The sequence below is a fragment of the Clostridium oceanicum genome (assembly GCF_039521385.1).
In the GTDB taxonomy this organism is placed as follows: domain Bacteria; phylum Bacillota; class Clostridia; order Clostridiales; family Clostridiaceae; genus Clostridium_F; species Clostridium_F oceanicum.
In genome coordinates this window covers 1-57671 of record NZ_BAAACG010000003.1, presented here as the reverse complement: position 1 = coordinate 57671, position 57671 = coordinate 1, and the positions used below count along the sequence as shown (strand labels likewise).

General features: G+C 27.9%; 50 protein-coding genes, 1 tRNA gene, 1 pseudogene and 1 riboswitch (1 of these 53 running past the window's edge). Of the genes and pseudogenes, 46 read left to right on the top strand and 6 right to left on the bottom strand.

Annotated elements, in window-relative coordinates:
• The 4 genes from gltA to ABDZ71_RS02020 form a co-directional block, all read left to right on the top strand.
• Nucleotides 1-522, top strand: the 3' portion of a protein-coding gene (gltA, locus tag ABDZ71_RS02035; RefSeq protein ID WP_343758350.1) for an NADPH-dependent glutamate synthase. The gene continues 864 nt to the left of window position 1, outside the view; 522 of the gene's 1386 nt are visible here — the last part of the coding sequence; the start codon falls outside the window, past its left edge; it ends in the stop codon at nt 520-522.
• A 126-nt stretch (nt 523-648) separates the two neighbouring features.
• Entirely contained in the window at nt 649-1563 is a 915-nt protein-coding gene (locus ABDZ71_RS02030) for a DNA-3-methyladenine glycosylase family protein (RefSeq protein WP_343758347.1), read from the top strand.
• A 122-nt stretch (nt 1564-1685) separates the two neighbouring features.
• Nucleotides 1686-3176: a 4Fe-4S dicluster domain-containing protein gene (locus ABDZ71_RS02025; protein WP_343758345.1), complete on the top strand. Its 1491-nt coding sequence runs from the start codon at nt 1686-1688 to the stop codon at nt 3174-3176.
• 232 nt (nt 3177-3408) lie between these two features.
• Nucleotides 3409-4122 (top strand): TVP38/TMEM64 family protein, encoded by a 714-nt coding sequence (locus tag ABDZ71_RS02020; protein ID WP_343758343.1) that lies wholly within the window; start codon nt 3409-3411, stop codon nt 4120-4122.
• A 2-nt stretch (nt 4123-4124) separates the two neighbouring features.
• Here the strand turns inward: ABDZ71_RS02020 and ABDZ71_RS02015 are convergent, their stop codons facing one another.
• Nucleotides 4125-4763 (bottom strand): TIGR01906 family membrane protein, encoded by a 639-nt coding sequence (locus ABDZ71_RS02015; RefSeq protein WP_343758341.1) that lies wholly within the window; start codon nt 4761-4763, stop codon nt 4125-4127.
• Nucleotides 4764-5071: 308 nt separating this feature from the next.
• On the opposite strand from ABDZ71_RS02015, the gene groES reads away from it, so the two are divergent.
• Nucleotides 5072-5356, top strand: a complete 285-nt coding sequence (gene groES / locus ABDZ71_RS02010) for a co-chaperone GroES (protein WP_343758339.1) — start codon at nt 5072-5074, stop codon at nt 5354-5356.
• Nucleotides 5357-5387: 31 nt separating this feature from the next.
• Nucleotides 5388-7019, top strand: a complete 1632-nt coding sequence (gene groL, locus ABDZ71_RS02005) for a chaperonin GroEL (protein ID WP_343758337.1) — start codon at nt 5388-5390, stop codon at nt 7017-7019.
• Nucleotides 7020-7097: 78 nt separating this feature from the next.
• Here the strand turns inward: groL and ABDZ71_RS02000 are convergent, their stop codons facing one another.
• Together ABDZ71_RS02000 and ABDZ71_RS01995 are read right to left on the bottom strand one after the other, a co-directional pair.
• A complete protein-coding gene (locus ABDZ71_RS02000; protein ID WP_343758335.1) occupies nt 7098-8882 on the bottom strand; it encodes an EAL domain-containing protein in 1785 nt (594 codons plus the stop codon).
• Between the two features lie 90 nt (nt 8883-8972).
• Nucleotides 8973-9713: a tRNA lysidine(34) synthetase gene (locus tag ABDZ71_RS01995; protein ID WP_343758333.1), complete on the bottom strand. Its 741-nt coding sequence runs from the start codon at nt 9711-9713 to the stop codon at nt 8973-8975.
• A gap of 281 nt (nt 9714-9994) precedes the next feature.
• Nucleotides 9995-10092: riboswitch (purine riboswitch) on the top strand.
• Between the two features lie 102 nt (nt 10093-10194).
• Here ABDZ71_RS01995 and guaB point away from each other — a divergent pair.
• The 24 genes and pseudogenes from guaB (at nt 10195) to ABDZ71_RS01875 (ending at nt 37924) form a co-directional block, all read left to right on the top strand.
• Nucleotides 10195-11649: an IMP dehydrogenase gene (guaB, locus tag ABDZ71_RS01990; RefSeq protein ID WP_343758331.1), complete on the top strand. Its 1455-nt coding sequence runs from the start codon at nt 10195-10197 to the stop codon at nt 11647-11649.
• 26 nt (nt 11650-11675) lie between these two features.
• Complete coding sequence (gene guaA / locus ABDZ71_RS01985; protein WP_343758329.1) at nt 11676-13208, top strand: glutamine-hydrolyzing GMP synthase; 1533 nt, start codon at nt 11676-11678, stop codon at nt 13206-13208.
• A gap of 433 nt (nt 13209-13641) precedes the next feature.
• Entirely contained in the window at nt 13642-14646 is a 1005-nt protein-coding gene (locus ABDZ71_RS01980; RefSeq protein ID WP_343758327.1) for a D-2-hydroxyacid dehydrogenase, read from the top strand.
• A gap of 150 nt (nt 14647-14796) precedes the next feature.
• A complete protein-coding gene (locus ABDZ71_RS01975; protein WP_343758325.1) occupies nt 14797-16014 on the top strand; it encodes a CaiB/BaiF CoA transferase family protein in 1218 nt (405 codons plus the stop codon).
• Nucleotides 16015-16074: 60 nt separating this feature from the next.
• Complete coding sequence (gene hadB, locus ABDZ71_RS01970; protein ID WP_343758322.1) at nt 16075-17307, top strand: (R)-2-hydroxyisocaproyl-CoA dehydratase subunit alpha; 1233 nt, start codon at nt 16075-16077, stop codon at nt 17305-17307.
• Nucleotides 17307-18434, top strand: coding sequence for a 2-hydroxyacyl-CoA dehydratase subunit D (locus tag ABDZ71_RS01965; RefSeq protein ID WP_343758320.1), 1128 nt, complete (start codon nt 17307-17309; stop codon nt 18432-18434). Before hadB ends, ABDZ71_RS01965 begins: the two co-directional genes overlap by 1 nt.
• Nucleotides 18435-18603: 169 nt before the next feature.
• On the top strand, nt 18604-19737 hold the full coding sequence (gene acdB, locus ABDZ71_RS01960; RefSeq protein ID WP_343758318.1) for a putative isocaproyl-CoA dehydrogenase AcdB: 1134 nt from the start codon (nt 18604-18606) through the stop codon (nt 19735-19737).
• 32 nt (nt 19738-19769) lie between these two features.
• Entirely contained in the window at nt 19770-20555 is a 786-nt protein-coding gene (gene etfB, locus ABDZ71_RS01955) for an electron transfer flavoprotein subunit beta (RefSeq protein ID WP_343758316.1), read from the top strand.
• Between the two features lie 17 nt (nt 20556-20572).
• Entirely contained in the window at nt 20573-21625 is a 1053-nt protein-coding gene (locus tag ABDZ71_RS01950; protein WP_343758313.1) for an electron transfer flavoprotein subunit alpha/FixB family protein, read from the top strand.
• Between the two features lie 125 nt (nt 21626-21750).
• Nucleotides 21751-22863: pseudogene (locus ABDZ71_RS01945) on the top strand (YkvI family membrane protein); the annotation flags it as partial.
• A 74-nt stretch (nt 22864-22937) separates the two neighbouring features.
• A complete protein-coding gene (gene hadI, locus ABDZ71_RS01940; protein WP_343758311.1) occupies nt 22938-23711 on the top strand; it encodes a 2-hydroxyisocaproyl-CoA dehydratase activator HadI in 774 nt (257 codons plus the stop codon).
• A 412-nt stretch (nt 23712-24123) separates the two neighbouring features.
• Complete coding sequence (fldA, locus tag ABDZ71_RS01935; protein ID WP_343758308.1) at nt 24124-25362, top strand: 3-(aryl)acryloyl-CoA:(R)-3-(aryl)lactate CoA-transferase FldA; 1239 nt, start codon at nt 24124-24126, stop codon at nt 25360-25362.
• A complete protein-coding gene (fldI, locus tag ABDZ71_RS01930) occupies nt 25362-26156 on the top strand; it encodes a phenyllactyl-CoA dehydratase activase FldI (protein WP_343758306.1) in 795 nt (264 codons plus the stop codon). Before fldA ends, fldI begins: the two co-directional genes overlap by 1 nt.
• Nucleotides 26157-26160: 4 nt before the next feature.
• Nucleotides 26161-27384 carry a phenyllactyl-CoA dehydratase subunit FldB gene (gene fldB, locus ABDZ71_RS01925; RefSeq protein ID WP_343758304.1) on the top strand — a complete coding sequence of 408 codons (1224 nt, stop codon included), beginning with the start codon at nt 26161-26163 and terminating at the stop codon, nt 27382-27384.
• Nucleotide 27385: 1 nt separating this feature from the next.
• Nucleotides 27386-28510: a phenyllactyl-CoA dehydratase subunit FldC gene (gene fldC / locus ABDZ71_RS01920; protein WP_343758302.1), complete on the top strand. Its 1125-nt coding sequence runs from the start codon at nt 27386-27388 to the stop codon at nt 28508-28510.
• A 195-nt stretch (nt 28511-28705) separates the two neighbouring features.
• Nucleotides 28706-29839: an acyl-CoA dehydrogenase family protein gene (locus tag ABDZ71_RS01915; protein ID WP_343758300.1), complete on the top strand. Its 1134-nt coding sequence runs from the start codon at nt 28706-28708 to the stop codon at nt 29837-29839.
• Between the two features lie 12 nt (nt 29840-29851).
• Nucleotides 29852-30646, top strand: coding sequence for an electron transfer flavoprotein subunit beta (gene etfB / locus ABDZ71_RS01910; protein WP_343758297.1), 795 nt, complete (start codon nt 29852-29854; stop codon nt 30644-30646).
• 17 nt (nt 30647-30663) lie between these two features.
• Nucleotides 30664-31854 (top strand): FAD-binding protein, encoded by a 1191-nt coding sequence (locus ABDZ71_RS01905; RefSeq protein WP_343758295.1) that lies wholly within the window; start codon nt 30664-30666, stop codon nt 31852-31854.
• 252 nt (nt 31855-32106) lie between these two features.
• The gene (locus tag ABDZ71_RS01900) at nt 32107-33282 is read left to right on the top strand and encodes a YkvI family membrane protein (RefSeq protein ID WP_343758293.1); all 1176 of its coding nucleotides are present in this window, start codon (nt 32107-32109) and stop codon (nt 33280-33282) included.
• Between the two features lie 209 nt (nt 33283-33491).
• The gene (locus ABDZ71_RS01895) at nt 33492-34487 is read left to right on the top strand and encodes a D-isomer specific 2-hydroxyacid dehydrogenase family protein (protein ID WP_343758291.1); all 996 of its coding nucleotides are present in this window, start codon (nt 33492-33494) and stop codon (nt 34485-34487) included.
• A 549-nt stretch (nt 34488-35036) separates the two neighbouring features.
• Nucleotides 35037-35681, top strand: a complete 645-nt coding sequence (locus ABDZ71_RS01890; RefSeq protein WP_343758289.1) for a TetR/AcrR family transcriptional regulator — start codon at nt 35037-35039, stop codon at nt 35679-35681.
• 170 nt (nt 35682-35851) lie between these two features.
• Nucleotides 35852-36016 carry a zinc-ribbon domain-containing protein gene (locus tag ABDZ71_RS01885; RefSeq protein ID WP_343758287.1) on the top strand — a complete coding sequence of 55 codons (165 nt, stop codon included), beginning with the start codon at nt 35852-35854 and terminating at the stop codon, nt 36014-36016.
• A gap of 98 nt (nt 36017-36114) precedes the next feature.
• A complete protein-coding gene (locus ABDZ71_RS01880; RefSeq protein ID WP_343758285.1) occupies nt 36115-37467 on the top strand; it encodes a glucose-6-phosphate isomerase in 1353 nt (450 codons plus the stop codon).
• Between the two features lie 10 nt (nt 37468-37477).
• On the top strand, nt 37478-37924 hold the full coding sequence (locus ABDZ71_RS01875; protein WP_343758283.1) for a YaiI/YqxD family protein: 447 nt from the start codon (nt 37478-37480) through the stop codon (nt 37922-37924).
• A gap of 8 nt (nt 37925-37932) precedes the next feature.
• Here the strand turns inward: ABDZ71_RS01875 and ABDZ71_RS01870 are convergent, their stop codons facing one another.
• Entirely contained in the window at nt 37933-38103 is a 171-nt protein-coding gene (locus tag ABDZ71_RS01870) for a hypothetical protein (RefSeq protein WP_343758281.1), read from the bottom strand.
• 131 nt (nt 38104-38234) lie between these two features.
• On the opposite strand from ABDZ71_RS01870, the gene ABDZ71_RS01865 reads away from it, so the two are divergent.
• The 13 genes from ABDZ71_RS01865 to ABDZ71_RS01805 all read left to right on the top strand — a co-directional run bounded on the left by ABDZ71_RS01865 (nt 38235) and on the right by ABDZ71_RS01805 (nt 54389).
• On the top strand, nt 38235-40235 hold the full coding sequence (locus tag ABDZ71_RS01865) for a triple tyrosine motif-containing protein (RefSeq protein ID WP_343758279.1): 2001 nt from the start codon (nt 38235-38237) through the stop codon (nt 40233-40235).
• Between the two features lie 64 nt (nt 40236-40299).
• A complete protein-coding gene (locus tag ABDZ71_RS01860; protein WP_343758277.1) occupies nt 40300-40959 on the top strand; it encodes a lytic transglycosylase domain-containing protein in 660 nt (219 codons plus the stop codon).
• Nucleotides 40960-41081: 122 nt separating this feature from the next.
• A complete protein-coding gene (locus ABDZ71_RS01855; RefSeq protein WP_343758275.1) occupies nt 41082-41801 on the top strand; it encodes a pseudouridine synthase in 720 nt (239 codons plus the stop codon).
• Between the two features lie 333 nt (nt 41802-42134).
• Nucleotides 42135-42434: a YerC/YecD family TrpR-related protein gene (locus ABDZ71_RS01850; protein ID WP_343758273.1), complete on the top strand. Its 300-nt coding sequence runs from the start codon at nt 42135-42137 to the stop codon at nt 42432-42434.
• Between the two features lie 136 nt (nt 42435-42570).
• A complete protein-coding gene (gene pcrA, locus ABDZ71_RS01845; RefSeq protein WP_343758271.1) occupies nt 42571-44793 on the top strand; it encodes a DNA helicase PcrA in 2223 nt (740 codons plus the stop codon).
• A gap of 18 nt (nt 44794-44811) precedes the next feature.
• The gene (ligA, locus tag ABDZ71_RS01840) at nt 44812-46815 is read left to right on the top strand and encodes an NAD-dependent DNA ligase LigA (RefSeq protein ID WP_343758269.1); all 2004 of its coding nucleotides are present in this window, start codon (nt 44812-44814) and stop codon (nt 46813-46815) included.
• Nucleotides 46816-46908: 93 nt separating this feature from the next.
• Nucleotides 46909-47178 carry a hypothetical protein gene (locus ABDZ71_RS01835; protein WP_343758267.1) on the top strand — a complete coding sequence of 90 codons (270 nt, stop codon included), beginning with the start codon at nt 46909-46911 and terminating at the stop codon, nt 47176-47178.
• 250 nt (nt 47179-47428) lie between these two features.
• Nucleotides 47429-48628, top strand: a complete 1200-nt coding sequence (locus ABDZ71_RS01830; protein WP_343758265.1) for a dicarboxylate/amino acid:cation symporter — start codon at nt 47429-47431, stop codon at nt 48626-48628.
• A 134-nt stretch (nt 48629-48762) separates the two neighbouring features.
• Nucleotides 48763-49050, top strand: coding sequence for an Asp-tRNA(Asn)/Glu-tRNA(Gln) amidotransferase subunit GatC (gatC, locus tag ABDZ71_RS01825; RefSeq protein ID WP_343758263.1), 288 nt, complete (start codon nt 48763-48765; stop codon nt 49048-49050).
• A gap of 28 nt (nt 49051-49078) precedes the next feature.
• Nucleotides 49079-50539 carry an Asp-tRNA(Asn)/Glu-tRNA(Gln) amidotransferase subunit GatA gene (gene gatA / locus ABDZ71_RS01820; RefSeq protein WP_343758261.1) on the top strand — a complete coding sequence of 487 codons (1461 nt, stop codon included), beginning with the start codon at nt 49079-49081 and terminating at the stop codon, nt 50537-50539.
• A gap of 38 nt (nt 50540-50577) precedes the next feature.
• Entirely contained in the window at nt 50578-52008 is a 1431-nt protein-coding gene (gene gatB / locus ABDZ71_RS01815) for an Asp-tRNA(Asn)/Glu-tRNA(Gln) amidotransferase subunit GatB (protein WP_343758259.1), read from the top strand.
• Nucleotides 52009-52218: 210 nt separating this feature from the next.
• On the top strand, nt 52219-52644 hold the full coding sequence (locus ABDZ71_RS01810) for a hypothetical protein (protein WP_343758257.1): 426 nt from the start codon (nt 52219-52221) through the stop codon (nt 52642-52644).
• A 128-nt stretch (nt 52645-52772) separates the two neighbouring features.
• Entirely contained in the window at nt 52773-54389 is a 1617-nt protein-coding gene (locus ABDZ71_RS01805; protein WP_343758255.1) for an ABC transporter substrate-binding protein, read from the top strand.
• A gap of 78 nt (nt 54390-54467) precedes the next feature.
• Here the strand turns inward: ABDZ71_RS01805 and ABDZ71_RS01800 are convergent, their stop codons facing one another.
• Complete coding sequence (locus ABDZ71_RS01800) at nt 54468-54629, bottom strand: hydroxymyristoyl-ACP dehydratase (protein ID WP_343758252.1); 162 nt, start codon at nt 54627-54629, stop codon at nt 54468-54470.
• 185 nt (nt 54630-54814) lie between these two features.
• Entirely contained in the window at nt 54815-56182 is a 1368-nt protein-coding gene (locus ABDZ71_RS01795; RefSeq protein ID WP_343758250.1) for a hypothetical protein, read from the bottom strand.
• 111 nt (nt 56183-56293) lie between these two features.
• Here ABDZ71_RS01795 and ABDZ71_RS01790 point away from each other — a divergent pair, with 111 nt between their 5' ends.
• The 3 genes from ABDZ71_RS01790 (at nt 56294) to ABDZ71_RS01780 (ending at nt 57600) form a co-directional block, all read left to right on the top strand.
• Entirely contained in the window at nt 56294-56893 is a 600-nt protein-coding gene (locus ABDZ71_RS01790; protein WP_343758248.1) for an XTP/dITP diphosphatase, read from the top strand.
• Nucleotides 56894-56916: 23 nt separating this feature from the next.
• The gene (locus tag ABDZ71_RS01785; RefSeq protein WP_343758246.1) at nt 56917-57387 is read left to right on the top strand and encodes a metallophosphoesterase; all 471 of its coding nucleotides are present in this window, start codon (nt 56917-56919) and stop codon (nt 57385-57387) included.
• Between the two features lie 137 nt (nt 57388-57524).
• A tRNA-Pro gene (locus ABDZ71_RS01780) sits at nt 57525-57600 on the top strand.
• Nucleotides 57601-57671 lie beyond the last annotated feature (71 nt).

Below are 57671 nucleotides of genomic sequence, written 5' to 3'. Positions count from 1 at the left end.
AACGTTGCTATGGATGCTGCTAGAACTTCTAAAAGATTAGGTGCAGAAGTTTATGTAGTATATAGAAGATCAGAAGATGAACTTCCAGCAAGAAAAGAAGAAGTACATCATGCAAAAGAAGAAGAAATTAACTTTAAACTATTATGCAATCCAGTAGAAATAATTGGAGATGAAAATGGTTGGGTAAAAGGTATGAAATGTATTAAGATGGAACTTGGAGAACCAGATCAATCAGGAAGAAGAAGACCTATTCCTATTGAAGGTTCAGAATTTATATTAGATGTAGACAGTGTAATTATGTCTCTTGGAACTTCTCCAAATCCACTTATAGCTTCAACAACAGAAGGTTTAGAAGCTAATAAAAGAGGATGTATTATAGCTAAAGAAGAATCAGGGGTTACTACTAAAGAAGGAGTATTTGCAGGGGGAGATGCTGTAACAGGAGCAGCTACAGTTATATTAGCTATGGGTGCAGGTAAGAATGCAGCTAAATCAATCGACGAATACTTATCTAATAAATAGTTCTTTTGAATTAACAATAAATGTTACTTGACAATATTTAAAAAAAGGTTAAAATAAGTTAAAAGCTATACTAATTTTAGTGTAGCTTTTAATTTTTTTAATATAATGGGATGAGGATGAAATAATATGGATTTTGATAAAATTGAAAGTTTAAAGGATGGAATAATATTAAAAAATGTAAAAAACTTTGAGCTTGATCATATATTTGAATGCGGTCAGTGTTTTAGATGGTATAAAGAAGAATCAGGATCATATATAGGAGTAGCTAAAGGTAGGGTCATAGAGTTAGAAAAAAAAGATTGTGATGTTATAATATATAACACTACAGAAGATGATTTTCATAGTATTTGGCTTGAATATTTTGATTTAAATAGAGACTACAGTGATATAAAAAATTCTTTAAAAAAAGACCCAATACTAAAACAAGCAGTTCAGTATGGTGATGGTATAAGATTATTAAAGCAAGATCCATTTGAAATAATAATATCTTTTATAATATCAGCTAATAATAGAATTCCAATGATAAAAAGAGCAATAAAAACTATAAGTGAAAAATGGGGAGATAAAGTAGAGTATAAAGGGAAAGTATATTATACCTTTCCTACATTGGAGCAGCTTTCTAAAGCTACAATGGAAGATCTTCAAAACTGTAGCATTGGATTTAGAGCAAAGTACATAAAAGATACTGTAACAAAATTATATGACAATAATATAAAGAATGAAAATAGCTTTAAAGAAGAATATGATATAGATTGGATAACTAGTCAAGAAGATGATTTGTGTTATAAATCCCTTCAAACATTTAATGGGGTAGGCCCTAAAGTAGCAGATTGTATTATGCTATTTTCTATGGGTAAATATTCAGCGTTTCCTGTAGATGTATGGGTTAAAAGAGGAATGCAATATTTTTATTTAGCTCCAGATGTATCTTTAAAAAAGATAAGGGAATTTGGGAGAGAAAAATTTGAAAGTTTGTCTGGATTTGCTCAGCAATATCTGTTTTATTATGCTAGAGAGAATAAAATTGATGTTTTAAAATAGTATAGAAAGTTTTATAATTTGCTTTAAAAGCAAAGACATGTTAAAATTTTATCGAACATTTATAATATTAGAAATTGTCAAGTAATTAAAAAAAGAAGATAATTTGGAGGATATTGATATTTATGATTAAGTTTGAAACTGAATTAAAAAGAATAAAATATTTAGTTTTAAAAAACGTAGTAGAATTAGCAGCAAAGGATAATATAAGTAAATTAGAGATGCTTAAGATACCACATGATATTTTAGATGGTAATAAAGCACAATATAGATGCTGTGTATATCGTGAAAGAACTATAGTTTATGAAAGAGCACAGTTAGCCGCAGGATATCATCCTGATGATGATTTAACACAGGATTTAAGGGATATACAAGATGAAGATCAAATGATATATGTTATATCTGCAGCATGTGATCAATGTCCTATAAATAGATTTACAGTTACAGAGGCATGTAGAGGATGTGTGGAACATAAATGTATGGAAGCTTGTCCTGTTAATGCTATTACAAGAATAAATGGTAAATCCTATATTGATCAAGATAAATGTAGAGAGTGTGGAATGTGTAAGAAAGTATGCCCATATCATGCTATAGTAGAAGTTATGAGACCTTGTAGAAGAGTCTGTCCTACAGGAGCTTTAGAAATAGATCCAAATGATAGAAGAGCTATGATAGAAAATGAAGACTGTATAAACTGTGGGGCTTGTATGGCAGCTTGTCCTTTTGGAGCTATATCAGACAAAAGTTATATAACAAATGTAGTTAGATTACTTAAAGAAAAGAAAAATGTGTATGCAGTTATAGCACCTGCTATTGCAGGTCAATTTGGAAATGATATAAAAGTAGGTCAAATAAAAAATGCATTAAAATCAATAGGATTTAAAGATGTTATTGAGGCAGCTTGTGGAGCTGATGCAGTAGTTGTTAATGAATCAAAAGAATTTATGGAGAGAATGAAATCCGGGGAAAAATATATGACAACCTCTTGTTGTCCAGGCTTTGTTGGATATATTGAAAAGAAATTTAAAGATCAAGTAGAAAAGATTTCCACTACAGTATCACCTATGATTGCTACAGGAAGAATGATTAAGAAAATAGATGAAGATTCATATGTAGTATTTGTAGGTCCTTGTACTGCTAAAAAAAGTGAAATGAAAAAAGAAGAATTAAAAGATGCAATAGATTATTGTATAACTTTTGAGGAAGTAGCAGCTTTACTTGGAGGATTAGATGTAGATGTTTCAGAATGTAAAAATTCAGAAATAGAAGATGCCTCTTCATTTTCTAGAAGATTTGCTCAAAGTGGAGGAGTTACAGGAGCTATACAAAATTATGTTAAATCAAAGGGAATAGAAGGAGAATTTAATCCTATAAAAGTTGATGGAAAAGATAATATTAAAAAATCACTAGTACTAGCTAAAGTTGGTAAACTACCTTTTAATTTTATAGAAGGAATGATGTGTGAAGGTGGTTGTATAGGAGGTCCTGCTACAATTAAGTCTGCCTTAAAAGTTAAAGGTCAATTAAATAAATTTAGTAATGAATCTCAGAAAAAATCAGTGGTTGATAATGAAAAAATAGAAAAATTTGATAATGTACACATGCATAAAAAGTAAGTATAATATATAATTTAATACTAGATACAAGAATAGATTATAAAGCATATGATGTTATAAATATATTAATTAAATATTTTTAACGCATATGCTTTGTTTTATAAGGAACAATATTGTATGAATACAAATTTAATGAAATGATATGTAAATATTAAGGTTTTTTTTAGATATATAATTAATTTTTATGTTATTATGATATTCGTAGTACATACTGAAATAAAGGTGATTTTAGATGAAAAAGAAGAATTTGAAAGAAAGAATAGATTTTTTAAAACAGATTATAAAAGACAATAAGGCTAGTATTGTTTTATCATTATTTTTTATTTTAATAATTTTTGTTGGATATGAATATTATAAAAATATATCTGATTTTAGAAATCCAAATAAGATAAAAGAGATTATACTTTCTTATGGTAGCAATGGAGTTTTAGTATATTTGATGTTTCAAATTATTCAAGTAGTAGCTTTTTTTATACCAGGAGAAATAATACAAATAGCCGGTGGGTATATATATGATACTACTTTAGGGAGTATACTTTCTATAGTAGGAATTGTTATAGGAAGTAGTATAGTATATGGAATATCTCATGTTTACGGTAAGCCTTTAATAGAAAAAATTATATCTAAAAAAGAAATAAAGTTTTTTGATAAGATATTAAACTTAGGGGAAATAAATTTTGTTGTATTTTTATTATACTTAATACCAGGTATTCCTAAAGATGCATTAGGATATATATGTGGAATATCGAAAATAAGTTTTAAAAACTTTTTTATTTTTTCTACCTTAGGAAGAATACCTGGTATTATAATTTCTGCATATTTTGGTGCAAATATAAATGCAGGTAGTAGGCCATTACTTTGGGGAATAGGAATAACTGCTGTAGCACTATTTTTAATAGGGGTTATAAAAGGAGAAAAAATAGTAAAAAAGATACTAAAAAAGTAAATTTATTTTCTATTATGTAAATTATATATATATAAACAAATCATGCTACTTAAAAATATTATAATCAATATTATTAATGAACAATGAAAGAAAAATTCTTGTGGTAGCAAGTTTATAATAGGGTCTTTTCTAGGGTCAAAGAGCCAGTAATCATTTCTAAAAAGTATTTTATGAAACATATTAAAGCTTTTGTCAAAATTTATTATTAAAGGTAATGCTAATATTAAGGGAATCAATAATAAAAACATGCCTGTATATTTTAAAAAAATAATATTTTTATTTTTAAATTTCATAATTATAATAGGTAATAGTAGTATTATGCTTATAGTTATGAATTTTTTTATGCAAGAAAAAATGTATTTTACTTCTATAAAATGTATAATAGCTTCCTTTGAAGAAGGTAAATATGGAAGTTTAAAATTTGAACTATTAGAACTTATGTAATTAATCAAATATGTATAAACTTCTTTAATCTGTTCAGTATTTAAATAAGAGTTTTTTTCTATAGATAAATTTTTTATATCATAGAAATATATATATTTAAAATTTAATACAATGTTAAAAGAAATTAAGATTATAATAATTGATAAAATTAATCCTATAAATATATCTAAAAATTTTGTTTTATTTCTAAGAATCATAGGGTAAACACATCCTTTCTATTAAATATATATTTTACAACAAAACCTGTATAAAATATAGATGTTTGGTATAATAATAGATGTGTATGAATTATATAGCAAAACTGATTAAAATAACAATATAGCCATATAATTATAAAATTCAGAGAATATCAACCAATTAATTAACTATTTAATGGTTGATATTATAAGTGGTATTAACTATTATAATAATTGTATTAGCACTCAACGTTAATGACTGCTAACAATTATGTTAATTATTTAAAAATATATAAATTAAGCAAAATATATTTTAAGGAGGGGTTTACATGAACATTAGACCACTTGGAGATAGAGTTGTTATAAAGACAGTAGAGGCAGAGGAAACTACTAAAAGTGGAATCGTATTACCGGGAGCAGCTAAAGAAAAACCTCAAGTAGCAGAGGTTGTAGCAGTGGGACCTGGTGGATTAGTTGAAGGAAAAGAAGTTAAAATGGAAGTAAAAGTAGGAGACAAGGTATTGTTTTCTAAATATGCAGGAAATGAAGTTAAACTTGATGGAGAAGAAGTTACAATATTAAAGCAAGATGATATCCTTGCAATAGTTGAATAATTATATAAGATTTTAGTTAGGAGGGTTTAAAATGGCAAAGAGCATATTATTTGGAGAAGAATCAAGAAGAGCAATGCAAGATGGTGTTAATAAATTAGCGGATACAGTAAAAGTAACACTAGGACCTAAAGGAAGAAATGTAGTTTTAGATAAAAAATTTGGTTCACCATTAATAACAAATGATGGTGTTACAATAGCTAGGGAAATAGAATTAGAAGATTCATATGAAAATATGGGAGCACAACTTGTAAAAGAAGTTGCAACTAAAACTAATGATGTAGCAGGGGACGGAACTACTACAGCTACATTATTAGCTCAAGCTATTATAAGAGAAGGATTAAAAAATGTTACAGCAGGAGCTAATCCTATTCAAATAAGAGAAGGAATAAGAAAAGCTGTAACTAAAGCTGTTGAAGAAATAAAAGCTATTTCTAAACCAATCAATGGTAAAGAAGATATAGCTAGAGTAGCTGCTATATCAGCTGCTAATGAAGAAATAGGAAAACTTATAGCAGATGCCATGGAAAAGGTAGGAAATGATGGAGTAATAACAGTTGAAGAATCAAAATCTATGGGAACTGAATTAGAAGTAGTTGAAGGTATGCAATTTGATAGAGGATATTTAAGTCCTTACATGGTAACAGATACAGAAAAAATGGAAGCTAACTTAGAAGATCCATATATATTAATAACAGATAAAAAAATATCTAACATACAAGAAATACTTCCTATACTTGAACAAATAGTTCAACAAGGTAAGAAACTTATGATTATAGGAGAAGATATAGAAGGAGAAGCTTTAGCTACATTAGTTGTTAATAAACTAAGAGGAACATTCACTTGCGTAGCTGTTAAAGCTCCAGGATTTGGTGATAGAAGAAAAGAAATGCTTCAAGATATAGCTATATTAACAGGTGGTACAGTAGTATCTGAAGAATTAGGAAGAGAATTAAAAGATGTTACTATAGATATGCTTGGAAGAGCAGATAGTATAAAAGTTACAAAAGAAAATACTACAATAGTTAATGGAAAAGGCGAAAAATCTCAAATAGAAAATAGAGTGGCACAAATAAAAGCTCAAATAGAAGAAACAACATCAGATTTTGATAAAGAAAAACTTCAAGAAAGACTTGCTAAAATAGCTGGAGGAGTAGCAGTTATAAGAGTAGGAGCTGCTACAGAAACTGAATTAAAAGAACAAAAATTGAGAATAGAAGATGCACTAGCTGCAACAAAAGCAGCTGTAGAAGAAGGAATAGTTCCAGGTGGTGGAACAGCTTATATAGATATAATTCCAAAACTACAAAATGTAGATTCTGATATAAGAGATTCTAAATTAGGAATAGAAATAATAAGAAAAGCATTAGAAGAACCTGTAAAACAAATTGCTAATAATGCAGGGGTTGAAGGTGCAGTAATTATAGAAAAAGTTAAAGATAGTAAAGTTGGAATTGGATATGATGCTTTAAAGGGAGAATATGTAGATATGATAGAAAAAGGCATTGTTGATCCAACTAAGGTTACAAGATCAGCATTACAATATGCTGCATCAGTAGCTTCAACATTCTTAACAACAGAAGCTGCAATAGCAGATATTCCAGAAAAAGAAAGTGCTCCAATGCCACAAGCTCCAGGAATGGGCGGCATGGAAGGAATGTATTAATAAAAAGCATAAAATAAATATGAGTTACAAATAAAAGGATTTTTGATTAATCAAAAATCCTTTTGTTATATAAAAAAATTATAAATTGTGTATTAATACGCTGCTACCCTTAATTTTTTTAGCTTTACTTTTAATTTCAGTTGCAAGCTTAGTGATTTCTTCTGTATTAGAAAAGGAATTGAAATTACCGTATACTCCAGCTATAGATAGAGTAGTTAGATTAAAACTAGTTTTCTTTTCTGTTCTATCTAAAGATTCTATATATCCTCTTTTTATATCTTCCTTATTAAAAAAATTAAGAATTCCAATATCAAATTCATTTAATATAGAATCACAAAGTTCTTTTGAATCTTGAAAAGAGCTTTTTATAATACATATAAAATCGTCTCCTCCTATATGTCCAATAAAGTTATCATAAGGAAATTTGTTTTTTAATTTATTTTCTATTAAGTTTGATGTAAAATTAAGTATTCTATCACCATTTTCAAAGCCGTAGACGTCATTATATGCTTTGAAATTGTCTAAGTCCAAGTATAGTATACAAAATGTATGGGTGTCCCTTATAATGCCTTTTAACATATTATCTATAATAATATTCCCAGGAAGTCCTGTTAAAGGATTTAATTGTTTGGCATAATTGGTTTTTATAGTTGTAGTAAATTCTAAAAGTTTTTTAACTGTTACAAGTCCTAGATACTTAGAATTTTTTGTTACGATTATACAATCATAAACTTTAGAATCCTCTCTATTCATTGCTAACTTAGAAACTTTGTTTACAGGAGTATAATAATCTACAATTAGTGCATTACAATCCATTATAAGAGATACAGGTCTTCTAGAAAACACTGAAAAACCATATTGTACAGCTAGTACTGAATTTAAAGATTGTTTAGTTATAAGTCCTATAGGAAAATTATTATTTTCTACTATGCAAACTCCATTGAATTTACAAGTGTTAATGTACTTTTGCATATCTTTACAACTAATGTTAGCTGTAAAAGATTTTTCAAAATCACAAATTTCACCTATAAACTTGTTAAAATAATCATATTTGTTGGTAGTCCTTCTTATGGCATTAGTTTTAGGATTTAGTTTTTTATGCTTTAATATTATGTTTTTTATATTAGGAGATATATTAGAAATTTTTTTTGATGGTTTTTGAATAAAATAACCTTGAGCATAATCTACGTCTAAATAAATTAATTGAGATAGTTCCTTTTCGCATTCTATACCTTCTGCTATTACTTTTATATTTAATTTTTTAGCGTATTTAACAAGAAATTTAACAAGATACTGTTTAAATTTATCTTTATGTATGTTTTTTATTAAAGCTATATCTATTTTTATATAATTAGTTTTTATTTTTGATAAAGTTTTTAGTCCAGAATAACCAGAGCCAGTATCATCTAAAGCAATTTGATATCCTTTATTTTGATAAAAAGATAGGGAAGTATTAAACTTATCGTAATTTTCAATTTCAGTTTTTTCTGATAATTCAAAAACTATAGAACTAGGAGAAAATGTGCTTTTAAATAAATAATTTATAGTAAAATCTTCTTTGAATTTTTGATTATTTAAAATTGTAGGATTGATATTTATGAATAATAACTTGTCTTTTTTTAATTGATTTAATTTTTGTAATGTTTTATTTCTACAAAGTGAATCTACTTCTAAGTATTTATTGCAAAAAGAAGCAGCATTAAAAAGCTTATCAGGATAGTATAAATCAGAATTTTCAGGTCCTCGACTTAAGGCTTCATATCCTAATATTTCTCCTGTTTTTAAAGATATTATAGGTTGGAAAAGTATAGTTATGTCTTTTGTATTTATTATATTTTTTATAACAGATAAAGAATTTTTCATAATATCATACCTCAAATACATTTAATTTCTAATATATATAATCTAATATATATATTAGAAATTAAATGTTTAAAAAATAAATTTTAAACATTATTTATTTTGTTTCCACATATTTAATAGGTCTATATTAGATAAAGATTTTAATAATCTTTCTACTGATTCAGGGTAAATTTCTTCCAATTTAAACAATAAATTTTTCATTTCTTCTCTTGTAGTTTTTTTATTCTTTGGGCAATTACTTTTTACTACAGGCAAAGAATATTTAGTTACTAATTTTTTTATAATGTCTTCACGTACATAAATTAAAGGTCTTATAATATTTATATCGTTATTTTTATACTCTATATTAGGGTGAAATGTACCAAGTTTACCTACTTTTAAAATATTCATAAATAAAGTTTCAATTACATCATCACAATTATGTCCTAAGGCTATCTTATTTGCACCTATAGATTTAGAAACTCTTACTAAAGCCCCTTTTCTGAGTTTAGAACAAAGAGAGCAAGGATTTTTTTCTTTCCTTTCTTTAAAGACCACATTTGCTATATTAGTTTTTTCTATATGAAAATCTATATTATTTTTAGAGCAAAAATCTTTAGTAGAAGTTAGATTATCATTAAATCCTGAATCTATATGAAGAGCAGTTAATTTTATATCTTTTACAGCAGTTAATTGTATTAATTTTAAGCAAAATAATAAAAATATGCTATCTTTTCCACCAGAAACTGCAACAACAATATTATCTTTCGGTTTAATCATGTCATAATCATCAATAGCTTTTCTTATATTTTTAAGGAACAATTTATTAAATTCTTTTTTAAATCTTATCAAGTAATATCACTCCTGTTTTAAATTTGAATTTTAGTTACGTTAGGATAAATATAAGCTTTTAACCTATAATAAGATTAAATACTACATTAAGAATAATAAAATTTAGTTATTAATTCAATATGTTTTATATTAATTTAAACTTGTAATCTTTATGTTTATTTCAAGTTATATTTGTAATATTTATAAAAAAATAAAATTTCTATTGAATTTATTTATAATATGAAGTATAATACTAACAAATATTTTAATAAAAAGGATTATAACCTTCATATTTTTAAGAAAATGAAGGAAATAATTCAACTCATATATCCCCATGATAAGGATGGGAGTATCTACCGGAAACCATAAATTTCTGACTATGAGTGAGTGTTAATATGGGTGATTTGACCAGAAATTAAAACATATTAATCTTCACTTATAGTAGTAATTTCAATAAGAGAAGATTAATATGTTTTTATTTTTTTAGAAAGGATGATATAATATGGCACAAATATTAAAACATGCATATACTTTTGACGATGTACTATTAGTTCCAAATAAATCTGAAGTTTTACCTAGAGAGGTTAAATTAAATACTAAGTTAACAAAAAAGATAAGCTTAAACATACCATTAATAAGTGCAGGAATGGATACAGTTACAGAAGCTAAAATGGCTATTGCTATGGCTAGAGAAGGCGGAATAGGTATAATACATAAAAATATGTCTATAGAGAGGCAAGCAATTGAAGTTGATAAAGTAAAAAGACAAGAAAATGGAGTAATAACAGATCCTTTTTATTTATCAAAAGAAAATAAAATAGAAGATGCATTAGCTCTTATGAGTAAATATAGAATTTCAGGAGTTCCTATAACTGAAAAAGGCAAATTAATTGGTATAATAACAAATAGAGACATAGTTTTTGAAACAAACTACAATAAAAAAATAGATGAAGTTATGACTAAAGAAAATCTTGTAACAGCTCCAGAAGATACAACAATAGAAGAAGCTAAAAATATATTAAGTAAACATAAAATAGAAAAATTACCTTTAGTAGATGAGGAAAATAATTTAAGAGGACTTATTACAATAAAAGATATTGAAAAAGTTAAGAAATTTCCTAATAGTGCTAAAGATGAAAAAGGTAGACTTTTATGTGGAGCTGCTGTAGGTGTAACAAAAGATATGTTAGAAAGAGTAGAGGCTTTAGTAAAAGCTAATGTTGATATTATAACAGTAGATACAGCTCATGGTCATTCTATGGGCGTTATTGAAGGTGTTAAAAAAATAAAAGAAAACTATCCTGAACTTGAAATTATTGCAGGAAATGTTGCTACAGCTGAAGCTACTAAAGATTTAATAGAAGCTGGTGCAGATTGTATTAAAGTTGGAATAGGACCTGGATCTATATGTACTACAAGAGTAGTATCAGGTGTTGGAGTTCCACAACTTACAGCAGTAATGGATTGTGTAGAAGAAGCAGAAAAACAGGGAATTCCAGTAATAGCTGATGGTGGAATAAAATATTCAGGAGATATAGTTAAAGCATTAGCTGCAGGAGCAAAATGTGTTATGATGGGCTCAATGTTTGCTGGCTGTGATGAAGCACCAGGAGAAACAGAAATATATCAAGGAAGAAGTTATAAAGTATATAGAGGAATGGGATCTTTAGCAGCAATGGCTTGTGGAAGTAAAGATAGATATTTCCAAGAAGGAAATAAAAAATTAGTTCCAGAAGGTGTAGAAGGAAGAGTACCTTATAAAGGTGTAGTATATGATACAATATTCCAAATGCTAGGAGGAATACGTTCTGGTATGGGATATTTAGGAGCACCTACTCTACAAAATTTATATGAAAATGCAAAATTTGTAGTTCAAACAGCTTCAGGTATAAGAGAAAGTCATCCTCATGATATATCATTAACTAAAGAAGCACCTAACTATAGTGTAAGTCACTAATAAATAAGAAAGTTGGAGGTACTTTAATGAATAGAGAACTAGTATTAGTTGTAGATTTTGGTGGACAATACAATCAATTAATAGCAAGAAGAGTAAGAGAAAACAATGTTTATTGTGAAATAATTCCATATGACTATTCAATAGAAAAAATAAAAGAAAAAGATCCTAAAGGTATAATTTTTACAGGAGGACCTAATAGTGTATATGAAGATAATTCACCAAGAATTGACAAAGAAATATTTGAATTAGGAATTCCTATATTAGGAATATGCTATGGAGACCAACTTATGGCATATACTTTAGGGGGAGAAGTTACAAGTCCTGATAAAAGAGAGTATGGAAAAACAGAAGTTGATTTAAATAATGACAGTTTATTATTTAAAAATATAAAAGTTAAAGATCAATGTTGGATGAGTCATACAGATTACATATCAAATGTTCCAGAAGGATTTAAAATTGTAGCAACAACAGATGAATGTCCTTGTGCAGCTATGGAAAGTGAAAAATTAAAATTATATGGAGTTCAGTTTCATCCAGAGGTTGAGCATACTCTTTTTGGAAAACAAATGCTCCACAATTTCTTGTTTGAAATTTGTAAATTGAAAGGCGATTGGTCTATGGCTTCATTTGCAGACGAACAAATAAAGAAAATAAAAGAAAAAGTAGGAAATAGAAAACTTATATGTGCTCTTTCAGGTGGTGTTGATTCTTCAGTTGCAGCAGTTCTTGTTCATAAAGCTGTAGGTAAGCAATTAACATGTATATTTGTAGACCACGGATTACTTAGAAAAAATGAAGGCGATCAAGTAGAGAAAATATTTAAAGAGCAATTTGACATGAATTTAATAAGAGTCAATGCAGAAGATAGATTTTTATCTAAATTAAGTGGTGTAAGTGACCCTGAAAAGAAAAGAAAAATAATAGGTGAAGAATTTATAAGAGTATTTGAAGAAGAAGCTAATAAGCTTGGAGATATAGGGTATTTAGTTCAAGGAACAATATATCCAGATGTAGTAGAAAGCGGAACTAAAACGTCAGCTACAATAAAGAGTCATCATAATGTTGGTGGACTTCCAGAGGATATGGAATTTAAATTAATAGAACCTTTAAGAGAATTATTTAAAGATGAAGTAAGAGCAGTAGGAGAGGAACTTGGAATACCTCACAAATTAGTGTGGAGACAACCATTCCCAGGACCTGGTTTAGCTATAAGAGTATTAGGCGAAATTACAGAAGAAAAACTTTTTATAACAAGAGAAGCAGATGCTATATTTAGAGAAGAAATTGCAAATGCAGGATTGGAAGAAAAAATATGGCAATATTTTGCATGTTTACCTAACATACAATCAGTAGGAGTTATGGGAGATGAAAGAACTTATTGCCATACAATAGGTTTAAGAGCAGTTACTTCTTCAGATGCTATGACTTCAGATTGGGCTAGAATTCCTTATGAAGTATTAGATAAGGTTTCTAGAAGAATAGTAAACGAAGTTAAAGGAGTAAACAGAATTGTTTATGATGTAACATCTAAACCACCATCAACAATAGAATGGGAATAAAATAAGAATTATAAAAGTGTTTTCAATTCATCTTAAGGGATAATTGAAAACACTTTTTTATTGTTAATAATAGTTAGAAATTTCACTATATATATTTATGAAAAAAAGAAATTATAATAAATATATTAATATTAGTAATATATTATAAAATTTATTCATATGATTAACCTGAAGTATAAAAAATATTGATAAAAAATATACAAAAGATACGGGAATTTTATATTAATATATGGAAGAAAAAGGTTGATATATAAAGGAATTTACTATATTTTAGTGGGTTTATTAAGTCGATGTATAAAAATTGACAGAAAAAATGTAAAATATAATTACAATTGACAAATATTAGTCATAATGATACCATGAAATTGTAAAAAAATTAACTATTTTTTAAAGTATAATTTTATTATTATAATTTGCAAGGAGGATATTGATTGTGAAAATATTAATGTATAGTGTACGCGAACACGAGAAACCAGCTGTTCAAAAATGGTTAGAAGAAAATCCAGGAGTTGAAATTGATATATGTGATGAAAACCTTTTAGAGAATACAGTATGTAAAGCAAAAGATTACGATGGAATTACTATTCAACAGACAAACAGTATAGGCGGAGAAAATATATATTCTACTCTTAAAGATTATGGAATTAAACAAATAGCTTCAAGGACTGCTGGTGTAGACATGATTGATTTGAAAACGGCTTCAGATAACAATATTATCGTAACTAACGTACCTGCATATTCACCAAATGCTATTGCAGAACTTGCAGTAACTCACACAATGAACTTGCTAAGAAATATTAAAACTATAAATAAAAGAATAGCTTTTGGAGATTATCGTTGGTCTGCAGACCTTATAGCTAAAGAAGTAAGATCTATAACAGTTGGTGTTGTAGGCACAGGAAAGATAGGCAGAACTGTTGCAAAACTTTTTAAAGGATTAGGAGCAAAGGTTATAGCTTATGATGCTTATCCAGACAAACAATTAGAAAAAGAAGATATATTAACTTATAAAGAATCATTAGAGGATGTTTTAAAAGAAGCTGACGTTGTTACGTTACATACTCCTCTTATAGAAAGTACAAAACATATGATAAATAAAGATAATTTAAAATATATGAAACCAACAGCATTTATAGTAAATACTGGACGTGGTGGAATAATTGATACAGAAGACCTTATTGAAGCTTTAGAGCAGCATAAAATAGCAGGGGCTGCCTTAGATACATTTGAAAACGAAGGATTGTTTTTAAATAGAGTAGTTGATCCAACTGGAATTCCAGATCCTCAACTTGATAAATTATTGAAAATGGATCAAGTTTTAATTACTAATCATGTGGGATTTTTCACTACTACTGCAGTTGAAAATATAGTAGACACTAGTCTTAATAGTGTTAAAGAAGTATTGGAAACTGGAGATAGTGTCAATAGAATAAATTAATTATTTAGATGAAATTGGTGTGGATTTATTCTTTAAAGATAATATGAATTTATCCATTTCAATATAGAAAAATTTAATGTTTATTTAATTGTTATTTACGCAATTGGTTATAAAAACTAATATTTTTAATATTTAAGGAGGAATGGTTAAATGGAAAAAATGGGTTTAGCTTTAGAAGGGGTAAAAGTAGTTGAACTATCAAGTTTTGTAGCAGCACCTAGTTGTGCGAAACTATTAGCTGATTGGGGTGCTGAGGTAATTAAAATAGAACCAGTTCAAGGAGATAACTTAAGATTTGTAGGTAACGTATATAATTCACCTGCTAGTGATGAGGAAAATCCTATGTTTGAACTTGAAAATGGAAATAAAAAAGGTGTAGCTATAAATACTAGAAGTGAAAAAGGTAAAGAAGTATTAGGAAGATTACTTAAAGATGCAGATATTTTTATAACAAATGTGAGAGAAAAAGCATTAGAAAGAAGTGGATTATCCTATGGTCAATTAAAAGATAAATATCCTTCACTAATTCATGCACATATATTAGGATATGGTGAATGTGGACCACTTAAAGATAAACCAGGATTTGATTATACTGCATATTTTGCAAGAGGTGCTGTAAGTACATCTTTAATGGAAAAAGGAACATCACCAGCTAATACTAATGCAGGATTTGGCGATCATTATGCAGGTATAAGCTTAGCTGCAGGAATACTTGCGGCTCTTCATAGAAAAACACAAACAGGCAAAGGCGATAGAGTTACAGTAAGCTTATATCATACAGCTATATTTGGAATGGGATTAATGATTACTACAGCACAATATGGAAATGAAATGCCATTATCTAGAAGAACTCCTAACAATCCATTAGCAACAACTTATAGATGTAAAGATGATAGATGGATACAATTAGCACTACTTAAATATGATGCATGGTTCCCTAAATTCTGTAAAGAAGTAATAAATAGACCTGAATTAGCAGAGGATGAAAGATTTAACACACAAGCTGAAGTTGTAAAACATGTTGAAACTTTTGTAGGAATTATGGAAGAAGAGATGATTAAAAAGGATTTAGATGAATGGGCTGAATTATTAGATAAAGCTGATGTACCATATGAAAAACTTCAAACTTGTGAAGATATATTAGAAGATGAACAAGCATGGGCAAATGATTATTTATTTAAGAAAACATATAAGAGTGGAAATACTGGGGTATTAGTTAATACACCGGTTAAATTTAGTGAAGCAGGAATTAAAGAATATGAAAGTGCACCTAGAGTTGTTGGAGAAGATACAGAAAAGATTCTTATGAATTTAGGATATAGCAAAGAAGAAATAGAAGAAATGAGAAAAGAAAAAGCAATAAGATAAAATAGGTAAAAATATTTTAATAAGGTATAGAAACATAAATTTAAAAAGGGAGGAATATAAATGGCTGATAAAAAAGATGAAAAAAAGAGAGCTGCCAAAGTAATTAACGGTATATTGGCTAAATCATATAAAGATGCTTGGAAAGCAAAAGAAGAGGGAAGACCAGTTGGTTGGGCAACATCTGTATTTCCACAGGAGCTAATAGAGGCATTTGGTTTAGATGTATTATATCCTGAAAATCAAGCTGCAGGTGTTGCAGCTAAAAAAGAATCTTTATCTCTTTGTGAAGCAGCTGAAAGTGTTGGATATTCTATTGATTTATGTGCGTATGCAAGAACAAATTTTGGATTATTAGAAAAGGGTGGCTCTGAAAATCTGAATATGCCAAAACCTGATTTTATATGTTGCTGTAATAATATTTGTAATCAAGTTATTAAATGGTATGAAAATATTGCTAAAGAGTTAGATATACCAATGATTATGATTGATACTACATTTAATAATGAAGATGAAGTATCAGAAAATAGAATTAAATATCTTAGAGCACAATTTGAAGAAGCTATAAAACAGCTTGAAAAAATTTCTGGAAAGAAATTTGATCCTAAAAAATTAGAAGAAGTTATGAAGATCTCTAGTGAAAACGGGAAGTTATGGAAGTATTCTATGGGCTTACCATCAGGAGCATTCCCATCACCAATGAACGGATTTGATTTATTTACTTATATGGCTGTTATTGTATGTTACAGAGGTAAAAAGGAAACAACAGATGCATTTAACTTATTAATCTCTGAATTAAAAGAAAATATTAAAAATAAAGAGACATCCTTTAGAGGAGAAGAAAAATATAGAATTATGATGGAAGGTATCCCATGTTGGCCATATATTGGTTATAAGATGAGAACGTTATCAAAATATGGGGTTAATATGACTGGAAGTGTTTATCCTCATGCATGGGCATTACAATATGAAGTTAATGATTTAGATGGAATGGCTAGAGCATATAGCTCTATGTTTAACAATGTCAACTTAGAAACAATGTGTAAATATAGAATAAATTCATTAATAGATGGAAATTGTGATGGAGCATTTTATCATATGAATAGAAGTTGTAAATTAATGAGTTTTATTCAATATGAAATGGAAAGAAAAGTTTTTGAAGAAACAGGTATACCTTATGCAGGATTTGATGGAGACCAAGCAGATCCAAGGAACTTTAGTAAAGCTCAATTTGAAACAAGACTTCAAGGGTTAGTAGAAGTTATGGAAGAAAGAAAGAAAGGAGGAGACAAATAATGAGCAATATAAAAGATATTTTAATTAAGCTTGAGAATATTACTAAAAATCCTAAAAAAATTGTAGAGGACTATAAAGAAAAAACAGGTAATAAAGTAATAGGATGTTTTCCCGTATATACTCCAGAAGAAATAGTATATGCAGCAGATATGCTTCCAATGGGTATTTGGGGTGGAGACGTTGATGTAAGACTTGCAAAGCAATATTATCCAGCATTTTGTTGTTCAATAATGCAATCATGTATGGAGTTTGGATTAAAAGGAGTTTATGATGGCCTATCAGCTGTTATTATTCCTGGAATGTGCGATACATTAAATTGTATGGGACAAAATTGGAAGTTTGCTATAAAAAATATTCCATTTATCTCATTAGTTCATCCTCAAAATAGAAAATTAGAAGGTGGAGTAGAGTATTTAGTTTCTGAATATAAACATGTAAAAGAAAAAATTGAAGAAATTAGAGGAAAAGAAATAACTGAAGAGGAGCTACAAAATAGTATAGAAATATATAATGAACATAGAAAAACAATGAGAGAATTCGTAAGACAAGCTGCAGATCATAGTAATACAATAAACAACTATGAGAGAAATCTTGTTATTAAAAGTGGTTTCTTTATGAGAAAAGATGAGCATACAAAAATAGTAAAAGAATTAAATGAATTATTAGTTAGTATGAAAGAAGAAAAATATGATGGTAAAAAAATCTTAGTATCAGGTATATTACTAGATTCAAAAGAAATACTTGATATTTTTGAAGAAAATAAATTAAGAATAGTAGCAGATGATTTAGCTCAAGAAAGCAGACAGTTTAGGACAGATGTACCAGAAGGTAAAAATGCATTAGATAGATTGGCAAGGCAATGGTCAAATATTGAAGGATGTTCTTTAGCATATGATCCTAAAAAAATTAGAGGGTCTATGATTGCAAAAGAAGCTAAAGAAAAAGATGTTGACGGAGTAGTATTTGCAATGATGAAATTCTGTGATCCTGAAGAATATGATTATCCAATTGTTAAAAAAGATATTGAAAAAGAAGATATTATTACAACAGAAATTGAAGTTGATCAACAAAATAAGAGCACTGAACAAATAAGAACAAGAATTCAAACATTCTCAGAGATTCTATAAAAATAATTAAATTTTCTTTTTACCATAGGAATTCTTTAAATTAAAATTGTTGAAAAATCTAAAAATCATATTTTAAAAATTAAGAAAATTTTTGAATATGCATAAAAAGCAACGAGTTTTTAAGGAATTCCTACAAATACAAAAAGTTTAAATTAAGAAGGAGGAAAATATGTTATTTAAAAAAGAGCATGAACTTTTAAGAAAATCCGTAAAAGATTTTGTAGCTAGGGAATTAAAAGATATTCCAGAACAAGTAGATAAGGAAGGTAAACTTCCTAAAGAATTAATAGAAAAACTTGCAAAATATAAATATATAAGTCCTGTAATACCTAAAGAATATGGTGGAGCTGGAGCTGATTATGTTTCTTATACTATAATAATGGAAGAAATTGCAAGAAGATGCGCTTCTACTTCTACATTTATAACAGCAGGATCTTCATTAGTAGCATTACCTTTACTTAATTTTGGAACAGAAGAGCAAAAAGAAAAATATTTAAAACCACTTGCAACAGGTGAGTATATAGGATCCTTTGGTCTTACAGAACCAGGAGCAGGTTCTGATGCAGGAGCTACTCAAACTACAGCAGTGTTAGATGGAGATTATTATATATTAAATGGAAGAAAAACATTTATTACAAATGCACCTATTTGTGATTTTGCAATTGTAACAGCTGTTACTGAAAAAGGAAAAGGAGCAAGGGGAATTTCAGCATTTATAGTTGAAAGTAAATGGGATGGATTTTCAACTGGTGCTCATGAGGATAAAATGGGCATAAGAGGAACTGAGACAGCAGACTTGATATTTGAAAATGTAAAAATTCCTAAAGAAAATCTTATTGGAAAAGAAGGAAAAGGCTTTAAAATTGCTTTAAATACATTAGATGTTGGAAGAATAGGTGTAGCTGCACAAGCACTTGGAATAGCTCAAGGAGCATTAGACGAAGCAGTAAAATATGTTAAAGAAAGAGTTCAATTTAATAGACCTTTAGCTAAATTCCAAAATACTCAATTTACAATTGCAGATATGGAAACAAAAGTACAAGCAGCAAGATGGCTTGTTTATGACGCATCAGAAAAGAAAGATGCTGGTATAAATCCAGGAGTTGAATCTGCCATGGCTAAATATTATGCAGCAGAAGTTGCAAACGAAGTAGCCTATAAAGCATTGCAGCTACATGGAGGATATGGATATATGAAAGATTATCCAATAGAAAGAATCTATAGAGATGCTAGAATTACATCTATATATGAAGGAACATCTCAAGTACAGCAAATGGTTATTGCAGGTAAAGTTCTTAAATAGTATACAAATAAATTAGTTTGGAGGTCAAAAATTTGAGGATAGTAGTGTGCGTTAAACAAGTTCCGGATACAACAGAAGTAAAAATAGATCCTAAAACAGGAACATTAATAAGAGAAGGGGTTCCAAGTATATTAAACCCAGATGATGCAAATGCTCTAGAGGAAGCTTTAAAAATAAAAGATAGAGATAAAGATGTAATTGTATCTGTTGTTTCAATGGGACCACCACAAGCAGAAGTTATGTTAAGAGAATGTCTTGCTATGGGCGCTGATGAAGCTTATTTAATAAGCGACAGAGCTTTTGCAGGTTCTGATACTTGGGCTACTTCAAAAGTAATTGCTTCAGCAATTAGAAAAATAAAAGATTATGACATAATATTTGCAGGAAGACAAGCAATAGATGGTGATACAGCACAAGTTGGACCACAAATATCAGAAAAATTACATGTTCCACAAGTGACTTATGTACAAGATTTTAAAATTGATGGTGATGATGTAACAGTACAAAGGGAATTAGAAGATGGATATGAATTAATAAAAGTAAAAAAACCTGTTTTATTAACAGCAGTAAATTCACTTAATACTCCAAGATATATGGCTGTTGATAAAGTCTTTGAAGCATACCAGAAAGAAATAACAACTTTTACTATTGATGATTTAGATATAACAAGAGAAGGAGTTGGTCTTAAAGCTTCTCCAACTAAAGTGTTTAGATCATTTACTCCACCACCTAAAGGAAAAGGTGTAATGCTTGAAGGATCATCAGAAGAAGTGGTTGAAAAGTTAGTTGTAGGTTTAAAAGAAAAACATATTATATAAAATGATCGGAGGCTAATATGGATAGAAAAAAAGATTTAAGTACTTATAAAAATGTTTGGGTAATTGCAGAACAAAGACAAGGAAAAATAACTCCTGTAGTTGTTGAATTATTAGGAGAAGGCAGAAAAATAGCTAATGACATTGGAGTAGAATTATGTGCTGTTTTACTTGGACATAATGTTTATGATTTAGGAAATGAACTAATAAAATATGGTGCAGATAAAGTGTATTATGCTAATAATTCTTTATTAGAAAACTATACTACTGATGGCTATACTAAAGTTATAGTTGATGCAGTAAATGAATTAAAGCCTGAGATTGTACTAATTGGTGCAACTCATATTGGAAGAGATTTAGCTCCTAGAATAGCATCAAATTTAGATACTGGGCTTACAGCTGATTGTACTAAATTAGAAGTAGATGAGGAAGATAAAAAACTTAAACAAACAAGACCTGCTTTTGGTGGAAATATAATGGCTACAATTGTATGCCCTGATAATAGACCACAAATGTCTACTGTAAGACCAGGAGTTATGGATAAAGCCGTAAAGGATGAAAATAGAAAAGGTGAAATTATAAAATTAAATGCAAGTTTAACTAAAAAGGATATAAGAACTGAAGTTATAAAAATAGTTAAATCTGAAAAAGAACTAGTATCATTAACAGATGCAAACTTTATTGTATCTGGTGGACTAGGTCTTGGAAATGCTGATGGATTTAAAATGTTAAAGAAGTTAGCAGATAAATTAGGAGGAGTAGTTGGAGCCTCTCGTGCAGCTGTAGATTCAGGATGGATTGATAATGCACACCAAGTAGGACAAACTGGAACTACAGTAAAACCTACTGTTTATATAGCTTGTGGAATATCAGGAGCTATACAACATTTAGCTGGTATGCAAGAATCTGATGTTATAGTAGCAATAAATAAAAATGAGTCAGCTCCAATATTTGAAGTAGCAGACTATGGTATTACTGGTGATGTATATGATATAGTACCTAAATTAATAGAATTATTGAATGATAATACACGTATTACAGAATTATTTGATCAATATAAGCTAGCAAAATAATTTATACAATATAAAAGTGCCTCCTTTATTTTAAAAATAAAGGAGGTACTATAAGACAAATCTTAATCTTTCATCTTATTTTTATTTATATTACGCCCAATTTAATAGAACTGGGGGATTATAAAATGAACAAAAACTCAAAATCCACTTTAGGAATTTTAACTGCTTTTCAAGTAGCTGCAGTATGGTTTGGAGCACATGTAGGAGGAGGATTTGCCACAGGGAATCAAACAATGAATTTCTTTGTAAAACATGGATGGAATTGTATATGGGTTCCTGCTGTTGTAGTTGTTATTATAGGATTAACATATAGAGAGTGCTTAATACTTGCAAGAAATTATGGAACATATGATTATAAAAGTTGGTCAAAAAAGATGTATGAACCTTATGACAAAATTTTTTCTTTTATTTTTGAAATAGGGTATTTGATGATAGTACTATTAGGAACTGGTGGATCTATAGCCGGTGCGGCTTCACTATTGGAGAATTATGGAGTAAATTATTTACTAGGAGTTTTAATTACAGGGGGTATTTTTTATATATTAACTATATATGGAGCTTCACTTATAAGAAAGGCATCAACTATTATAACTATACTAATATTAATATTTTTAACTATTATAGTTATTGTAGGAATATCTAGTAATTCATCTAATTTATCCAATCTTGTTTCAGCAAGGTATTCTCCATCATCTATAGGGTCAGTTTTATATAATGGACTTAGATATGCTGGATATCAGGCATTTGTTGTTGCTATTGTTTTAAGTGCAAGTGATACTTTAAAATCTAATAAGGATATCAATAAATCAATGATCTTAGGTATTATTTTAAATGGTGTAATGATAACCTTATCTTGTATAATGCTTTTAGCCTGGATGCCTGGAGCGGAAAAAGAAACTATACCAATTTTATATATATGCAAACATTTAGACAGTAAATTTTTTGAACTATCATATTCAGTAGTTTTATTCCTTGCTTTTATTTCTACAGGTATAGGTTGTGTATTTGGAGCTGTAGCTAGATTTGAAGGTGTTTTTAAAAAACCTTTAAATATTAAAAAAAGAAGAGGAGTAATATCTTTTATATGTATGATACTGTCTATGGCAATTTCCTTATTTGGTTTGACTAAAATTGTTGTTGTAGGTTATGGATATGTTGGAGTTATTGGTATATTTGCTGTTGTAATTCCATGTATAGTTGTAGGAAGAATAAAAAATAGTAGATTTAAAAAGAAAAAAAATATTAGTGAAAATTCAACTTTAGATATTTAATTAAAATTTGCTATTAGTATATTTTAAAAGGAGGGGTACTAATGTATACAATGGGATTAGATATAGGATCAACTACTTCTAAAGGAATAATTATGAAAGATGGTAAAGAAATTGTGGCAAGTGCTATTGTTGCTGTAGGAACTGGAACTAGTGGTCCTGAAAAAGTAATAAAAGAATTACAAGAAAAATCTAATTTAACAGAAAAAGATATAGAAAAAACAGTGGTTACAGGATATGGGAGGATACAATATAAAAATGCAGATAAACAAATAAGTGAGCTAAGCTGTCATACTAAAGGAGTTACTTTTCTAATACCAAATACAAGAACTATAATAGATATAGGTGGACAAGATGCTAAGGCAATGAAGTTAAATGAAAAAGGTAAACTTATAAATTTTATGATGAATGATAAATGTGCAGCTGGTACAGGAAGATTTCTAGATGTTATGGCTAGAGTACTTGAGACAGATGTTTCAGAGCTTGCAGCTATATCAGAAAAATCTCAAAAGGAAGTTTCTATAAGCAGTACTTGTACTGTATTTGCTGAATCAGAAGTTATTTCTCATCTATCTAATAATGCAAAAAAAGAAGATATTGTGGCAGGGATTCATACTTCAGTAGCAAGACGTGTTGCTATGCTTGCAATGAGAGTAGGAATTCAAGATCAAGTAGTAATGGTAGGCGGCGTAGCTAGAAATAGTGGAGTAGTTAAAGCTATGGAAAAAGAGTTAGGTTATGATATAAAAGTTCCTAAATTAGCTCAATTAACTGGAGCATTAGGGGCGGCTATATATGCTTTTGAAGAAATAAAATAATATTAGATTAATGATGACTATACATAGAAAAGTCCTATATTTTTAAAATTCAATATAATAATGTTTAGTCATTAAGTATTATATATAGGCTTCTAAATTTCAGATATAAAATATATATTGAAATTTAGAAGTTTTTTTTTATTATTTAGGAAATAAAAAATTTTCTTTAGTAATAGATGAATTTATCTTATATAAAAAAGACAGGTTAGCTACAAATATTTTGTAGCTAACCTGTCTTTTTTATATTTTTATTTAACATTTAATAAATTTGAATTTCAATATATTCTCTATATATTAAATAAGATATTCCATGGAAAAGAAAGTTAATTTTAAAACAATATCCTTAATTTGTTAATAAATAAATTAATAATGAATAAGGTAGTAATAGGATTTTATTTAAGGGGGTTTTTATATGAAAAACAATATAAATATGTTTGATGGAGTAAAGGTTATTGAACTTGCAAATTTTATAGCAGCTCCAGCAGCAGGTAGATTTTTTGCAGATGGAGGAGCTGATGTAATAAAGATTGAGGCGCCTTCAGGAGATCCTTTAAGATATACAGCTCCATCAGAAGGAAGACCTTTGATGGAAGATGAGAATACTACTTATGATTTAGAAAATGCAAATAAAAAAGCAGTAGTTATAAATCTTAAAAGTGATAATGGTAAAAAAATATTGCATGAAATGTTAGAAAAAGCAGATATATTATTAACTAATTGGAGAACTAAGGCTTTAGTTAAACAAGGATTAGATTATGAAACTTTAAAAGAAAAATATCCTAAATTAGTTTATGCACAAATAACTGGTTACGGTGAAAAAGGACCAGATAAAGATCTTCCAGGCTTTGATTATACTGCATTTTTTGCTAGAGGAGGTATTTCAGGTAATCTTTATGAAAAAGGAACTGTTCCTCCAAATGTTGTTCCAGGTCTTGGGGATCATCAAGCAGGCATGTTTTTAGCAGCAGGTATGGCAGCTGCTTTATATAAAGCAAAAACTACAGGAAAAGGAGATAAGGTAACTGTAAGTTTAATGCATAGTGCTATGTATACTTTAGGTATTATGTTGCAGGCTGCTCAGTATCCAGATTATGGTCTAAAATATCCAATGAATCGTGATGAAACTCCTAACCCATTTATAGTTTCATATAAATCTAAAGATGATTATTTTGTTCAAGTGTGTATGCCACCATATGATATGTTTTATGATAGATTTATGTCTGCAATTGGAAGAGAAGATTTAGTTGGAGATAAAAGATATAACAAAATAGAAAATTTAAAAGATGGACGTGTTAAAGAAGTAAGTAAGATAGTTGCAGACCAAATTATTACAAAAACAAAAGATCAGTGGGATAAAATATTTAGAGAAAAGGATATACCATTTGCTATTGCTCAAAGTTGGGAAGATTTATTAAAAGATGAGCAAGCCTGGGCAAATGATTATTTATATAAAATGAAATATAAAACAGGAAATGAAAGAGCATTAGTAAGACTTCCAGTACTATTTAAAGAAGCAGGACTTCCAGAATATAATCAAGCACCATTTATAGCTGCTGATACTAAAGAAGTTTTAAGTAGCATGGGATATAAAGAAGAAGAGATTAAAGAATTAGAAAAGAATAAAGACATTATGTTAAGGAAGGAAAAATAATGATAGATATATATACCATGGGAGTAGATATAGGCTCAACCGCATCAAAGGCAGTAGTACTTAAAAATGGGAAAGAAGTTATAAGTAGTTCAATAATAAGTGTAGGAGCAGGAACCAGTGGCCCTAAAAGAGCTATAGATTATGTATTAGATGAAGCAAATCTATCTATTAAAGATTTAGATTATATTGTATCTACTGGATATGGGAGAAAAGGTTTTCAATTTAATGATAAGCAAATTTCTGAATTAAGTTGTCATGGAAAAGGAGTTTATTTTGATAACAATAAAGCTAGAACTGTAATTGATATAGGAGGACAAGATATAAAGATATTAAAGCTAGCTGATAATGGAAGGCTTTTAAACTTTATAATGAATGATAAATGTGCTGCAGGAACGGGACGTTTTTTAGATGTAATGTCAAAAGTTATAGAAATTCCCGTTGATAAATTAGGAGAAAAGGCACTTGAAAGTAAAAATCCTTGTACTATTAGTTCTACCTGTACAGTATTTGCAGAATCAGAAGTTATATCTCAACTTTCAAGAGGAGTTAAAACTGAAGATCTAGTAGCAGGAATTTGTAAGTCAGTAGCCGCTAGAGTCTCTAGTCTTGCAATGAGAAATGGTATTGAAGAAGTAGTAGTTATGAGCGGAGGAGTAGCTAAAAATAAGGGTGTTGTAAAAGCTATGGAGTTAGAACTTGGAACAAAAATTTATACATCTAAAGATTGTCAATTAAATGGGGCACTTGGAGCTAGTCTTTATGCTTATGAATTTTTTAAAAAGGAAAGGAGATAAAAATATGAGTGATATAAATAAAAAAGTAAAAGAAAAAAAAGCAAAACATTATCTTAGAGATATTGTTGCAAAACACTATAAAGATGCTCTTGAAGCAAAAGAAAGAGGAGAAAAAGTTGGATGGTGTGCATCTAACTTTCCTCAAGAAATAGCTACAACATTAGGAGTAAATGTTGTTTATCCAGAAAACCATGCTGCTGCAGTAGCTGCTAGAGGTAGTGGACAAAAAATGTGTGAACATGCTGAAGCTATGGGATTTTCTAATGATGTTTGTGGTTATGCAAGAGTAAATTTAGCAGTTATGGATCAAGGGTATAGTAAAGAACAACCAATTCCTATGCCAGATTTCGTGCTGTGTTGTAATAATATTTGTAATCAAATGATTAAATGGTATGAACATATAGCTAAAACTTTAGACATACCAATGATTCTTATAGATATACCATATAATACAGAAGATACTGTTTCAAAGGATAGAATTAAATATATTAGAGCTCAGTTTGAAAGTGCAATAAAAAAATTAGAAGAAATAACAGGTAAAAAATGGGATGAAGATAAATTCAAAGAAGTTATGGAAATATCACAAGAAAGTGCAAAACAATGGCTTAGAGCAGCATCTTACGCAAAATATAAGCCTTCTCCATTTAGTGGATTTGATTTATTTAATCATATGGCTGTAGCTGTTTGTGCAAGAGGAACAAAAGAAGCAGCAAAGGCATTTAAAATGTTAGCAGATGAATATGAAGAGAATGTGAAAACTGGAAAATCAACATATAGAGGAGAAGAAAAACAACGTATACTATTTGAAGGAATTGCTTGTTGGCCATACTTAAGACACAAATTGACTACCCTTGGTGAATATGGAATGAATGTAACAGCAACAGTATATGCTGAAGCTTTTGGTGTTATATATAAAAATACTGATGAATTAATGGCTGCCTATAATAAAGTTCCTAATTCAATTAATTTTGAAAATGCATTAAAGATGAGAGTAGATGCTGTTAAAAACACAAATACAGAAGGTGGAGTAATCCATATAAATAGAAGCTGTAAATTATGGAGTGGATTTTTATATGAATTAACAAGAAGACTTGAAAAAGAAACAGAAATACCTACAGTATCCTTTGATGGTGATCAAGCAGACCCAAGAAATTTCTCAGAAGCCCAATATGATACTAGAATTCAGGGACTTAATGAAGTAATGGTTGCTAAGAAGGAGGAAGAATAGTATGTGTAATATAGATAATTTATTTAATGAATTTAAGGATATAGCAGAAAATCCTAAGAAATATATAAATAAACATATAGAAAAAACTGGTGAAAAAGCAATAGGATGTATGCCTTTATATACTCCAGAAGAACTTATTTTAGCAGCAGGGATGTTCCCTGTTGGAGTATGGGGAGCTAATTCAAAGGTTTCAAAGGCTAAGACTTATTTTCCAGCATTTATTTGTTCATTACTTCAAACAACATTAGAAAATGCATTAAATGGTGAATACAATATGTTATCAGGAATGATGATTACAAATTATTGTGATTCACTAAAATGTATGGGTCAAAATTTTAAATTAACAGTTAAAGATATAGAATTTATTCCAGTAACAGTGCCACAAAATAGAAAAATGGAAGCTGGAAAGGAATTTTTAAAGAGTCAATATAAAATGAACATAAAGCAGCTAGAAAAAATTTCAGGGAATAAAATAACAGATAAATCATTAGAAAAAGCTATAGAAATATATGATAACCATAGAAAAGTAATGAATGAATTTTCACTTTTAGCATCAAAATATCCAAATATTATAACACCAATTAAACGCAGTTATGTTATGAAATCTTCTTATTTTATGGATAAAAAAGATCATACAGAAAAAGTTAAGAATTTAATGAATAAAATTACAAATATAGATGTAGAGGAATTTAAAGGAAAGAGAATTATAACTACAGGTATTATTGCAGATTCAGAAGATTTACTACAAATACTAGAAGAAAATAATGTAGCTATAGTTGGAGATGATATAGCCCATGAATCTAGACAGTATAGAACATTAACACCAAAGGCAGAAAAGCCACTAGATAGATTAGTAGAGCAGTTTTCTAATAGAGAATGTAGTACTTTATATGATCCTGAAAGAAAAAGAGGGAAAAATATAATAAAAATGGCTAAAGAAAGGAAAGCAGATGGGATTATAGTATTCATGACAAAATTCTGTGATCCAGAAGAATATGATTATCCTCAAATGAAAAAGGATTTTGAAGAAGCTGGAATTGCCCATGTGATTATAGAAACTGATATGCAGATGAAAAATTATGAACAAGCAAGGACTGCTATTCAAGCTTTTTCAGAGACCCTTTAGTAAATAATTTAGACTTTTAGTAAATAACTTAAAGTTTATTAATTTATTTTCTTTTATCTATCTAAGTATACTTTCATTTTAAATTAGGGTGATAAAAATCAATAATAGGTAAAATAGGGAGCCTTATTTAGATAGATAAAAGGAAAAAATATTTTTAAGAAATAATAAATTTATTTATATATTAGGAGGGATATAATGTTTTTCACAGAACAACATGAACTTATTAGAAAGTTAGCAAGAGATTTTGCAGAGCAAGAAATAGAACCTATTGCAGATGATGTAGATAAAACTGCTGAATTCCCTAAAGAGATTGTAAAGAAAATGGCGGACACAGGTTTTTTCGGAATAAAAATGCCTAGAGAATATGGAGGGGCAGGAGCTGATAATAGATCTTATGTAATTATAATGGAAGAAATAGCAAGAGCATCTGGTGTAGCTAGTATATATTTATCATCACCTAATTCATTACTAGGTACACCATTTTTATTGGTTGGTACAGAAGAGCAAAAAGAAAAATATTTAAAACCAATGATTAAAGGGGAAAAAACTTTAGCTTTTGGTTTAACAGAACCAGGGGCAGGATCAGATGCTGGTGCTATTACCACAGTAGCAAGAAAAGAAGGGGACTATTATATATTAAATGGAAGAAAAACTTTTATTACTGGTGCACCCATATCTGATAATGTAATAATTTTTGCAAAAACTGATATGAATAAAGGAACAAAAGGAATTACTACATTTATAGTTGATAGTAAACAAAAGGGTGTATCTTTTGGTAAACCAGAAGATAAGATGGGAATGATAGGTTGTCCAACTAGCGATATTATTTTAGAAGATGTAAAAGTTCATAAAGATGATATTTTAGGAGAAATAGATAAAGGTTTTATAACAGCAATGAAAACTTTAAGTGTTGGTCGTATAGGAGTTGCAGCTCAAGCGGTAGGAATAGCACAAGCAGCTGTTGATGAGGCTGTTAAATATTCAAAGCAAAGAAAACAATTTAAAAGACCTATTGCAAAATTTCAAGATATTCAGTTTAAATTAGCTAGAATGGAAACTAAATTAAATGCAGCAAAATTATTAGTATATAATGCTGCTTATAAAATGGATTCTAAAGAAAAAGCGGATAAAGAAGCTGCTATGGCAAAATATTATGCTGCAGAATCTGCTATAGATATTGTAAATGATGCACTACAAATTCATGGTGGTTATGGATATATAAAAGATTATAAGATAGAAAGATTATATAGGGATGTTAGAGTAATTGCTATATATGAAGGAACTTCTCAAGTTCAACAAATGGTAATAGCATCTAATCTTTTAAAGTAAGGGGTGGACAAATTGAAGATAGTTGTATGTGTAAAACAAGTACCGGATACTAATGAAGTAAAAATAGATCCTGTAAAAGGCACTCTTATTCGTGAAGGGGTACCTGCTATATTAAATCCAGATGATGCAAATGCTCTTGAAGAAGCTTTAAAATTAAAAGATAAATATGAAGATGTTACTATTACAGTGCTTACTATGGGAATACCATCTTCTTCATATATGCTAAGAGAATGTTTAGCTATGGGAGCAGATGAAGCTATATTAATTACAGATAGAGCCTTTGCAGGTGCAGATACTTGGGCAACATCAAATACTTTAGCTTCAGCATTAAGAAAAATAGGAGACTATGATTTAATATTTGCAGGAAGGCAAGCTATAGATGGAGATACAGCTCAAGTTGGACCACAAATTGCAGAGAGACTTAACATACCTCAAGTAACTTATGCTATGGGATTTGAGTATAATAAGGAAAATAAAACAATGATTATAGATAGACAATTAGAAGATGGCTATGAAAGAGTAAAAGTAAAATCTAAAAAAGCTTTAATTACTGCTATTAGTGAATTAAATAATCCTCGATATATGAAGGTTAAAGGTATAGTAGATGCATATAAGAAAGATATTAAAATATTTACTATTAAAGATTTAGATGTTACTCCAGATGAAGTAGGATTAAATGCTTCTCCAACTTCAGTTTTAAGATCTTTTGCACCGGATAAAAAACCAAAAGGGGTTGTACTTGAAGGAACAGCTAAAGAAAAAGTTTTGAAATTATTATCAGATCTTCAATCTAAACATTATATTTAAGTTTTGGGAGGTTTATTATGGCTATAAAGATTATAAAAGAAAAATGTAAAGGATGCGGTATATGTGAAAAACAATGCCCCTTTGATGCAATTCATATAGTTAATGGAGTAGCAGAAGTTAATGAAAAATGCACTATATGTGGAGCATGTATAGAAGCTTGTCCCTTTGATGCCATTAAAAAGGAAGAAAAGAAAGTTTTTAAAAAAGATATATCATCATATAAAGGGGTATGGGTATATGCAGAGCAACGACAAGGAGAACTTACTCCAGTAGTAATAGAATTACTTGGAGAGGCAAAAAAATTAGCTAATGAAATAGGAACGGATTTATCAGCGATTTTATTAGGAAATAATGTAGGAAAATTAGCAGAAAAACTAATAAAATATGGAGCAGATAAAGTTTATATAGCAGATAATAAGAAATTAAAAAATTATACTACCGATGGATATGCTACTGTTATTTCAAATGCTATATATAAATATAAACCAGAATCAGTTTTATTTGGGGCAACTCATATAGGAAGAGATTTAGCACCTAGAATTGCAGCAAGAGTTGATACAGGACTTACAGCAGATTGTACCAAACTTGAAATAGATCCTGAAGATAAAAAAATAAAACAAACAAGGCCTGCTTTTGGTGGTAATTTAATGGCAACTATAGTATGTAAAAATCATAGACCTCAAATGTCTACAGTAAGGCCAGGAGTTATGGAAAAAGCAAAATATGATAAAGAGAATAAAGGGGAAATAATAGATTTAAAAGTAAATTTAAGTGAAGATGAAATTAGAACTAAAGTTTTAGAAATAATTAAAGGTTCTAAAAAACAAGTATCTTTAGTTGATGCAGATTTTATTGTGTCAGGAGGAAAGGGACTTGGAAATCCAGAGGGGTTTAAGTTACTTCAAAAATTAGCTGATTTATTAGGTGGAGTAGTTGGAAGTAGTCGTGCTGCAGTTGATATAGGATGGATAGATCATTCCCATCAAGTAGGTCAAACTGGAACTACAGTAAAACCTATTATATATATTGCCTGTGGTATATCTGGGGCTATACAGCATGTTGCTGGAATGTCTAATTCAGATATAATAATTGCTATAAACAAAGATGAAAATGCACCTATATTTGAAATAGCTGACTATGGAATAGTTGGTGATTTATATGAAATAGTACCAATAATCATAGAAGAATTAAGAAAAATAAAAAAATAAATAAACTGATAAATTAAATTAATTACAAGAGACAAAGTGAGGTTTTCTCATTTTGTTTCTTATATATAGTTAAAGAAGTAACGAATAAGAGATGGTTGTTAAATAATTTTGTAATTTATTTATCTTACACATATTAAAAGATCTAATAAAGAGTTCCTCACCACTTTAAAAGTGAATATTTAATATTAAGTTTAAATCCATTTATGTCTATATAAATAAAGTCAATTATTAATTTTTGAAAGGAGAAAAACTATGTCTATAGAGGACAAAGATGTGATGGATAAAAAGAAATTAAAAAAAACAAAGATTCCTATATATATGGGAATTGCAAGTGTATGGTTTGGAACACATTGTGGACCTGGAGTAGCATCAGGAAAACAAACAGCGGTTTTTTATAGTGAGTTTGGTAAATGGGCATTTATAACTCCAATAATTGCTATGGCCCTAATGGGATTATGTGTATATTATTCTGTAGAATATTCTAGATTAACTGAGGTGAAAAACTTTAGAGAGTTAACAGATAAATTATTTCATCCCTATGAAAAGATATTTTCTACGTTTTTTGAAGTTACTTTTATAGCAACGGTTCTTATGGTGGTAGGTGGATGTATAGCTACAGGGGCAGAAGTTTTAAATCAGTATATAGGACTTCCTATGATATTTGGAAGTATATTTTTAGTTATAATTACTATACTTTTATCCATGTATGGTGCTAATTTAGTACGTGCATCAACAACTATTATAACGGTGTTTATTATACTTTGTTTAATAGCTATGGTAGTTTTAGGACTAACTTCTCCTAAAGGAAATTTTTCTTCTAATTGGAGTGGTAAATCTTTTGGGGATTTTTCTGTAATGAAAGCTATAATTATGTCTATAGTATATACTGGGTTTCAATCAGCAGGGAATATTGCAAATGCAGTAGCGGTATCTAAAGGCATAAAAAGTAAAAAAGAGTCTAAAAAAGCGGCAATAGTAGGAACTATATTAAATACAGTACTTATATTATCTATAGTTTTTTTGTTATTTGCTTACCCAAATTCTATAAAAGAAACTTTACCTAATTATTTTGTAGCAGATAAAGTAGGTTCTTCTATTTTGCTGTTTTCATATGTAGTAATGGTACTTCTTGCAGTTGTAAGTACTAATGTTTCTTTTTCATTTTCTGTAGTTTCAAGATATGGGGAAAAAATTCCTATGAAGAAAGGAACTAAAAGAGATTTTGTTGTAATTTTAATTTTAATGATATTATGTGTAGTAGTATCTGCACTTGGTTTAGATACTATAGTAAGCAAAGGATATAAATATTTAGGTTATGCTTGTATATTTATAGTAGTTATACCAATAATACTTGTTGGATTTAAAAAGACAAAGAATTTTTCAAAAGATTCATATGAAAGTGAAGATAATATAAAGAAAAAATTATAATTTTTAGAGAGGAATATTATTTATAATTTGATTTTAAAAGGCTAAATTAAGTATAATATCAATCTTTTTAATTTTAACTGAAAATTGAAATATTATATTCAATTTATAGTTATAAATGTAATCATTTATTTATATTGACATATAATAAACAATATAATGAATTAATTTTAATTTAAAATTATAAAATAAGTTATGATGGGGGTATAATAATGAAAGTTTTAGCTTATTGTGTGAGACCAGATGAAGTTGATTCATTTAAAAAATTTTCTAAAAAATATGGTCATGATGTGGATTTAATACCAGAATCTTTTGGGCCTAAAACAGCTTATTTAGCTAAAGGATATGAGGCAATTTCAATTTTAGGTAATGACAATGCAAATAGAGAGGCTTTAGAAAAACTTAAGCAGTATGGAATAAAATATTTAGCTACTAGAAGTGCTGGAGTAAACAATATAGATTTTGATGCTGCAAAAGAGTTTGATATAAATGTAGCAAATGTACCTGCTTATTCTCCTAATTCAGTTTCTGAACTAACAGTAGCAGTTACATTATGTTTAACGAGAAAGATACCTTTTGCATTAAAAAGAGTTCAACTTAATAATTTTGCACTAAATGGACTTATTGGTGTTGAACTGAGAAACTTAACTTTAGGAATTATAGGAACAGGAAGAATAGGATTAAAGGTAATTGAAGCTTTTTCAGGATTTGGAATGAAAAAAATGATTGGATATGACATTATAGAAAATGAAAAGGCTAAAAAATATATAGAATACAAATCTCTAGATGAAGTATACAAAGAAGCAGACATAATAACATTTCATACACCACTAACAGAAGATAACTATCATATGATAGGAAGTAAAAGTATTGATAAAATGAAAGATGGGGTTTTTATAATTAATGCAGCTCGTGGAGCGTTAATTGATAGTGAAGCTTTAATAAAAGGACTTAAATCTGGTAAAATAGGTGGAGCTGCCTTAGATTCCTATGAATATGAACAAGGAGTTTTTCACAACAATAGGATGAATGAAATTATGAAAGACGATACTTTAGAAAGACTTAAAAGTTTTCCAAATGTAGTTATTACACCTCACTTAGGTTTTTATACAGATGAAGCGGTATCAAATATGGTTGAGATTACTCTTTCAAATTTAAAAGATTTTGAAGAAAAAAGAAATTGTAAAAATCAAAGAATGTGCAAATAAAATATATTAAATATTATTAAAAAGTGTTTTGATTTACTTTAAACTAGGTAGGGTATGCAAACGTTTTCTAAAATAGATTTCTAATATTTAAATTATTAAAGATCATAAAGTAATTTTATAAAAGGATATTATTATATTTATATTAGGTTACATTGAAAGAATAATTAGGTTTTTATATGCTAAATTATAAATATAATAAAGGAAATATTCCATAGAAAGTAAAAGGCACTTACTAAATAGAAATAGTAGGTGCTTTTGTTACGTTAAAATCATAATTCTAGTGATAACGCTCCTTTACTTAAGATAAAAGTATACATATATCAAAATAGTACAATATACTACAAAATATGATATAATCATACTAAAATCATAAGAGGTATTTCATAACCCTTTATATAATTACTAATAATAATATTAATAATAATATTAATTATGATATAGATTGTTTAAGTTTTATAATAATTAATAAATATCATTGAATCAATAGGAAAAAGTAATATAATTATATTAGGAATGACTTTAAGTCAATATGTAATGGGAGGATTTAGTATGGGTTTTAGAGCAAGTAATACTAAAACGGGAAGATTTTTAGAAAAAAAGCTATTAAAAGAAAAAAGATTATATCAAGCTGCTTATGAACTTTTTATTTTAAAAGGTATAAATGATACATCAATAGATGATATTGTTAAAAAAGCAGGAGTGGCTAAAGGAACTTTTTATTTATATTTTAAAAATAAATACGATATAATAGATAAGATAGTAATTAAAAAAAGTCTATCAATAATAAAGGAAGCATTGAAAAATACAATAGATAAAGGAAGTAATGATTTTATTAAATCAGTATTATATTTTACTGACTATATAATAGAATATTTAAAAAATAATAAAAGACTTCTAAAATTAATATATAAAAATCTTTCATGGGGTATATTTAGAAAAGCACTAATAAATTCCAATCAATCTAAAGAAATAAATGATATTAGAGAAGCATTTAATAATGCTATAAGGAAACAAAAAATAGATGAAAAAGAGTTCGAAAAAAGGTTATTTATGATAATAGAACTTACAGGAACTGTCTGTTATAGTTCTATAATATTAGGGGAACCATATCCTATAGATGAGATGAAAGAGTGCCTGTTTGATGCCATAAGTAAAATCTTAAACCCTTTAGCTTCTAGCGTTTTAGATGACTAGATTATATTGCTTAAGAATTATCTTTGTGATATAATGAGTTATAAATTTAAGTATCATCTAATAGAGATCTTAACTGGTTAAATAAAGATGTATCTTTCCTTCTTTTATTTGGAGATAGGGGTATGTTCTTTCTCACTAGTTAATGTCCCAAATAATAGGAGGTTTTGAAAATGGCAGATAAGACTTTAGTATGTAAAGATTGTGGAAAAGAATTCGTTTTCACTGAAGGAGAACAAGAATTCTATAAAGAAAAAGGCTTTGAAAATGAACCAAAAAGATGTCCAGAATGTAGAAAAGCAAGAAAACAACAAAGAAATAACAGAAATTTTAGATAATTTGGATTATAATTTTATAATTAATTATAAATGGGCTGTTGATTAGTATCAACAGCTTTTCCGTTAGGAAAAATATATAATTTTATGGAGGGATAATTGTGCCAAATTTTTTAAGCTTAGATTTAAGCTATGCAAAACCTTATTTGAAAGATGATGAACTAACTTTTTTAAAACCATTAGTAGAAGAAGCTCATAATATGCTTCATGATAAAAAAGGAGCAGGTAATGACTTTTTAGGATGGATAGACCTACCAATAAACTATGATAAGGAAGAATTTTCAAGAATAAAAAAAGCTGCTGAAAAAATAAAAAATAATTCAGAAGCTTTAATAGTTATAGGTATTGGAGGATCATATCTAGGTGCTAGAGCTGCAATAGAAATGCTTTCTCACACATTCCATAACAATTTTATGGCAGAAGAAAAGAAATTACCAGAAATATATTTTGTAGGAAATAATATAAGTTCTACATATATGGCAGATTTAATAGAACTAGTTAAGAACAAAGATATATCTGTAAATGTAATTTCAAAATCAGGTACTACCACTGAACCAGCTATAGCTTTTAGAATATTTAAAGAACTATTAGAAAAGAAATATGGAAAAGAAGGAGCAAAAGAAAGAATTTTTGCTACTACAGACAAAGAAAAGGGAGCTTTAAGAAAATTAGCTGATACAGAAGGATATGAAACATTCATAATTCCAGATGATGTAGGAGGAAGATTTTCAGTTTTAACTCCAGTAGGACTATTACCAATAGCTGCAGCAGGTATTGATATAGATGAAATAATGAACGGTGTAAAAGATGGAAAAGAAAGATATGATGTAAAAGAACTAGAAAATAACGATGCATATAAATATGCAGTAGCAAGAAATGCTTTATACAGAAAAGGTAAAAATGTTGAAATGCTAGTTAACTTTGAACCATGCCTACATTATTTTGGAGAATGGTGGAAGCAATTATATGGAGAAAGCGAAGGAAAAGATGGTAAAGGTATATTCCCAGCAGCAGCAGATTTCTCAACTGATTTACATTCTATGGGACAATACATACAAGATGGTTTAAGAGTTTTAGTTGAAACATTTATAAATGTAGAAAAACCAAGAAAATCAGTAGAGATAAAAGAAAATGAAGAAAATCTAGACGGTCTTAATTTCTTAGCTGGAAAAGACATGGATTTTGTTAATAATCAAGCATTAACAGGAACAGTTTTAGCACATAATGATGGTGGAGTTCCTGTAATGAAAATCAATGTTCCTGAATTAACTGAATATTATTTTGGACAGTTAGTTTATTTCTTTGAAAAAGCTTGTGCAATTAGTGGATATTTACTAGGTGTAAATCCATTTAACCAACCAGGCGTTGAAGCATATAAGAAAAATATGTTTGCACTTTTAGGAAAACCAGGATATGAAGATATGAAATCACAATTAGAAGAAAGATTAAAATAGTGTAGATTATATGAGAATTATAGTAGATGCAGATGCTTGTCCTGGGAAAAATATAATAGAAGATGTTGCTAAAAGCTATAGATTAGAAGTAATTATGTTTTGTGATATTAATCATATCTTAAAGAGTAACTATAGTAGTATAAAATATGTAGATTCTGGGTTCCAGAGTGTAGATATGTATGTAGTTAATGAAGCTAAAAAAGAAGATATAGTAATAACTCAAGATTATGGAGTAGCAACTATAGTTTTAGGTAAAGGATCAAGTGCTATAAGTCCTAAGGGTAAAATTTATAGCAATGATAATATAGATAGAATGCTATTTGAAAGACATATGCATTCTAAACTAAGAAAATCAGGAGTGAAAGTTTCTAATTCTAAAAAGAGAACTCATGATGATGATGAGAGACTTAGAAATAATCTTACAAAAATAATAAAAAACAATTTAAATAGAGGGTAATATACCCTCTATTTTTCTTTCATTTCTTTTAAATCTATAGAATCTTTTATAGCTTCAGGATATAAAGTAGCATTTGTAGTTCTTTCAACTATAGGAAATCCTTTAGACGATTTACCAGTAGAAATTTGATGCTTTTTGTAAGCATAATTTCCATTATATTTGTCGATATTTTTTTTCATAATAGCACATCCTCCTTTATAATAAGTTTTCCCAAAGTAATAAAATATTATTGCACCAATATTGTGTTACAAAAAAATGGAATTATAGTATAATATACTTATGATAATTTTAAAATAGGGGATGATAAAAGATGGAAGAATTAAATATTATATTTGATAAAGAAAGTCCTCAGCAAAAAAATACTAACATAAACGTAAAAGCAGACATTATGACAGAGAAAGAAGTTTTATATAAATTTATCATCGGAAGAGAAGGCACCTGGAATACTATAAAAGACTTCAGTTATGAGGATAGTATAGAATGGGAACCAAAAGAAGACGGAAGATATATAATAATGGTACAAGCTAAATTTAAAAATACTAAGAAACCTTTTGATTCTATAACTAAATTTGATTATGTAATAGGAGATAAAGAAGAAGGATTAATAAAAAATGTATATTTAAATAAAGATGAGCTAAAAGTAGGAGAAAAATTAGAAGTATTTGTAGAAACAACTAAATTTCCTCTAATGTATAGATATTGGATAAAAGAAGATTCTAATTGGGAAATAATAAGAGATTATTGTACGGAAAATAATGTTTCATTCACTGTTAAAAAACCAGGGATTAAAGAAATATTAGTAGAATGTAAGAATTTAAATTCTACTAATAATTCAGATGATTCTTTTATATCTAGTTATAAAGTTAATGATATAGATATAGTTGAAATAGTAGATTTTAAATGTTTAACCAGAGAACTCATATGTGATAAAGAATTAGTTTTTAAAGTTGAATCAGTGTTTTCAGAAGGAAGAAACATACTTTATAAATTTATAAAAATTAATTCTAAAGGAGAATGTGAATGTGTTCAAAACTATTCAACTAATAATATAGTTTCTTATAAAGAAGTAGAAAGTGGAGAATATAAGTTATTGTGTTTGGTAAAAGATATGTATTCTCAAAGAGAATTTGATGATAGAGGACTTATAAAATTTGAAGTTAAGCCCTATAAAGATATAGTTATAAGAAATTTTACTACTAATTTAAACTCACCTCAAATGTGTCAGACTGCAATAGAACTTAAGGCTAATGTTGAAGGTGGAAGAGAACTCTTATATAGATTTATAATTAATGGTAAACAGAAATATGATTCAGGCTATATAAGAAGCGATAGTTACACTTGGAAACCGGATTTTCCAGGCAAATATAGATTAGAAGCTTTAGTAAAAGATAGATCTAGTGAAGAAGAGTATGAAGATAAAACTTCTATAGATTTTTCAATAGAAGAATATAGTAAAGAACCTATAGAAATTGAAAAAGTTATACTAGATAAAGGAAACAGAGTATTAAAAGGTGAACCTGTTGAAATAAGAGTAGTTTCTAATGGAGAAAAAAATGTAAGATATAGTTTTATAATAAAAAAAGATAAAAGAGAAATAGAAAAGATTGATTATGGAACTTGTAATTGGGTAGATTTTATTCCAAGGGAAGTTGGAACTTATGAGTTAGAAGTATTAGCTAAACATAGGTTGTCTAACAGGCAGTTTGATTCTCATTCTATAAGTTATATAGAAAGTTATGATTATATACCAGGAAAAATAGATTATGTTTTATACCCAGCAAAAGAAAATTATATAGTTGGAGATGAAATATTAATAAAAGTTATTACTCAAAATACTAAAGAAAATTTGATAAGATATGATCTTACTATAAACAATCAAAAGGTAGAGGGTACAGATTATATAAAGGGAACAGACTTTAGATATATACCTAAGTGTAGTGGATTTTATAAAATAGAAATATTTTGTAAAAACAAACAGAGTAAAAAAATGTTTGATTCAAAAAAAGAAATAAAAGTTTTTGTAAGAGAAGCTATGCCTATAACTAATACAAAAATAAAAACTAATAAAATAGATGTAAAGTGTAATGAAACTATGACTTTTTCTGTAGATAGTAAAGGCGGAAATGCTGTTTTGTATGAATTCTATTTAATGAATAATGGAGAATGGAAATTGATGCAAGAATATAGTAGAAAAAAATATTATACTTTTATGCCATTTGTTAGTGGTGAATATGAAATTTTAGCTTTATCTAAAAGTAGTTATTCAAAATGTGCTTATGAAGATTATGACATAATAAAATTTAAAGTATAAATAAAAATATTTGATTTACGATAATAAGAAAAAGATAAAGAATCTTTATTTTGGTGGTGAACTTATGAATATTAATAGTATAGGAGTGGAAAACTTACTTCAATATCAATTGATGGGACAAATTATGGAGAAGGCATTTGAGGGAGATTCAACATCCTTTCAAATTGTACTTCAAAGTTTAGTAAATGCTATGAATGATAAAAATTCAACATTAGGTACAACTAGTGCAGGAATGAATTTAGAAGATATGCCTTTTAAGGGTAATGATCCTAACTTAAATGGAGCAGTTAACCATGTTAGAAATATGGGATCTAAAATAAAAAGTGGCAATATTAGTATAGATGAAGCAGTATTAAGAGCATCTAAAAAATATGGCATAGATAAGGATTTAATAATGTCTGTTATAAAACAAGAGTCAGATTTTAATCCAAATTGTGTATCTAGTGCAGGTGCTATGGGACTTATGCAGCTTATGCCAGAAAATGTTAAAGATTTAGGTGTATCTAATCCCTATGATGTACAAGAAAACATAAATGGAGGAACTAGGTATTTAAAACAAATGCTTAATATGTATGGCAATAACAAAAAATTAGCATTAGCAGCTTACAATGCAGGTCCAGGAACATTAAGTAGAAGAGGTGTAGATACTATACCAGAAATATCTAAATTACCTAATGAAACTAGAGATTACGTAAAAAAAGTTATGAATTATTATGGAAAATAATAAATTAAAGGGATGCCTTAAAAAGGTATCCTTTTAATTTTGTTTTAATAAATTCTTTTGTTTGTTAGTATAAAGATATATAATTTAATATATTATAAAGCTTATTTTATAGGAGGAAGTAAATGTTAAGATTAGATAAGATTTTATCCAATATGGGATATGGTACTAGAAAAGAAGTTAAGGCTTTAATAAAAAAAGGAGCTGTAGAAATTGATGGTAAAGTAGCTCAAAATAATAATGATAAAGTAGATCCAAATAAATCTACAATATTAGTTAATGGTAGAAAAGTTATTTATAGAGAATACATATATTTAATGATGAATAAACCTAGTGGAGTTATATCTGCTACACAAGATAATTATGACCAAACAGTTGTAGATTTACTAGAATATGAAGATGCGGTTTTTAAACCTTTTCCAGTAGGACGATTAGATAAAGATACAGTAGGACTGCTTTTGTTAACAAATGATGGAGAATTAAATCATAGATTAATATCTCCTAAATGGCATGTAGATAAAGTGTATTATGCTGAAATAAATAAATCTGTAAATGATAAAGATGTAGAGAAATTTAAAAAAGGTATAAAATTAGATGATGGTTATGAATGTTTTCCTGCAAATCTTGAAATAATTGAATCAAAAGAAGAAGGATCAAAAGTTAGAGTTACTATACATGAAGGCAAATTTCATCAAGTTAAGAGAATGTTTGAAAGTTTAGATAAAAAAGTTATATATTTAAAAAGAGAAAAATTTGGCACTATTCCTTTAGATGAGTCTTTAGAAGAAGGAGAATACAGGGAACTTACTGATGAGGAAGTGAAAATTTTAAAGAAAGAGGATTAAGCTTACGCTTGTCCTCTTATTGCAAACAAATGAAAGATTATTATTCATAAAAATAATATTATAAAATAAAATTTTCATATAACTATTGAATTTTAATAATTGATTTATTATAATATACATGCAAGGATAAGTAAGAGGAATAAATAGCCCCCTTTTTTATTTATCTGAAACAGCCTATAACCCCAATAGGCTGTTTTATTTTTAATTGATTTATAAATATTTTAACGATTTTATGGATTAATGGGTTAATAAATGATAAAATCTAGTTATGTAATTAACTTATAATAGTAGCAATTATAATTTTTATAGAAGATTCTATAAGGAGTTGAGCTAATGAAAGAATATGAATCTAAATTGCAAAGTGAAGAAATGGATCGTTTATGTGAAGCATTTTTGAGCTTAAAAACTAAGGAAGAATGTTATAGATTTTTTGAAGATATATGCACAATAAATGAAATAAAAGCTTTAGAACAAAGACTTCAAGTTGCAAGTATGCTTATTAATAAAATAACATATTTAGAGATTGCAAATAAAACAGGGGCAAGCACTGCAACTATAAGTAGAGTAAATAGATGCCTTAATTATGGAAGTGAAGGTTATAAAATAGTTTTAGATAGAGTAAGCGGAAAGTAGCTTAATTTTAATTACTATATAGGCTGTTCAATATATTAAAATATTAGAACAGCCTTTTAATTTTTAAATTAATATTAAAATGTTATAATATTATGCAGAATAATAAAAGTAGTTTTAAATAGGGAGTTGATTTTATATGGAACTAAATTTAGCTCAAGAACTAAATAAAGAACAATATGCTGCAGTAGTTAGCGTAAAAGGACCTCTTCTAATTTTAGCAGGAGCAGGATCAGGTAAAACAAGGGTTTTAACATACAGAATTGCTCATATGATAAATGATCTTGATATATATCCATCTAAAATATTAGCTATAACTTTTACAAATAAAGCAGCAGGAGAAATGAAACAAAGAGTTAAATCATTAGTTGGAGATGAAGCAGATAGAATGTGGGTATCTACATTCCATTCTAGTTGTGTAAGAATCTTAAGAAGAGAAATAGATAAGATAGGTTATAATAAAAATTTTACTATATATGATAGTTATGATCAAAAGACACTTATAAAACAATGCATGAAAGAGCTAAATATAAATGATAAAGAAATTACAGATAGAGAAATTATAGGAACTATATCTAATCAAAAGGATCAATTAATATCTCCAAGACAATTTAAAAAAGAAAATGAAGGTAACTACAGAAAAAATAAAATAGCAGATGTGTATCTTTTATATCAAAAAAGACTAAAAGCTAGTAATGCTTTAGATTTTGATGATTTGATATATAAAGCAGTAGAATTATTTAAAAATAATAAAGATGTTTTAGAATTTTATCAAAGAAAATTTGAATACATAATGGTAGACGAATATCAGGATACAAATAAGTCTCAGTATGAACTTGTAAAACTACTTGCAAAGGCTCACAAAAATATATGCGTTGTTGGTGATGATGATCAATGTATATATGAGTGGAGAGGTGCAGATATAACTAATATATTAGATTTTGAGAAAGATTACCCTAATGCTAAAATTGTAAAATTAGAGGAAAACTATAGATCTAAAGCTAATATATTAAAAGCGGCTAATGGTGTAATAAAAAATAATGCTCAAAGAAAAAATAAGATGCTTAGAACTGAGAAAAATGATGGAGATAAAATTAAAATCTTTAGATCATATTCTGATATAGATGAAAGTAGATTTGTTTCAAGTGAAATCAAAAAATTAGTTAGGGCAAAAGGAATAAAATATAGAGATGTAGCAGTACTTTATAGAACTAACGCCCAATCACGTTTATTTGAAGATTCCTTTATGAAAGCTGATATTCCCTATAGATTAATAGGAGGACTTAAATTCTATGACAGAAAAGAAATAAAGGATATAATGGCATATTTAAAACTTATAAACAATCCTTTAGATGATGTAAGTCTTAAAAGAATAATAAATGTACCTAAAAGAAGTATAGGAGATACTACTGTAGGTAAAATCCAAGAATTTGCTAATTCTATGGATGAGTGTATGTATAGTGTACTTCTAGATGCAGATCAAGTTTTAAATTTAGCTTCAAGAACTCTTAATTCTATTAGAAAATTTGTAAGTCTTATAAATAGTTTTATTAGAAGAAAAGAAGAAATAAGTGTATCTTTTTTAATTAAGGAAATACTAGAAGAAACAGAGTATCTTTCTAAATTAAAAAAATCTAAAAATGCAGATGATGTAAGTAGAGTAGAGAACTTAGAAGAACTAGTTTCTGCAGCTATGGATTTTGAAAGAGAATCAGAAGATAAAAGTTTGGAAACTTTTTTAGAGAAAGTTGCTTTAGTTACTGATGTTGATAGTTATGATGAAGAGTCAGATAGTGTAGCAATAATGACTGTACATAGTGCTAAAGGGTTAGAATTTCCAGTAGTTTTCATGGTCGGTATGGAAAATGGAATATTCCCAAGTCTTCAGTGTTTAAATAATCCAGATGAAATGGAAGAAGCAAGAAGATTATGTTATGTTGCTATAACTAGAGCAAAAGAAGAACTTTATATAACTTCCGCAGAAACAAGAAAAGTATTTGGAAGAACGGTTTGTTATTCAGTTTCAGATTTTATAGATGAAATAAGTCCTAATTTAAAAGAGTACATTAATAGTTTTGGAAATAAAAAAATAGGTTCTAATAGCTTTGATAAAAATAAGTTTAACAGGAATAGATTTTCCCCTAATAAAAATATAAATAAGGCTACACCTTCAAATAAGGTAGTAAGTACTTTAGATTCTAGTAGTATAACTATAGGTAAAAAAGTTAGACATGAAAAATTTGGAGTAGGAACTGTAGTTAGTACGTCTAAATCTGGAGATGATATAAAACTTACTATAGCATTTGATAGAATGGGAATAAAAAGTTTAATGCTTAGTATGGCTCCACTTGAAGCTGTTTAGGAGGTAAACATATTAGTTATGAAAAATGATAAACTTGAAAAAATGAAAGAATTAATAAAACTTTTAAATAGATATGCTTATGAATATTATTCTTTAGATAATCCTACAGCATCAGATAAAGAATATGATTTAAAGTATGATGAATTAGTAAGTTTAGAAAAAGAAACAGGAATAATACTTTCCTATTCACCAACTCAAAGAGTTGGGGATATAGTTTTAAAAGAATTTAAAAAATATGAACATAAAGCTCCCTTATGGAGTCTTGATAAAGCTCAAAGTGTAGAAGAGATAATAGAATGGGATAAAAGAAATAAAAAAGCTGTAGAAAAATATAATTTAACTCATGAAGAAAAATTGCCAGAATTACAGTATGTAATAACAAAAAAATTTGATGGACTTACAATAAATTGTACTTATGATGATGAGGGAATATTAAAAAAGGCAGCTACAAGAGGAACTGGAATAATAGGTGAAGATATAACAGCCCAAGCTAAGACTATAAAATCCCTACCTTTGAAAATAGATAATCATCATACAATAGAAGTTCATGGTGAAGCTGTAATGACAAAAAAGGCTTTTGAAGAATATAATAAAGTGTCAGAAGTTCCACTTAAAAATTTAAGAAATGGAGCAGCCGGTGCTATAAGAAATTTAAATGTAAAAGAGACTGCTAGAAGAAATTTATCTGCCTTTTTTTATGATGTAGGATATAATGAAGGGAATCCTTTTAAATCCTATATGGAAATGATGAATTTTATAAAAGAAATGGGACTTCCACAAGATGAATATATAAAAGTTTGTAAGAATATAAAAGATATAGAGAAAGAAATAGTATATGTAGGAAATATAAGAGACGAACTAGAATATGATATAGATGGAATAGTTATAGCTATAGATGATATTAGAACTAGGGAATTACTTGGATATACTATAAAATTTCCTAAATGGGCTATAGCTTATAAATTTGAAGCTAAAGAAGCAACTACAAAATTATTAGAAATAGAATGGAATGTAGGAAGAAGTGGAAGAGTTACCCCTACAGCATTACTTCAGCCAGTAGATCTTGGTGGAGTTACAGTTAAAAGAGCTACCTTAAATAATATGGATGATATAGGTAGAAAAAATGTAAAATTAGGAGCAACTGTTTTTGTTAGACGTTCTAATGATGTTATTCCTGAAATTATGGGAGTAGTAGAAGATACCTTAGAGGAAAGTGTAGATATAAAAGCACCATTAAAATGCCCTTATTGTGGTAGTAATTTAGTACAAAATGGTGTCCATTATTATTGTGAAAATTCTTTGTCTTGTAAACCACAAATGGTAAAAAGTATAGTCCATTTTGCAAGTAGGGAAGCTATGAATATAGCAGGTTTTAGTGAAAAAACAGCAGAACAACTATTTGAAAAATTAGATATTAAATCTATTTGTGATTTATATAAAATAAAAAAAGAAGATTTAATGAATTTAGAAAAATTTGGAGAGAAAAAATCTGAAAATCTTATAAAAGCAATAGAGAAAAGTAAAGATTGTACTCTTCCTTCATTTATATATGCATTAGGGATACCTAATGTAGGTAAAAAGACAGCTACAGATTTAGTTTCTGAATTTAAATCTTTAGATAAAATAAAAGAATGTAGCATGGAAGAATTAGTTGAAGTATCTGATATTGGAGAAACAGTAGCCCAGTGTATATATGAGTTTTTTAAAGATGAAAAGATAAACTTAAATATAAAAGAGCTACTGGATTTAGGTGTTAATCCTAAATATGAAGAAAAAGAAATAAAAAGCAATCCTCTAATTGGTAAAACTATAGTTATAACTGGAACTTTAAATCTTTATAGTAGAAGTGAGATAAAAAAGAAATTACAATCTATGGGTGCTAAAGTTTCAAGTAGTGTAAGTAAGAAAACTGATTATGTTTTGGCAGGAGAAAATCCAGGTTCAAAATATAAAAAAGCTCAGGAATTAGGTGTAGATATAATGTATGAAGAAAAAATTAATGATATAATAAAAAATTATTAATTTTTTATAAATGTATTTACATTGACTGTAAAAAAGTATACTATTGTCTATGAAGTTATAAAAGGTAAATAGAACATTAGAGAGGGTAAAAAAATGAGAAAAGCATTGAATGTACTTGGTTGGATTATGGTTATATTAACTACTATAGCTTTGATACTAACCTTAATAACAATTTATCAATTTTCATATATAAAATATTTTGATACTTATTATACTCTTGAATGGTGTATGTTTTTCACTATGCTTGTTTGGGGTTTGAAAATGATAAATTTAAGTAGTGGATTGAAAAATATATTTTATTCTTTAATGTGTATAATGTTTGCTATGGCTAATATATTCTTTATGTATATGAAAGTTTATTAAATTAGATATAAAATACAATTTTAATATAAAAGATAGGAGATTTTAAAGCTCCTATCTTTTTTTATACCATTAATTATCCTGTAAAAAAGATATAAAGTGTTACTACAAATATGTTTATAGTATAAATACATTCGTATATAAATAAAATACAAAAAAGTATTGACAATCCATATATGGGGTGATATTATATGTGTATGTTATTTAAAGACACTTGTGTATTAATTACATACATGATTTCGGAGGGATAAAAATGAAAAAAATAGGACTTTTACCTAGATTATTATTAGGAATATTATTTGGTATAGGCATAGGACTTATATCAAAATCTATAGAGATGTACCAGGTTGTAAGAATATTCACCACTTTTTCTAGCTTATTTGGTAATTTTCTTAATTTCTGTATACCGCTTATAATAGTAGGATTTGTAGCACCAGGAATTGCAGATCTTGGAAAAGGATCTGGTAAGCTTTTAGGAATAACAGTTGTATTTGCTTACTTATCTACAATTCTTGCTGGAACAGCAGCATTTTTCTTAGGAAAATCTATATTACCAAAATTAATTAAAGCTGGTGGAGAAGTTGCTAAGTCAAATGTATATTTAGATCCATTTTTCAAAATAGAAATGCCACCTATAATGGGAGTGATGACAGCGCTAATTATTGCTTTTGTATTAGGAATTTGTATGCCTTACATAAAAGGGAAAAATTTATTTCATATAACAAAAGATTTTAGAGATATAGTTGATATAATAGTTAGAAGAGTAATAATACCTTTTGTACCTATTCATATAGCAGGAATATTTGCTAAACTATCAGCTTCAGGAGAAATTTTTAGTACTTTAAAAACATTTTCAAGTGTATATCTTCTTATAATACCATTACAATTAGGTTATATAGTTGTACAGTATTTAATAACTTATTTTGCAACAGGAAAAAATCCTGTTAAATCTTTAAAGACAATGGCACCTGGATATATGATGGCACTTGGAACTCAATCTTCAGCAGCTACTATACCAGTAAACCTTCAATGTGCACATAAAAATGGTGTATCAAAAGATGTTGCAGATTTTGTAATTCCATTATGCGCAACAATAAATTTAGCAGGAGATACTATTACATTAGTTTTAGGGGCTATGGGTGTAATGATTATGGGAGGACAAACTCCTACTCTAGGAATGATTATGCCATTTATATTAATGCTTGGTGTAACTATGGTAGCAGCTCCAGGAATACCAGGTGGTGGAGTATATGCTAGTTTAGGATTACTTAAGGACATGCTTATGTTTGGAAAACCGGAACAAGGGTTAATGATAGCAATACATTTTGCCCAAGATAGTTTAGGAACTGCAACTAATGTATGCGGTGATGGAGCTATGGCAATGATTATAGATAGAATTTTTAGAAACAAAAAGAAAGTAGCTGAAAGTACAAAATTAGAAGAAGCAGTATAAATAAAAAACTACCTGTATAGGTAGTTTTTATTTATTGTATGTAAAAAAGATATATTTGTGGTAAAATAAAAATGTTAATCTAGTATAAACTTATATATTAGAAGATTTATTAAGATAAGGAAGTGAGGAGTACAATGTCAGTTTCAAGAAAAGATGTAGAATATGTTGCACAGCTTGCTAAGTTAGAACTAAATGAAAATGACAAAGAAATATTTGCAAATGATTTAAATAAAATATTAAGTTATATGGAAAAGTTAAATGAATTAGATACTGATGATGTAGATATAGTAGTAAACCCATATTATATTGAAAACAAGTTTAGAGAAGATACGGTTGAAGAATCTATGAGCTTAAAAGAAGTTATAGATAATTCTCCAGAGCATTTAGAAGAGTACATAGTTGTACCAAAAGTAATAGATTAATATTGTTTAAGGAGGAGGAAAAATATATATGGATTTAACTAAGCTTACAGCTCATGAACTTAAAGATATGTTAAAAAACAAAGAAGTTAAAGCACAAGAAATTACAAAAGCTTATTTAGATAATATAAATTCTATAGATGAAAAATTAGGAGCTTATTTACATGTAGCAGAAGAAGAGGCTATGGGTAAAGCTTTAGAAGTTGATAAAAAGATAGAAAAAGGGGAAGCTTTAAAGAAACTATCAGGTATACCAGTAGGTATAAAAGACAATATAAGTGTTAGAGGAATGCAAAATACATGTGCATCTAAAATACTAAGAGGATATGTTTCTCCCTATGATGCCCATGTAACTGAAAGAATTAAAGATGAAGATGGTATAATTTTAGGAAAATTAAATATGGATGAATTCGCTATGGGATCATCAAATGAAAATAGTTCAGTTAAATTAGTTAAGAACCCATGGGATTTAACTAGAGTACCAGGAGGATCTTCCGGCGGATCAGTAGCATCAGTTGCAGGATGTGAATCAGCACTATCTTTAGGAACAGATACTGGTGGATCTGTTAGACAACCAGCTTCATTATGTGGTGTTGTTGGTTTAAAACCAACTTATGGTAGAATATCAAGATCTGGAGTAGTAGCTTTTGGATCAACATTAGACCAAGTTGGACCAATAGGAAAAGATGTAGAAGATTGTGCTCTATTAACACAATCTATTTCAGGTTTAGATTCTAAAGATTTTACTACAGCTAATATACAAGTACCAGATTATTCTAAAAGCTTAACTAAAGATTTAAGAGGTAAAAAAATAGGTATACCAAAAGAATACTTTGGTGAAGGTTTAAATGATGGAGTAAGAAAATCAGTAGAAGAAGCAATTAAAGTTTTAAAAGACAATGGTGCAGAGGTAGAATCATGTTCACTTCCACTATCAGACTATGCTCTTTCAGCTTACTATATAATATCTAGTGCAGAAGCTTCATCAAACCTTGCAAGATTTGATGGAATTAGATATGGACATAGAACAAAAGATTTTAAAAATTCAAATGAAATATACATGAAATCTAGAAGTGAAGGTTTTGGAGACGAAGTTAAAAGAAGAATAATGCTTGGAACATATGTACTTTCAGCAGGATATTATGATGCATATTATAAAAAAGCATTAAAAGTTAGAAAGCTTATTAAAGATGATTTTAGTAGGGTGTTTAAAGAATTTGATGCAATAGTTTCACCAACATCACCAACTACAGCCTTTAAAATAGGAGAAAAAACTGATGATGTAATGTCTATGTATCTTTCAGATATATATACTGTACCAGTAAGTGTAGCAGGAGTTCCAGCTATATCAGTTCCATGTGGAATGGTAGAAGGATTACCAGTTGGTCTTCAAATTATAGGAGATTATTTTAAAGAAGATAAGTTATTTAATATAGCATATAGTTATGAACAATCTACTGACTTTCATAAAATGAGGGCGGAAATTAAATAAAAAGTTGAATTACAAAATAAAAGGAGTGAATAACATAGATGGATTTTGAAGCAGTTATCGGATTAGAAGTTCATTCAGAGTTATCAACAGATACTAAGATATTTTGTGGTTGTAGCACAGAATTTGGAGGACAACCAAATACACATGTTTGTCCAACATGCTTAGGATTACCAGGAGCACTTCCAAGGTTAAATAAAAAAGTTGTTGAATACGGAATAAAAGCAGGTTTAGCATTAAACTGTTCTATAAACAAAGTTTGTAGAATGGATAGAAAAAATTATTTTTACCCAGATTGTCCTAAAAACTATCAAATAACTCAAGATGAAATACCAGTATGTCATGATGGATATATAGAAATAGAACTAGATAATGGTGATAAAAAGAAAATAGGTATTGAAAGAATACATATAGAAGAGGATGCAGGAAAACTTCTTCATACTGATGCAGGATCTTTAGTTGATTATAACAGAGCTGGAGTACCATTAATTGAAATAGTATCAAAACCAGATCTTAGAAGTCCAGAAGAAGCTACTAAATATCTTGAAAAGTTAAAAAGTATTCTATCATCAATAGAAGTTTCAGATTGTAAAATGGAACAAGGTTCTTTAAGATGTGATGGAAATATATCTGTAATGCCTAAGGGAAGTTTGGAATTTGGTGTTAGATCAGAAATAAAAAATATGAACTCATTTAAAGCCCTTGAAAAAGCTTTTGAATATGAGTACAAGAGACATGTTGAAGCGGTAAAAAATGGAGAAGAACTAGAGCAAGATACTAGAAGATGGGATGAAGCTAAAGGCGTTACTTTTGCTATGAGAAGTAAAGAAAAAGCTAATGATTATAGATACTTCCCAGAAGGGGATCTTGTTACATTAAATATATCTGATGAGTGGATAGAAGAAGTAAGAAAATCCATTCCAGAATTACCACATGAAAAAGCTGAAAGGTTTGTAAAAGAATTTAGTATTCCTAAATATGATGCTTCTGTTTTAACATTAACTATGGATATGGCTAAATTTTTCGAAAAAGTTGCAGTAGAAAGTAAAGATGCTAAAGCTGCATCTAATTGGCTTATGGGTGATATATCAAGACTTATGAATAAAAATAATATGGAAGTTAAAGACTTAAAGTTTAATCCTTCACAGTTAGCAGAACTTATAAAGGTAATAAACAAGGGAACTATATCAAATAACATAGGAAAAAAAGTTTTAAATTCTATGTTTGAATCCGGTAAAGATCCTAAAGTTATAATAGAAGAAAAAGGATTAATTCAAAATAATGATGAAGGCGAAATATTAGAAGTAGTTAAAAAAATCATGGAAGAAAATCCTAAAGTTGTACAGGATTATAAAGATGGTAATAAAAGAGTATTAGGATTCTTTGTAGGTCTTGTAATGAAAGCAACTAAAGGAAAAGCTAATCCTCAAATAGTTAATAAAATAGTTAATCAAGAAGCTAGTAAATTATAATAAAAAATATTTAAGTAGCCTGTCAGTTTATATGTTTATTTAAACTGATAGGTTTTATTTTTTTATAAATATATAATTTTGTAATATTTAATATTTTTTTCATGAAAATAAAGGTAGATATATACATATAATATAATATATCAATAAATTTAGGAGGAAATACACATCAAGTTATTACAAGACATATATCTTTCTATAAGAAGTAAAGAAGTGAAAAAAGCTAAATGGACATTAAAAAAAGTTAAAGTGGATGAAATATTAAATTCAATAGAAAACAGTTGTTGGAAATATGGAATACAATATGATATTTTATATAAGAATTCTGAATCTGTATTATTAAGATTAAGAAGAAAGAAAAAAATAAAGATACTTAAATATCATAAGTCACAAATAGTTTTTGAAAAAGATTTTAAAGATTTTTTAAATTACATGGATAAATTTGAAATAGATAATGGAGTATACATTACTACAGGAGTATTTACACAAGAAATACTTAACAAAGTTATTCACTTTAAATTTAAAAATATAAAACTAGTAGATAACTTGAGTTTGATAAAAAAAGAATTAGGCCTTAAAGGTAAATCTAATGATATGTTTAAAAAACCAGAATCAGTATTTTTAGCATATCTTCCATAATCTTAATTTTAATAATTATTTAATAAACGAAACTTTAGTGTTTTGTTTATTTTTTTTTTTAGATGTTAATAATTAATATATAAATAATGTTAGATTTTAATAAAAATCCTTAATAGGGGGAGCAGTGGATGAAAAAAATAACATATATTCTTATTGTTTTTGTTTTTATAGTATTTTTTATATGTGGATGTGTAGAAAAGAATGTTAAAGTAGAATCTAAGAATGTAAAAAGAAATTATATGGTTTATGATATAGATAGTGAACCTAAGGATTTGATAATGTTAGGAAATTCTAATAAAAAAGAGCAAAATATATTAATAAGTTTATTTGATGGTTTAGTTTCATTAGATAAAAATAATAAAATAAAAGGCGAATTATCTAAAAAGTGGGAAATAAATAAAGATAAAACAAAATATAAATTTATTTTAAAAGACAATATATACTGGAGTAATGGAGATAAAATAACTGCTAAAGATTTTGAGAAATTTTTTATTAATATTATAGAATATAGTAAGGAAAATAATATAAAAATAGATGATTTAAAGTGTATATATGGGGTATCACAGTATATGAATATAGGTGATAGAGATAAAATTGCAATAAAAGCTAAAGAAGATAACTCTTTAGAGATATCTTTAAATTATCCCTGTGATTATTTTTTAGATATATTAGCTAAACCCTGTTATAAACTACGAAAAATAGATAAAAAACTATTAGATTATAAAAATACTTGTAATAAGATACCTTATAGTGGAGCTTTTGTTATTGATACAGTAGCAAAAGAAGGAATGAATTTAAAAAAGAATAAGTATTATTGGGATAAAGACAAAATAAAAAATGAAAAGATTAAAGTTAATTTTAATAAATCTAATGAAGAATCCTTAGCAGGATTTAAAATGGGTAAAGTAGATGTTTTTATGGATCCACCAGATTTTGAATTAGATGTCTTAAAAGATAATGGACTCATAACTTCGAAAAATATTCAGAAACTAAAAATTTTATCTATAAATAATAAGAATTTTAAGGATACTGATTTGAGAAAATCAATAGATTGCTCTATAGATAGAGAATATATCTGTACTCATATATATAATGGACTATGTGAAAAGGCAGATTCTTATGTTATAAAAAAAGAGGGAAGTAAAGCAAATCCTTATTATAAAAAATATTTTGAGTTTAATAAAAATCATTCAAAAGCCAAAGAGTTGTTAAAAAAATCAATAGAAAAAGCTAAAAAAGAAAAGAAAGATTATAAAGGAGAATTTGTTTTACATTTAATATCTAAAGATACTTCTAAAGATAAGAATATTTGTGAATATATAAGCAAATCTATAAAAGATGCTTTAAATATTAATGTAGTGTGGAAAAGTTATGAAAGTCAAAAGGATTTAAACAAAGCTATAAAAAATGGAGAATATGATGTAGCGCTTACAGAGTGTAATGGAGAATACAGTAATTCATTAGAATTTTTAAATATACTCACCAATATATCTTATAAAAATAACTATGGGTATAATAATTATAACTATGATACATTCATAAGAAATGCAAAAATACAAAAAGATTCTAAAAAGAAAAAAGATTTAATACTAAAAGCTCAAGATGTATTAGAAAAGGATTCTTCTATCTTACCTTTAGGTTTTAAAAAATCTATTTTATGCAAAAGTTCTAAGTTAGATGGAATATATATGGATAAACTAGGGAATGTAGTGTTAAAGTATTATAATTTTTTAGATTTTAATTAAATTGAAGGTGAAAATAAATTGATATAATAACTGTTTATTTTTATATCTTTAGTACAAAGGTAAATAAAAAAGTTCCTCTTATTTTAATGAGGAACTTTTTTTAGAATTAGTATCATCTTTAGGTATAAAATATGGACAATTAGTGTTATCAGGATGAATACTTAAAAATGAGTCAACATAATTTAGGATACATCGACCATCTTTTTTATTTTTACAGTTTTCAGAACAATTTATAGTCAAAGATATCCCTCCTTATTTTAAATATTAGGCATATAGAAATAACTAGTTAAATATTTAAATATGCTTTAGTTTAAAGTAATATTAGTATGTGCATAATCACATATAAAAATTATTAAAATAAAAGGTAAATACTAAAAAATATACATAGTATTTACCTTCATATACATATTTGTTTTTAATTTACATTAAATAGGTTTTAAGGTGTAAAGAATTAAAAATAAAATTAATAAATTTTTATTGCTATCAAAAGATAATCTTGTTTTAGTGAATTCCTGCTTTTTATTATTATATAATACGTATTTTGCAAAAACAGGAGCAAGTTCAGTATTTTCAGGAGTATCAATAGATGAACTTCTAAAATATTGTTCATCTATTAAGTCATCTGATTTTAATGAATGATTTCTATATCTTTCTACACTATTTAAGCTTGGTGCATCTGGCCAGCTAAGGATTATCCCTGAACTAAGAACTTGAGTTTTGAAAAAATCAGTTAACTCACTTTTTCCTACTGAGTTTTCATTGTTATTTGAATATGATAGCATTGTTAGAAAATAAGACATTATCTCAGTAGAAGAATAGGTTATTTCTTTTTTATCTGCTTGTTTTATAAACATAGATAAATTATCATCGTATAAACTATGCAAAGAGTCAAATAAATTATTAGCTTCTAATTTAAATTTTGAAATTCCAGTATTTTTGTATAAACTTATAAAATCAAAATAAGTTAAACAAGATTCATCTATATCAAAATTAGTGTTAGAAGCATATTTTTCACTGTATTTTTCTAATAAAAGTTCAGATAAGTCTAGTAATAGTATTTTACTATCAGGGTTTTTAGAATAGCCATAAAATAAATTTAAACCTAAACATATTTTAGATAGTTCATTTAAAGATAAAGAATATATTTCATCTTTAAATTCAATGAGCATATTTAAAATATCCAATGAAAATTTCTCATAATTAGAACAGTAATCATCTGTACCTAATTTAGAACAGCCATAGTAAGCTGCCATTAGTAAAGCTTGATTAGAAAAATTGAATTTTTTGTTTTTCTGTTTGAATTTTAAATCATTTAATGAAGAATCAGATACATCTAGTTTATCTACAAAAATACCTTCTTCGTTCCTTAAGTTTAATGCATAAAATTCTAGTTGTTTTTTGCATAAATTGCTATACAGTTCACTATAAGAGTATAGTTTTTTGTTTGTGTCTTTAAAATTATTGTAGTATTCTATTAATTGTAGTAAACTTAAAGTCATTAAACTGTTTCCAAGGACGTCTATTTCTTTTTTAAACTTATCTTCATTCCATATTAACCTATCATTAAAACTAGTTAATTTAGGACTAGCTTTTTTGTATACACATAATAATGGAGAGTATGTTTTAAAAGCGTTAATATTGGAATTACTTAAACTTTTAACTGGAGTACATATACCGCAGTTAGAGTTAAGTACTATGTGATTTAAAGATTCTTTAGCTAAAAAGTTTAGTTGTGAGTATATATTATCTGTTTTTAAAGTGTTAATTCTTAAAAAAGGACCTATATATTTCAAAAAAAATACACCTACCATAAAGTAATACTTATATATAATATGATATATAAGTGGAAAATAGTGATATATATTATAAATATTTTGAATTATGTATTTGAAGGAGAAGATAATATGAATAAAAAAGTTATTGTAGCAAGTAATAATCAACATAAAATACAAGAAATTAAACAAATATTAAGTAAGTATGGGTTAGAGGTTATATCATTAAAGGAAGCAAATATAAACATAGAAGTAGAAGAAGATGGGAAAACATTTATGGAAAATGCTTTAAAAAAAGCTGTTACTATACATAAAGTTGTACCGGATTGTATGGTAATATCAGATGATTCAGGACTTATGGTTGAAGCATTAGATGGAGCGCCAGGAATTTTTTCTGCTAGATTTGCAGGAGAACATGGAAATTATAAAAAAAATAATGAAAAATTATTAAGTCTTTTAAAAGGAAAAAAAGAAGAGGACAGAAAAGCTAAATTTGTATCAGCAGTTGTTTTTATAATAAATAAAGATAATATAATTAAAGTTGAAGGACATATAGATGGAGTAATTATAGACGAAGAAAAAGGTTCTAATGGGTTTGGATATGATCCTTTGTTTTATGTACCTTCTTATAATAAGACATTTGCAGAAATGGGAAGTGAAGCAAAGAATAAAATTAGTCATAGAGCAGTTGCTTTAAATAAATTAGAAGAAGAAATAAAAAAGTATATATAAGTTAAGTGGCGAGGTATAAAGAAATGAAAATAGGTGTAATAAGTGATACTCATAGAGGAATAAGTGACATAAATAAATTGGTGAATAAATTTAAAGATACAGATATGCTTATACATTTAGGGGATAATGTAGAAGATGTAGATATAATATCTAAAGTATATAAAAAAGAAATAATAAATGTAAAAGGTAATTGTGATTTTGGAGTAGAACATCCAAGTGAACTGTTAAAAGTCATAGGTGGTAAGAAATTTTTTATAACCCATGGTCATTTATATAATGTTAAGTATAATTTAACTACACTAATGTATAGGGCAATGGAACTAGAAGCGGACGTTGTGCTCTTTGGGCATACTCATATACCATGCATAGAGAATATAAGTAACATATGGTTTATAAACCCAGGAAGTGCTATTATGCCTAGAAATGGTGTACCAAGTATATGCATTATAGATTTGGAAAATAATCATATAAATCCTTGTATAGAAAAAATTTAGACAAAAATAAAAAAAAAATGAAAAAAACTATTGACGAATCTGAATATATCGTGTAGAATAGTTTATGTCGTTGAGGGACAAAGCAATTAACCAAAACGGCTTTGAAAATCAATAAACTTAGAAAACAACGTAGTTTTCGGGGTGTGGCGCAGATGGGAGCGCGCGTGGTTTGGGACCATGAGGTCGCAGGTTCGAGCCCTGTCACCCCGACCAAAACATGCGGGTGTAGCTCAATGGTAGAGCTCCAGCCTTCCAAGCTGGCTACGAGGGTTCGATTCCCTTCA

What these genes read in the sequence shown, in the direction of transcription:
- ABDZ71_RS01915 (WP_343758300.1), top strand. Translation starts at nt 28,706, where the DNA reads ATGTTTTTCACAGAACAACATGAACTTATTAGAAAGTTAGCAAGAGAT.
- ABDZ71_RS01790 (WP_343758248.1), top strand. Translation starts at nt 56,294, where the DNA reads ATGAATAAAAAAGTTATTGTAGCAAGTAATAATCAACATAAAATACAA.
- ABDZ71_RS02020 (WP_343758343.1), top strand. Translation starts at nt 3,409, where the DNA reads ATGAAAAAGAAGAATTTGAAAGAAAGAATAGATTTTTTAAAACAGATT.
- ABDZ71_RS01805 (WP_343758255.1), top strand. Translation starts at nt 52,773, where the DNA reads ATGAAAAAAATAACATATATTCTTATTGTTTTTGTTTTTATAGTATTT.
- ABDZ71_RS01965 (WP_343758320.1), top strand. Translation starts at nt 17,307, where the DNA reads ATGAGCAATATAAAAGATATTTTAATTAAGCTTGAGAATATTACTAAA.
- ABDZ71_RS01850 (WP_343758273.1), top strand. Translation starts at nt 42,135, where the DNA reads ATGAAAGAATATGAATCTAAATTGCAAAGTGAAGAAATGGATCGTTTA.
- ligA (WP_343758269.1), top strand. Translation starts at nt 44,812, where the DNA reads ATGAAAAATGATAAACTTGAAAAAATGAAAGAATTAATAAAACTTTTA.
- ABDZ71_RS01870 (WP_343758281.1), bottom strand. Translation starts at nt 38,103, where the DNA reads ATGAAAAAAAATATCGACAAATATAATGGAAATTATGCTTACAAAAAG.
- ABDZ71_RS01895 (WP_343758291.1), top strand. Translation starts at nt 33,492, where the DNA reads ATGAAAGTTTTAGCTTATTGTGTGAGACCAGATGAAGTTGATTCATTT.
- ABDZ71_RS01875 (WP_343758283.1), top strand. Translation starts at nt 37,478, where the DNA reads ATGAGAATTATAGTAGATGCAGATGCTTGTCCTGGGAAAAATATAATA.
- guaB (WP_343758331.1), top strand. Translation starts at nt 10,195, where the DNA reads ATGGCACAAATATTAAAACATGCATATACTTTTGACGATGTACTATTA.
- ABDZ71_RS02015 (WP_343758341.1), bottom strand. Translation starts at nt 4,763, where the DNA reads ATGATTCTTAGAAATAAAACAAAATTTTTAGATATATTTATAGGATTA.
- ABDZ71_RS01830 (WP_343758265.1), top strand. Translation starts at nt 47,429, where the DNA reads ATGAAAAAAATAGGACTTTTACCTAGATTATTATTAGGAATATTATTT.
- fldC (WP_343758302.1), top strand. Translation starts at nt 27,386, where the DNA reads ATGTGTAATATAGATAATTTATTTAATGAATTTAAGGATATAGCAGAA.
- gatA (WP_343758261.1), top strand. Translation starts at nt 49,079, where the DNA reads ATGGATTTAACTAAGCTTACAGCTCATGAACTTAAAGATATGTTAAAA.
- fldA (WP_343758308.1), top strand. Translation starts at nt 24,124, where the DNA reads ATGAAAAACAATATAAATATGTTTGATGGAGTAAAGGTTATTGAACTT.
- ABDZ71_RS01975 (WP_343758325.1), top strand. Translation starts at nt 14,797, where the DNA reads ATGGAAAAAATGGGTTTAGCTTTAGAAGGGGTAAAAGTAGTTGAACTA.
- acdB (WP_343758318.1), top strand. Translation starts at nt 18,604, where the DNA reads ATGTTATTTAAAAAAGAGCATGAACTTTTAAGAAAATCCGTAAAAGAT.
- ABDZ71_RS01785 (WP_343758246.1), top strand. Translation starts at nt 56,917, where the DNA reads ATGAAAATAGGTGTAATAAGTGATACTCATAGAGGAATAAGTGACATA.
- ABDZ71_RS01860 (WP_343758277.1), top strand. Translation starts at nt 40,300, where the DNA reads ATGAATATTAATAGTATAGGAGTGGAAAACTTACTTCAATATCAATTG.
- gatB (WP_343758259.1), top strand. Translation starts at nt 50,578, where the DNA reads ATGGATTTTGAAGCAGTTATCGGATTAGAAGTTCATTCAGAGTTATCA.
- fldI (WP_343758306.1), top strand. Translation starts at nt 25,362, where the DNA reads ATGATAGATATATATACCATGGGAGTAGATATAGGCTCAACCGCATCA.
- groL (WP_343758337.1), top strand. Translation starts at nt 5,388, where the DNA reads ATGGCAAAGAGCATATTATTTGGAGAAGAATCAAGAAGAGCAATGCAA.
- ABDZ71_RS02030 (WP_343758347.1), top strand. Translation starts at nt 649, where the DNA reads ATGGATTTTGATAAAATTGAAAGTTTAAAGGATGGAATAATATTAAAA.
- fldB (WP_343758304.1), top strand. Translation starts at nt 26,161, where the DNA reads ATGAGTGATATAAATAAAAAAGTAAAAGAAAAAAAAGCAAAACATTAT.
- ABDZ71_RS02000 (WP_343758335.1), bottom strand. Translation starts at nt 8,882, where the DNA reads ATGAAAAATTCTTTATCTGTTATAAAAAATATAATAAATACAAAAGAC.
- groES (WP_343758339.1), top strand. Translation starts at nt 5,072, where the DNA reads ATGAACATTAGACCACTTGGAGATAGAGTTGTTATAAAGACAGTAGAG.
- guaA (WP_343758329.1), top strand. Translation starts at nt 11,676, where the DNA reads ATGAATAGAGAACTAGTATTAGTTGTAGATTTTGGTGGACAATACAAT.
- hadI (WP_343758311.1), top strand. Translation starts at nt 22,938, where the DNA reads ATGTATACAATGGGATTAGATATAGGATCAACTACTTCTAAAGGAATA.
- ABDZ71_RS01905 (WP_343758295.1), top strand. Translation starts at nt 30,664, where the DNA reads ATGGCTATAAAGATTATAAAAGAAAAATGTAAAGGATGCGGTATATGT.
- ABDZ71_RS02025 (WP_343758345.1), top strand. Translation starts at nt 1,686, where the DNA reads ATGATTAAGTTTGAAACTGAATTAAAAAGAATAAAATATTTAGTTTTA.
- ABDZ71_RS01900 (WP_343758293.1), top strand. Translation starts at nt 32,107, where the DNA reads ATGTCTATAGAGGACAAAGATGTGATGGATAAAAAGAAATTAAAAAAA.
- ABDZ71_RS01855 (WP_343758275.1), top strand. Translation starts at nt 41,082, where the DNA reads ATGTTAAGATTAGATAAGATTTTATCCAATATGGGATATGGTACTAGA.
- ABDZ71_RS01835 (WP_343758267.1), top strand. Translation starts at nt 46,909, where the DNA reads ATGAGAAAAGCATTGAATGTACTTGGTTGGATTATGGTTATATTAACT.
- ABDZ71_RS01950 (WP_343758313.1), top strand. Translation starts at nt 20,573, where the DNA reads ATGGATAGAAAAAAAGATTTAAGTACTTATAAAAATGTTTGGGTAATT.
- ABDZ71_RS01890 (WP_343758289.1), top strand. Translation starts at nt 35,037, where the DNA reads ATGGGTTTTAGAGCAAGTAATACTAAAACGGGAAGATTTTTAGAAAAA.
- ABDZ71_RS01885 (WP_343758287.1), top strand. Translation starts at nt 35,852, where the DNA reads ATGGCAGATAAGACTTTAGTATGTAAAGATTGTGGAAAAGAATTCGTT.
- gatC (WP_343758263.1), top strand. Translation starts at nt 48,763, where the DNA reads ATGTCAGTTTCAAGAAAAGATGTAGAATATGTTGCACAGCTTGCTAAG.
- hadB (WP_343758322.1), top strand. Translation starts at nt 16,075, where the DNA reads ATGGCTGATAAAAAAGATGAAAAAAAGAGAGCTGCCAAAGTAATTAAC.
- ABDZ71_RS01865 (WP_343758279.1), top strand. Translation starts at nt 38,235, where the DNA reads ATGGAAGAATTAAATATTATATTTGATAAAGAAAGTCCTCAGCAAAAA.
- pcrA (WP_343758271.1), top strand. Translation starts at nt 42,571, where the DNA reads ATGGAACTAAATTTAGCTCAAGAACTAAATAAAGAACAATATGCTGCA.